Annotated in this window: 49 protein-coding genes and 1 tRNA gene (1 of these 50 only partly in view); 23 read left to right on the top strand and 27 right to left on the bottom strand. The window is 58.6% G+C overall.

Features of this window, described 5'->3' with window-relative positions:
- Window positions 1-199 carry the 5' portion of a DnaA regulatory inactivator Hda gene (hda, locus tag B3Q33_RS11830; RefSeq protein WP_035249589.1) on the bottom strand. It extends 491 nt beyond the left edge of the window, so 199 of the gene's 690 nt are visible here — the first part of the coding sequence; its start codon is at window positions 197-199; its stop codon lies off the left edge, out of view.
- A 3-nt stretch (window positions 200-202) separates the two neighbouring features.
- The gene (locus B3Q33_RS11825; RefSeq protein WP_272962986.1) at window positions 203-1201 is read right to left on the bottom strand and encodes a DUF2066 domain-containing protein; all 999 of its coding nucleotides are present in this window, start codon (window positions 1199-1201) and stop codon (window positions 203-205) included.
- Between the two features lie 213 nt (window positions 1202-1414).
- On the opposite strand from B3Q33_RS11825, the gene purM reads away from it, so the two are divergent.
- From purM to B3Q33_RS11805, 4 genes are read left to right on the top strand one after another with little or no spacing between them, the layout of a single operon-like run.
- Entirely contained in the window at window positions 1415-2458 is a 1044-nt protein-coding gene (gene purM / locus B3Q33_RS11820; RefSeq protein WP_035249585.1) for a phosphoribosylformylglycinamidine cyclo-ligase, read from the top strand.
- The gene (gene purN / locus B3Q33_RS11815; RefSeq protein ID WP_035249583.1) at window positions 2455-3096 is read left to right on the top strand and encodes a phosphoribosylglycinamide formyltransferase; all 642 of its coding nucleotides are present in this window, start codon (window positions 2455-2457) and stop codon (window positions 3094-3096) included. The genes purM and purN overlap by 4 nt, the downstream gene beginning before the upstream one ends.
- Before the next feature lie 7 nt (window positions 3097-3103).
- Window positions 3104-3778 carry a DUF3108 domain-containing protein gene (locus B3Q33_RS11810; RefSeq protein WP_232222123.1) on the top strand — a complete coding sequence of 225 codons (675 nt, stop codon included), beginning with the start codon at window positions 3104-3106 and terminating at the stop codon, window positions 3776-3778.
- Window positions 3779-3780: 2 nt separating this feature from the next.
- Window positions 3781-4494 (top strand): DUF3108 domain-containing protein, encoded by a 714-nt coding sequence (locus B3Q33_RS11805; RefSeq protein WP_035249580.1) that lies wholly within the window; start codon window positions 3781-3783, stop codon window positions 4492-4494.
- A 187-nt stretch (window positions 4495-4681) separates the two neighbouring features.
- On the opposite strand, the gene dcd is transcribed toward B3Q33_RS11805, so the two are convergent.
- Together dcd and apbC are read right to left on the bottom strand one after the other, a co-directional pair.
- Window positions 4682-5251: a dCTP deaminase gene (gene dcd / locus B3Q33_RS11800; RefSeq protein WP_035249579.1), complete on the bottom strand. Its 570-nt coding sequence runs from the start codon at window positions 5249-5251 to the stop codon at window positions 4682-4684.
- A gap of 116 nt (window positions 5252-5367) precedes the next feature.
- The gene (gene apbC / locus B3Q33_RS11795) at window positions 5368-6453 is read right to left on the bottom strand and encodes an iron-sulfur cluster carrier protein ApbC (protein ID WP_035249577.1); all 1086 of its coding nucleotides are present in this window, start codon (window positions 6451-6453) and stop codon (window positions 5368-5370) included.
- A 163-nt stretch (window positions 6454-6616) separates the two neighbouring features.
- Between apbC and B3Q33_RS11790 the strand changes: the two genes are divergently transcribed.
- The 4 genes from B3Q33_RS11790 (at window position 6617) to B3Q33_RS11775 (ending at window position 10748) form a co-directional block, all read left to right on the top strand.
- Complete coding sequence (locus tag B3Q33_RS11790) at window positions 6617-7318, top strand: SIMPL domain-containing protein (RefSeq protein WP_273009451.1); 702 nt, start codon at window positions 6617-6619, stop codon at window positions 7316-7318.
- 266 nt (window positions 7319-7584) lie between these two features.
- Complete coding sequence (locus tag B3Q33_RS11785; RefSeq protein WP_273009453.1) at window positions 7585-8613, top strand: AraC family transcriptional regulator; 1029 nt, start codon at window positions 7585-7587, stop codon at window positions 8611-8613.
- Between the two features lie 197 nt (window positions 8614-8810).
- A complete protein-coding gene (locus tag B3Q33_RS11780) occupies window positions 8811-9119 on the top strand; it encodes a hypothetical protein (RefSeq protein WP_273009455.1) in 309 nt (102 codons plus the stop codon).
- A 168-nt stretch (window positions 9120-9287) separates the two neighbouring features.
- A complete protein-coding gene (locus B3Q33_RS11775) occupies window positions 9288-10748 on the top strand; it encodes a DUF3336 domain-containing protein (protein WP_035249570.1) in 1461 nt (486 codons plus the stop codon).
- A 22-nt stretch (window positions 10749-10770) separates the two neighbouring features.
- Here the strand turns inward: B3Q33_RS11775 and umuC are convergent, their stop codons facing one another.
- Both umuC and B3Q33_RS11765 read right to left on the bottom strand, forming a co-directional pair.
- Window positions 10771-12042 (bottom strand): translesion error-prone DNA polymerase V subunit UmuC, encoded by a 1272-nt coding sequence (gene umuC, locus B3Q33_RS11770; RefSeq protein ID WP_273009457.1) that lies wholly within the window; start codon window positions 12040-12042, stop codon window positions 10771-10773.
- Window positions 12043-12047: 5 nt separating this feature from the next.
- Window positions 12048-12485, bottom strand: coding sequence for a LexA family protein (locus tag B3Q33_RS11765; protein WP_035249566.1), 438 nt, complete (start codon window positions 12483-12485; stop codon window positions 12048-12050).
- A gap of 166 nt (window positions 12486-12651) precedes the next feature.
- On the opposite strand from B3Q33_RS11765, the gene B3Q33_RS11760 reads away from it, so the two are divergent.
- On the top strand, window positions 12652-12936 hold the full coding sequence (locus B3Q33_RS11760; RefSeq protein ID WP_035249563.1) for a hypothetical protein: 285 nt from the start codon (window positions 12652-12654) through the stop codon (window positions 12934-12936).
- A 54-nt stretch (window positions 12937-12990) separates the two neighbouring features.
- On the opposite strand, the gene B3Q33_RS11755 is transcribed toward B3Q33_RS11760, so the two are convergent.
- Window positions 12991-13064: transfer RNA gene (locus B3Q33_RS11755), tRNA-Gly, on the bottom strand.
- 126 nt (window positions 13065-13190) lie between these two features.
- Here B3Q33_RS11755 and B3Q33_RS11750 point away from each other — a divergent pair.
- Window positions 13191-14171, top strand: coding sequence for an SDR family oxidoreductase (locus tag B3Q33_RS11750; protein ID WP_273009459.1), 981 nt, complete (start codon window positions 13191-13193; stop codon window positions 14169-14171).
- 94 nt (window positions 14172-14265) lie between these two features.
- Here the strand turns inward: B3Q33_RS11750 and B3Q33_RS11745 are convergent, their stop codons facing one another.
- Window positions 14266-15240, bottom strand: coding sequence for a methyltransferase (locus tag B3Q33_RS11745; RefSeq protein WP_272962992.1), 975 nt, complete (start codon window positions 15238-15240; stop codon window positions 14266-14268).
- Between the two features lie 182 nt (window positions 15241-15422).
- Here B3Q33_RS11745 and B3Q33_RS11740 point away from each other — a divergent pair, with 182 nt between their 5' ends.
- Complete coding sequence (locus B3Q33_RS11740; protein ID WP_273009461.1) at window positions 15423-17381, top strand: transglycosylase SLT domain-containing protein; 1959 nt, start codon at window positions 15423-15425, stop codon at window positions 17379-17381.
- 97 nt (window positions 17382-17478) lie between these two features.
- Here the strand turns inward: B3Q33_RS11740 and B3Q33_RS11735 are convergent, their stop codons facing one another.
- Together B3Q33_RS11735 and B3Q33_RS11730 are read right to left on the bottom strand one after the other, a co-directional pair.
- Window positions 17479-18225, bottom strand: a complete 747-nt coding sequence (locus tag B3Q33_RS11735; protein WP_035249555.1) for a class I SAM-dependent methyltransferase — start codon at window positions 18223-18225, stop codon at window positions 17479-17481.
- A 2-nt stretch (window positions 18226-18227) separates the two neighbouring features.
- A complete protein-coding gene (locus B3Q33_RS11730; protein ID WP_273009463.1) occupies window positions 18228-21176 on the bottom strand; it encodes a DUF748 domain-containing protein in 2949 nt (982 codons plus the stop codon).
- A 131-nt stretch (window positions 21177-21307) separates the two neighbouring features.
- Between B3Q33_RS11730 and B3Q33_RS11725 the strand changes: the two genes are divergently transcribed.
- Both B3Q33_RS11725 and B3Q33_RS11720 read left to right on the top strand, forming a co-directional pair.
- Window positions 21308-21781, top strand: coding sequence for a hotdog fold domain-containing protein (locus B3Q33_RS11725; protein WP_035249548.1), 474 nt, complete (start codon window positions 21308-21310; stop codon window positions 21779-21781).
- Window positions 21782-21951: 170 nt separating this feature from the next.
- Window positions 21952-23274 (top strand): rhomboid family intramembrane serine protease, encoded by a 1323-nt coding sequence (locus tag B3Q33_RS11720; protein ID WP_052043037.1) that lies wholly within the window; start codon window positions 21952-21954, stop codon window positions 23272-23274.
- Here B3Q33_RS11720 and B3Q33_RS11715 read toward each other — a convergent pair.
- From B3Q33_RS11715 to B3Q33_RS11680, 8 genes are all read right to left on the bottom strand, one after another.
- On the bottom strand, window positions 23258-24658 hold the full coding sequence (locus tag B3Q33_RS11715) for a tetratricopeptide repeat protein (protein WP_272962995.1): 1401 nt from the start codon (window positions 24656-24658) through the stop codon (window positions 23258-23260). The genes B3Q33_RS11720 and B3Q33_RS11715 overlap by 17 nt on opposite strands.
- A 30-nt stretch (window positions 24659-24688) precedes the next feature.
- Window positions 24689-25327, bottom strand: a complete 639-nt coding sequence (locus B3Q33_RS11710) for an alpha/beta fold hydrolase (RefSeq protein ID WP_273009481.1) — start codon at window positions 25325-25327, stop codon at window positions 24689-24691.
- A complete protein-coding gene (locus B3Q33_RS11705; RefSeq protein WP_035249540.1) occupies window positions 25327-25944 on the bottom strand; it encodes a TetR/AcrR family transcriptional regulator in 618 nt (205 codons plus the stop codon). Before B3Q33_RS11705 ends, B3Q33_RS11710 begins: the two co-directional genes overlap by 1 nt.
- Window positions 25945-26299: 355 nt before the next feature.
- Window positions 26300-27061: an SDR family NAD(P)-dependent oxidoreductase gene (locus B3Q33_RS11700; protein ID WP_035249537.1), complete on the bottom strand. Its 762-nt coding sequence runs from the start codon at window positions 27059-27061 to the stop codon at window positions 26300-26302.
- Window positions 27062-27229: 168 nt separating this feature from the next.
- Window positions 27230-28285 (bottom strand): PA0069 family radical SAM protein, encoded by a 1056-nt coding sequence (locus B3Q33_RS11695; protein WP_273009464.1) that lies wholly within the window; start codon window positions 28283-28285, stop codon window positions 27230-27232.
- Window positions 28286-28489: 204 nt separating this feature from the next.
- The gene (locus B3Q33_RS11690) at window positions 28490-33301 is read right to left on the bottom strand and encodes an NAD-glutamate dehydrogenase (protein WP_273009466.1); all 4812 of its coding nucleotides are present in this window, start codon (window positions 33299-33301) and stop codon (window positions 28490-28492) included.
- Between the two features lie 428 nt (window positions 33302-33729).
- Window positions 33730-34044 (bottom strand): DUF2288 domain-containing protein, encoded by a 315-nt coding sequence (locus B3Q33_RS11685; RefSeq protein ID WP_272979952.1) that lies wholly within the window; start codon window positions 34042-34044, stop codon window positions 33730-33732.
- A gap of 434 nt (window positions 34045-34478) precedes the next feature.
- The gene (locus B3Q33_RS11680) at window positions 34479-35891 is read right to left on the bottom strand and encodes an alkaline phosphatase D family protein (RefSeq protein WP_035249531.1); all 1413 of its coding nucleotides are present in this window, start codon (window positions 35889-35891) and stop codon (window positions 34479-34481) included.
- A 129-nt stretch (window positions 35892-36020) separates the two neighbouring features.
- On the opposite strand from B3Q33_RS11680, the gene B3Q33_RS11675 reads away from it, so the two are divergent.
- Window positions 36021-38819, top strand: a complete 2799-nt coding sequence (locus B3Q33_RS11675; protein WP_273009468.1) for a hybrid sensor histidine kinase/response regulator — start codon at window positions 36021-36023, stop codon at window positions 38817-38819.
- On the opposite strand, the gene B3Q33_RS11670 is transcribed toward B3Q33_RS11675, so the two are convergent.
- Complete coding sequence (locus B3Q33_RS11670) at window positions 38786-40876, bottom strand: ATP-binding protein (protein WP_273009470.1); 2091 nt, start codon at window positions 40874-40876, stop codon at window positions 38786-38788. The genes B3Q33_RS11675 and B3Q33_RS11670 overlap by 34 nt on opposite strands.
- A gap of 247 nt (window positions 40877-41123) precedes the next feature.
- On the opposite strand from B3Q33_RS11670, the gene metG reads away from it, so the two are divergent.
- The 3 genes from metG (at window position 41124) to B3Q33_RS11655 (ending at window position 45800) form a co-directional block, all read left to right on the top strand.
- Complete coding sequence (gene metG, locus B3Q33_RS11665; RefSeq protein WP_273009472.1) at window positions 41124-43154, top strand: methionine--tRNA ligase; 2031 nt, start codon at window positions 41124-41126, stop codon at window positions 43152-43154.
- A 202-nt stretch (window positions 43155-43356) separates the two neighbouring features.
- Entirely contained in the window at window positions 43357-44142 is a 786-nt protein-coding gene (locus B3Q33_RS11660; protein ID WP_273009474.1) for a class II aldolase/adducin family protein, read from the top strand.
- Window positions 44143-44459: 317 nt separating this feature from the next.
- The gene (locus B3Q33_RS11655; RefSeq protein ID WP_273009476.1) at window positions 44460-45800 is read left to right on the top strand and encodes an oxygenase MpaB family protein; all 1341 of its coding nucleotides are present in this window, start codon (window positions 44460-44462) and stop codon (window positions 45798-45800) included.
- A gap of 134 nt (window positions 45801-45934) precedes the next feature.
- On the opposite strand, the gene B3Q33_RS11650 is transcribed toward B3Q33_RS11655, so the two are convergent.
- A complete protein-coding gene (locus B3Q33_RS11650; RefSeq protein ID WP_272962497.1) occupies window positions 45935-46306 on the bottom strand; it encodes a hypothetical protein in 372 nt (123 codons plus the stop codon).
- 124 nt (window positions 46307-46430) lie between these two features.
- Window positions 46431-46883: an SRPBCC family protein gene (locus B3Q33_RS11645; RefSeq protein ID WP_272962496.1), complete on the bottom strand. Its 453-nt coding sequence runs from the start codon at window positions 46881-46883 to the stop codon at window positions 46431-46433.
- 74 nt (window positions 46884-46957) lie between these two features.
- On the opposite strand from B3Q33_RS11645, the gene B3Q33_RS11640 reads away from it, so the two are divergent.
- The gene (locus B3Q33_RS11640; protein WP_272962495.1) at window positions 46958-47341 is read left to right on the top strand and encodes a MerR family transcriptional regulator; all 384 of its coding nucleotides are present in this window, start codon (window positions 46958-46960) and stop codon (window positions 47339-47341) included.
- A 146-nt stretch (window positions 47342-47487) separates the two neighbouring features.
- On the opposite strand, the gene B3Q33_RS11635 is transcribed toward B3Q33_RS11640, so the two are convergent.
- The 6 genes from B3Q33_RS11635 to B3Q33_RS11610 form a co-directional block, all read right to left on the bottom strand.
- Window positions 47488-47838, bottom strand: a complete 351-nt coding sequence (locus B3Q33_RS11635) for a hypothetical protein (protein WP_272962494.1) — start codon at window positions 47836-47838, stop codon at window positions 47488-47490.
- 1 nt (window position 47839) lies between these two features.
- Window positions 47840-48229 carry a hypothetical protein gene (locus B3Q33_RS11630; protein WP_272962493.1) on the bottom strand — a complete coding sequence of 130 codons (390 nt, stop codon included), beginning with the start codon at window positions 48227-48229 and terminating at the stop codon, window positions 47840-47842.
- 161 nt (window positions 48230-48390) lie between these two features.
- Window positions 48391-48846, bottom strand: a complete 456-nt coding sequence (locus tag B3Q33_RS11625) for a hypothetical protein (protein ID WP_272962492.1) — start codon at window positions 48844-48846, stop codon at window positions 48391-48393.
- A 3-nt stretch (window positions 48847-48849) separates the two neighbouring features.
- Window positions 48850-49347 (bottom strand): PEGA domain-containing protein, encoded by a 498-nt coding sequence (locus B3Q33_RS11620; RefSeq protein ID WP_272962491.1) that lies wholly within the window; start codon window positions 49345-49347, stop codon window positions 48850-48852.
- A 283-nt stretch (window positions 49348-49630) separates the two neighbouring features.
- Window positions 49631-50281 (bottom strand): esterase/lipase family protein, encoded by a 651-nt coding sequence (locus B3Q33_RS11615; protein WP_272962490.1) that lies wholly within the window; start codon window positions 50279-50281, stop codon window positions 49631-49633.
- Window positions 50282-50483: 202 nt separating this feature from the next.
- Window positions 50484-51611, bottom strand: a complete 1128-nt coding sequence (locus B3Q33_RS11610) for an aminotransferase class V-fold PLP-dependent enzyme (RefSeq protein ID WP_272962489.1) — start codon at window positions 51609-51611, stop codon at window positions 50484-50486.
- 283 nt (window positions 51612-51894) lie between these two features.
- On the opposite strand from B3Q33_RS11610, the gene rsxA reads away from it, so the two are divergent.
- The 5 genes from rsxA to rsxG are packed head-to-tail and all read left to right on the top strand — an operon-like array spanning window position 51895 to window position 57626.
- A complete protein-coding gene (rsxA, locus tag B3Q33_RS11605; protein WP_035250378.1) occupies window positions 51895-52479 on the top strand; it encodes an electron transport complex subunit RsxA in 585 nt (194 codons plus the stop codon).
- Window positions 52476-53060: an electron transport complex subunit RsxB gene (rsxB, locus tag B3Q33_RS11600; RefSeq protein WP_035250376.1), complete on the top strand. Its 585-nt coding sequence runs from the start codon at window positions 52476-52478 to the stop codon at window positions 53058-53060. Before rsxA ends, rsxB begins: the two co-directional genes overlap by 4 nt.
- Window positions 53057-55942 carry an electron transport complex subunit RsxC gene (gene rsxC / locus B3Q33_RS11595; protein ID WP_273009478.1) on the top strand — a complete coding sequence of 962 codons (2886 nt, stop codon included), beginning with the start codon at window positions 53057-53059 and terminating at the stop codon, window positions 55940-55942. The genes rsxB and rsxC overlap by 4 nt, the downstream gene beginning before the upstream one ends.
- Entirely contained in the window at window positions 55942-56982 is a 1041-nt protein-coding gene (rsxD, locus tag B3Q33_RS11590) for an electron transport complex subunit RsxD (protein WP_272975744.1), read from the top strand. The genes rsxC and rsxD overlap by 1 nt, the downstream gene beginning before the upstream one ends.
- Window positions 56979-57626: an electron transport complex subunit RsxG gene (gene rsxG, locus B3Q33_RS11585; RefSeq protein WP_272975745.1), complete on the top strand. Its 648-nt coding sequence runs from the start codon at window positions 56979-56981 to the stop codon at window positions 57624-57626. The genes rsxD and rsxG overlap by 4 nt, the downstream gene beginning before the upstream one ends.
- Window positions 57627-57671 lie beyond the last annotated feature (45 nt).

The raw sequence follows: 57671 nt of genomic DNA, 5'->3' as shown, positions 1-57671 counted from the left end.
GCTGCTGGGCCAGACGAACCGCCCCTTCCAGCAGGTGGCTCTTGCCCTGCTGTTCCCCGCCCCAGATAAAGGCCTGCCGGTCTGCACCCAGCACCACTTCACGGACACCGGCCAGCGCGGCCCCGTTGGGGCCGGAAAGGAAGTTGGAGAGGTTATTTCCCTCACGCAATTGCAGCGCCAGGGGCAGCTGTGCGCTCATGGATCAGGAACGCCAGCAGTAGCGCCACTGCGGCCCGGCGACCGACTCGTCCGGGCAGGGGCGCAATTGTCGGGAAAGCTCCAGCAGGCTACGTAGCTGGGAATCGCTGGCACCGAAATCCAGGCCGAAAGTCACGCCCTGATCAGTGGTCTGTACCAGCGAAACGGCCCGCATACCACTCAGCCCTGCCAGGAAAGCCTGGAGTTGATGCCAATCAGCGAGCGTTTCCACCTGCTCGACCTCCAACAAGGTGAGCCGCTCGGAAGCGCTGCTGGCCACCGCATAACGTTGGGCGAGCTGATCGGTCACCGCATCCACCAGCGTCGTCACCGCCTGCTCAGCGGAGGCACTTTTCTCACGGCCCTGGTCCAAGGTCTTCTTGCCCTGAAGCACACGCCAGCTCACCGTGGCCGGCGAGCCTTCATATAAGACGGCAGCGACAACAAGCTCATGGGGATAACGGTCGGAAGCGGACAGCAACTGATTATCGAAACGGCCGCGGACATCCGCTACGGTGACCGCATTGCGGTCTTGGCTGTCCCATTCGGGCACTACCAGGGAAAGCCCCCGACGCCGGGCTTCGCCAACCAGGTGGTCGCGCAGTTCATGCTCTCCCGCCACCATGTCTCCACGGCCGGCTCCCTGCTCTACCAACCAGATCAACACCTTAGGACGGGGAAAGCCCCATACCGGCGCCCCTGCTGCCGCCATGAAATCCATCAAGCCGCGAGTGTCATAGCGGACCATCAGTTGATCACCGTCGTAATCGTAGCGAGTGACCCAACGATCCAGCTGCGCCAGAGCCTGCTCTAATACCGGCTGCTCAAGCACCTGTTGTTTGCCACTCAGGCGCACCAGCATGTCCTTCAGCCCTTGCTGCAGAGCCTGCTGGCGCTGAGCCTCGCCACGGCTTTCCACCGTCAGCTCCACTGTATTCAGAGACTCTGCCTGAGCCACAAGGGCCAACCCCAACAACAATGCCACCATTCCAAGAAAACGCATGACCGCCCATTCCAACCTGAAAATTCAAGCGCGCTATTATCACTGATAACCCGCCGGGACGCGAGACGACTGAAAGCAGAGAGAGTGCAATCGCGCAAAGGTTTTCTACTGGCACCGCGTGAGGCGCGTCGCCAGCGGCAATTCTGCCGGTTTGGCTGGAAAGATAGCCCCCTCACCCTTAAAATACGCGCCTTCACCAATCCGGAGCCCCCCATGACCGATCAGAAACGGCCGCTGACTTACCGTGACGCCGGTGTCGATATCGACGCTGGCAACGAGCTGGTAAAACGTATCGCCCCCGTGGCCAAACGCACCCGCCGTCCCGAGGTGCTGGGCGGTCTGGGCGGTTTTGGCGCCCTCTGCGAGCTGCCCAGCCGCTACAAGAACCCGGTTCTGGTAGCCGGTACCGACGGGGTTGGCACCAAGCTGCGCCTGGCCATTGATACCGGTCGCCACGACAAGGTAGGCATCGATCTGGTGGCCATGTGTGTCAACGACCTGATCGTGGGTGGCGCCGAGCCCCTGTTCTTTCTCGACTATTACGCCACCGGCAAACTGGATGTGGACACCGCCACCAGCGTTGTCACTGGCATCGGTGAAGGCTGCGAAATGGCCGGTTGTGCCCTGATCGGTGGTGAAACCGCAGAAATGCCGGGAATGTACGAGGGCGAGGATTACGATCTGGCCGGCTTCTGTGTCGGCGTGGTGGAAAAAGATGGCGTGCTGGATGGCAGCAAGCTCCAGGCCGGCGACAAACTCATCGGCCTCGCGTCCTCCGGCCCCCACTCCAACGGCTATTCGCTGATTCGCCGCATCATGGCCCAGTCCGATATCAACATCGAGCTGGAAGGCCAGCCCCTGATGGAGCATCTGCTGGCACCCACCCGCATCTATGTCAAACCCCTGCTGAAACTTATCGAGCAGGTGCCCGTGCATGCCCTGGCACACATCACCGGCGGCGGCCTGCCGGAAAACCTGCCCCGGGTGATGCCGGACAACACCCGTGCAGTTATCGACACCCGTAGCTGGGAATTCCCCGCCGTATTCAAGTGGTTGCAGCAAGAAGGCCAGGTCCCGGCTTTCGAGATGTACCGCACCTTTAACTGTGGTGTCGGCATGGTCATCGCCGTCCCGGCGGATCAGGTGGATGCCACCCTGGCATTGATGGAAGCCGAAGGCGAAGTCGCCTTCCTGATGGGTGAAATCCAGGCCGGCGAAGGGGAACCGGGAGTGGTGCTGGAAGGCCTGGCAGAGTGACGCACCGCCTTGCTGTTCTGATCAGCGGCTCAGGTACCAATCTGCAGGCCATCATGGCGGCCATTGATAGTGGCCGCCTGGATGCACAAATCGCAGTGGTACTGTCCAACCGTGCCGATGCCGGTGGCCTGAGCCGTGCCCAGCATGCCGGCATTGCCACCGAAGTACTGGATCATCGCCAGTACGACAGCCGGGAAGCATTCGACCAGGCAATGATCACCACCCTGGACCGTTACCAGCCCGGCACGGTGGTCCTGGCCGGTTTCATGCGCATTCTCTCTGCGCTGTTTGTCCGCCACTATGCCGGCCAGCTGATCAACATCCATCCCTCTCTATTGCCCAAGTACCGAGGGCTCCATACCCATGCCCGCGCTCTGGAAGCCGGCGATCAACAGCATGGCTGCTCCATCCATTTCGTCACCGAAGAACTGGATGGCGGCCCGCTGATCGCCCAGGCCCCGCTGGACGTCCTTGCGAACGATACCGTTGATTCCTTGTCCAAACGCGTACAACAACGCGAACACCTGCTTTATCCTCTGGTGTTGCAATGGCGTGCTGAACAGCGCCTGGAACTGAATCAAAACGGAGTCATGCTGGATGCCAAACCTCTCCCCGAACAGGGGTTTCAACTGGTCTAGCAGTCTGTTGCTGACATTGGCCCTGGTGGCTCCGGCCAGCCATGCTGCGTCACCGGTTGCGCCTTTTTCTCTGGATTACAGTCTGAAGAGTGAAGGCATTCCTTTCACCGTTACGGCCACACGTACCCTGAAACCCATGCAGGACGGCCTGTGGAAAATGGAAGTGCAGGCCAAAAACTGGCTGGGCGAAATCCGCGAAACCACCCTGTTCGACTGGCAACAATGTATTCCCGAAAGCACGTTCTATGGCTACTACCGTCGTGGCCTGGGGCGGGTCAAGGAAGCCAAACTACATCTGGACCGGGAGGCCGGGGTCGCCGCCAGTGAACGCACGGATAAACCCACGCGCAACTACCCGATCACAGATCAAGCCACGGACGAACTCTCCGTCTCTCTGGCCCTGCAATGCTCTCTTCAGGCAGGCCAGCGTGACATCAAACTGCAGGTTGCCGATGAGCGCTCCATGGAAGCACACCGCTACCGTGTAGTCGGCGAGGAACATCTGAATATTGACGGCAAGCAGGTAGAGACAGTAAAAGTACAGCGCCAGCGCGGCACCAACAGCAAACGGCAGACCTACATGTGGTTTGCACCGCAGCATGATTATCTGCTCGTCCAACTGCTGCAGGAAAACAGTGATGGCGACCACGTGATGAAGCTGCAATCTATCGAGGGAGACTAACGGTGCGACGGATTATTCTTGCCTTACTGGTAGCCGCCAGCAGCGTAGCCGGTGCCGAACCACTGGCTCCTTTTGCGGCCGAATTCCGCATTTATGTGAACAAGCTGCCCACCCCGGTCAAGGCCGACCTGGTACTGGAACCGGCTGAAGGCAAAGACTATTACCGCATGCTGTTGAAGGCCAAATCCTTTCTGCTTACCAACACCGAAGAGAGTTATTTCCACTGGCGCGACTGTCAGCCCCGCACCAACCAGTATGTCCATGAATTCAAGGGCTTCGGCCAACACCGCTACCACCATATGGATTTCCAGTGGAACCCACCCATGGTCCACAACGAATCCGAGGACGATCAGGAAAGCCTGGAAATTCCGGAAAACACCCTGGACGAGCTAACCATTCTGCTGCGCGGGCGTTGTGTGTTTGCTACCGGTGACAAGGCCTACAAAGTCACCAGTGTCTACGGTGACAAGCTGCGCACCCATCATTTCGAGATCATCGACCGGGAAGTGATCGATACGCCCATGGGCGAAATCGACACCCTGCTGGTGGAAAAAAAGCGCGAAGGGGACAGCAAGGAGAAACGTCGCACCCTGTTCTGGGTGGCGCCAAGCCTGGACTACATGGTGGTCAAGGCCAGGCACATTGAAAGCACCCTGCTCAAGGCAGAATTGATCATGATTGATTACGACGGCCCGGATCTGCCGCCGTCGTCCTAGCAGCCCGCCCCCCCTCTGTAGGAGCGTCGCTGGCGGCGCGATAGTCCAACGCCTGAAAAGACGGATTTACCACAGAGGGCACAGATATCACTGAAGGAAAGAAAGGGTTTGCTCTGTGCTCTCTGTGGTGAATTTTTTTTGACCGACCCTGCTATCGACACGCCTACGACAAGGTGAGAAGCTGGCTTCAGGCCCGTGGCAGGGTGACACCGCGCTGGCCCTGGTATTTCCCGCCCCGATCCATATAAGACGTTTCACACACCTCATCGGACTCGAAGAACAACATCTGCGCCACACCTTCGTGGGCATAAATTTTTGCCGGCAGCGTAGTGGTGTTGGAAAACTCCAGGGTCACATGGCCCTCCCACTCCGGCTCCAGCGGCGTCACATTGACGATAATGCCGCAGCGGGCGTAGGTGGACTTGCCCAGACAGATGGTCAGCACATTACGGGGAATGCGGAAGTATTCCACAGTTCGTGCGAGCGCAAAGGAATTAGGCGGAATAATGCAGTAGTCGCCTTTGATGTCCACGAAGCTGCGCTCATCGAAAGCCTTCGGGTCTACCGTAGCGGAATGAATATTGGTGAACACCTTGAATTCATCCGCACAGCGCACATCGTACCCGTAGCTGGACACACCATAGGAAATCATTTTTTCGCCATTTTCATCCGCGCGGATCTGTCCGCTCTGAAAGGGCTCAATCATGCCCTTCTCGGCGGCCATGCGGGTAATCCAGCGATCCGATTTAATCGTCATTGTTGCGCCTCAAAATTCCGGGGTGGTTGGCGTTCAAGCAGATAATGGTATAGACGCCGAACGCCGGGCGCCAGATGTGGGGCGCCGCTAATTCGGCCCCGACATGTGGCGTTTGTTCAATGCTGCGTCACCTTGGGAAACGCCCGCTTGCCGCCTTCCGTCAGTGACAGTCTCGCTGCCAGCCGACGGGCAGCCTGGCGGTACAGGCCTGCCTCCTCGCTGTCCGGGCAGGCCGCCACCATCGGTTCACCGCTGTCTGCCTGTTCGCGGATACGCAAGGACAGCGGCAGGGCCGCCAGCACTTCGGTGTGATACTCACTGGCCATCTTTTCTCCACCGCCCTGGCCAAACACATGCTCATGATGGCCACACTGGCTGCAGATATGCACCGCCATGTTCTCAACGATGCCCAGCACGCGGATATCCACCTTGCGGAACATCTCCACGCCCTTGATGGCGTCCAGCAGGGCAATGTCCTGGGGCGTGGTAATCACCACCGCGCCGGCCACCGGAATTTTCTGGGCCAGAGTCAACTGGATATCACCGGTACCTGGCGGCAAATCCACCAGCAGATAATCCAGATGATGCCAACGGGTCTGCTCCATCATTTGCACCAGAGCACCACTGGCTTTCGGGCCACGCCAGACCACCGGGGTCTGCTTGGTGGTCAGATAGCCCATGGACATGGTCTGCAAACCATAGGCATCCACCGGCACAAAGTACTTACCTTCGAGTACCTCCGGGCGGGTACCGTCTGGCAACCCCAGCATCAGCGGCTGACTAGGGCCGAATACGTCCGCATCAAGCAGCCCCACCCGGGCGCCTTCCGCCTGTAAGGCCAATGCCAGATTCACTGCCGTGGTGGACTTGCCAACGCCCCCCTTGCCAGAAGCGATGGCAATCACATTGGCCACCTGGTCCATGGCCGGCAAGCTGCTCTGAGCGCGATGCGGAATAATCTTCGCCGTCAGATCCAGGGCCAGCTCACGCCCTCCCAGCACCTCGCTCACATGCTCCCGGATCTGGGTCATTAGGTGCTCACGGATACCGTCAATCGGAAAACCAAGAACGATTCGGGCGTGGACGGTGCTGTCATCCACAGTCAGTGATTCAATGGCATCCACGGACGTCAGGCTGACACCCAGATCGTCGGGAATAAAACCGCCCAGTTGCTGTCGAATGCGTTGCTCGGCTGAACTCATAATGGCCTCCGTTTCGAGAGGTGCGATGATAGGGGCTAAGCCGTTAACAACCAAGCCACCTTCGCGGAAGTTATTCGTTGCACAAACGCGAACCATGGGGTGGTTATCCCGCTGTAAATGCGCAAAATAGAGTGCCGATTGCACGGCAGTACAAGGAGAGTCCATGAAACGCATCACCGCCGCATCCCTAATCGCCCTGGGAGCATTGAGCCTGACAGCCTGCAACGATGCCCCCCATCTTATCAATCACGGACCTGACAGCATCACCGTGTCCGGCAGTGGCGACATCTCAGCGCAACCGGATATTTTCCGCGTGGTAGCGACTGCCAGCGAACAGGGCGACGACATTGCCGCCATGAAATCCCGCGTCGACGACACCGTAGCCGATATGCTCGACCTGGCGGACGACCTGGATATTGAGGAAAAACAGGTGCGCGCCAGCGATCTGCGCGTTCAGCCGCAATGGCAATACCAGCCGGAGCGTAAACTGATCGGCCATCAGGTAAGCCGTGACGTCACCTTCCGGGCCAATGGCCTGGACACCTATACCCAGCTGCTCGACGGCCTGGCCAAGCAAGGTTTGCGGGATATTCGCCCGGCCGGCATCGAAGTCAGCAACGCCGACGAGCTGGCCAATCAGGCTCTGGAGAAAGCGGTGGCAGATGCCCGCCAGCGGGCCAGCATCATCGCCGAGGCCGCTGACCGGGAGCTTGGCAAGGCTATCCAGATCCAGGCCCAGGATTTCCAGCCCCCGCAACCGGTAATGATGATGGCACGGAGCGAGAAAAGCGGTAACGCCGACAGCTACCGGCCCGGCGAAACCGATATCACCGCCCGGGTCCAGATCACCTTCGAACTGGACTAGGGCCTGCTCCCACTAATTCCGAGGCCCCTGTTGCGGCCCAAAATGCGCCAATCTAGGCGCGAGGAGAGATGTTTGGTGTCTCCAAATGAACGACGAGCAACAACGAGTGGCGCATTTTGGGCCTCAACCCGAAGGGCTGGGCCCTTTTTCCGTCCAGCAGCCCCAACCGTTACTTATGTAGAACAACTACACCGCGCACCGGTTGGAACTACTGGACAAAAAAATGACTCCAGCAGGGGCCACGGAATTAGTGGGAGCAGGCCCTAATGGATCGCCTCGGTCAGATCTGCAGCGCCGCGCTGCAGCAGTATCTTGCCCACGGTGAAGCCCGGGGGCTGGATATCGCTGCGGCGCTGGATACCGCAGCGCTGGATGCGGAACGGGTCCGCCAGCCGGACGCTCGCATTCCCGGTGTCAGCTTCCAGACGCTGCTGCACACTCTGATTGATCACTCCCGCGACCCGCTCTTCGGCCTGCACACCTCCGAGTTTGTCCAGCCGGGCTCCTATAATGTGATGGGTTACATCGCCATGAGTGCCGGCACTCTCCAGGAAGCCCTGTCCAAGGTCAGCCTCTATGAAAAGCTGGTGGGCGATATGGGCACCACCGACACCCGCATTGACGACAACCAGGCCGCCATTCGCTGGGACTGTCGCTACAGACAACAACCCGCTCGCCAACACCTGATAGACAATGTGCTGGGCTCCTGGATCCGCTACGCCCGCTGGCTGACCGGCAATGACCAACTGGCCCCCGCCGAAGTCTGGCTGGAACATCCCCGACCCAGCCCCGCACTGGTGGAGGAATACCAGCGGGTGTTCCTCTGCGAGGTGCGGTTCGCGCAACCCTGCTCTGCCCTGATCGGTCCGCCGGACCTGCTGGAACAACCGATTCGCCAGCCGGACCCGCTATTGCTGTCGACCCTGGAAGCCCACGCCATTCAACAGCTTCACCAGCTGGGCGTGGAAACCAGCCTGGCCCAGCGGGTAAAACAGTGCATTCAGGATGCCATTGGCCATTCCCTGCCGCGCAAGGAAACCATCGCCGAACGGCTGGGTATGAACGTGCGCACCCTGCACCGTCGGCTCGCCGATGAAGGCCACAGCTGGCAGAAACTGCTGGACCAGGTGCGACTGCATCAGGCCCGGCAATTACTCTGCCAGAGCCCGGCCCCCCAGGCAGAAATCGCCGAAGCCCTGGGCTACTCGGATATTCGGTCATTTCAACGCAGCTTCAAGCGACATACGGGGATGACCCCTGGCCAGTTTCGCACCCAACAAAAGCCGGATTTGTAGGAAATCACTTACACGCTTTGTCGGCTTTCTCTTATGCGCATTTACTTATAGCCCCGTTCAGTGTCTACCTCACCGCCGCTGGTCGTTATCGCTTTGCCCATACCGCCAGCGGTTGACTACAACAGTTCCCAAGGGATCACGAAGTTCCCTCAAACCACCGGCTATGCCGGTTTCGGGAACCGTTACAGGGACGCACCATGAACCGAAAAATTTCCGTCAGCGGCCTCACCCATGACTCAGCCAGCGCCTTTGTCTCCATGATGGGCATCATCAATGGCCACTGCAGTGTCATCTGGGAGAATGCCGACCCGGGTCAGGCCGACGTACTGCTGGTGACCGCCAAAGATAGCCCTCGCGCCACCTCCAGCAAGAGTGACAAACCCTGCATCCTGGTTTATCCCAGCTCCCAGGACCGGCCCGACGCTCCCTTTACCCTGTCCCATCCATTCCGGGCCATGAATATGATCCGGGTATTGGAAGATGTGGCACGGGCGCTGCCCGGCTAACTGCCCCACCCCATCAGCTTGCGCTGATCGCCTGTTAGGCAATTCTGCCCATATAAACGCGGCCTTTTCTTTTCGGCCGCGTTCTTTTTGTCCTACAAAGCCTTAATTCTCCCCATGGGTCATGGCTATACTGACATCAGCTAATGACAACAATGAGCGGAGACCTGCATGAAAGGCACTCTCAAACAACTGGATCGGGCCATCGAGCACGCTGAAACCTACGAAGAGTGGTACGAAGCCAGCCGCGAACACGACCGTCTTTCCGGTGCGGACGAATGGAAAGAAATTGATCGCTCCCCCCATTATGACTACGAGCTGATCCGCAATCGCCTGTGGCAGATTCGCCAGGCCCGTGAACGCAATGACGTCAACAAGCTGGTGTTTCACCTGCACGAAGGCCTGCATGGCAATCTGGGCAACATTTCCAACCCGCGCCTCTATCAACAAACTCGCGTGGGCACCAAACGCCTGATCGAGAATTATCTCGAAGAAGTCACCATCGCCCTGAACTACCTGTGCGACACCAATTTCAAGGAGTTCGGGCTCAAGGAGAAACTGGATTTCTTCGAAACCACCGGCCAGGCCTTCGGCCAGAGCTGTCTGATGCTCTCCGGTGGCGCCGCTCTGGGTCTGTTTCATATCGGTGTGGCCCGCTGCCTGTGGGAACAGGGGTTGCTACCTTCGGTGATCTCCGGCTCCAGTGCCGGCAGCATCATTGCCTCCGTTGTGGGCACCCACAACGATGAAGAACTGAAACTCAAACTGGAACCGGAAAACATCTACCTGGAAGCCTTCAAGGTGCTGGGCTGGAAGGGCATCATCCGTGGCACCCCGGTGCTGGATGGCGACCACCTGGAAGCCTGCCTGGAAGAAAACATCCTCGACATGACCTTCGAGGAGGCCTACCGGCACACCGGCCGCGAAATCAACATTACCGTCAGCCCTTACGACCGTAATCAGCATGCCCGTCTGCTCAACTGGCGCACCTCGCCCAATGTGCTGATCCGCAAGGCATCACTGGCTTCCTGCGCGATTCCCGGCATCTATCCACCGGTTTCCCTGTGGGCCAAGAATATTGATGGCGAGCGGGTGCCCTACATTCCTGGTCGCAAGTTCGTGGATGGCTCCATCGTCGACGACCTGCCGATCCGCCGCCTGTCCCGACTCTATGGCGTCAACCATTCCATCGTCAGCCAGACCAACCCCCATGTGGTGCCATTCCTGTCGCGTAACGAAAATACCGACAGCTCAATGAGCACCCTGGCGGACTGGGGGCTGAAAAATGTCTCCATGAATCTGCGCTACGCCCTGCAACTGATTCAGCGCAGGGTGGAATCGAACGACGTGGGGCTGATGTTCGACAAGGCCAAGAGCATGGTCACCCAGAAGTATATCGGCGATATCAACATGATCCCGCCACGCCAGCCCATGAATGCCTTCAAAGTGCTTAATAACCCCACCTTGCAGGATGTTCGCAACTACATCCGCAAAGGGGAAAAGGCGACCTGGCCCAAGCTCGGCATGGTGGCCAACACCACCGCCATCAGCCGCACCTTCCGCGACTGTCGCGCCCGCCTGGACCGTATCGAGGAACGCATGCTCGAACAGGTACCGATGACCGCCGTCTGAGCCCTACCCTCTGCCCCGTGGCTCATCGAGCCCGGGGCAGATCGGCCCAGCGGGTGGTATAGGCCGGCGATAAATGGGCTCGGCGCATGGCCCAAACACACCGTTCATTCTGGTTCATTCCCCGACCCGCCAGCCATACCTTGCCCTTGCCGCTGCTGTTGATGGTATCCATCACCTGCATTAACGCCTTCCCTTTCTCCGCGTTTTCGTCTTCCCGAAACAGGGTGACCTGCTCACGCCCCGCCGGGCCCAGGTCCGTCAGCATGACGCCCGCCTTGCCATAGCGATAACCGGCCTGCCAGAGGGCCGTTACCATCTCCACCGCATGGTGCACCATCACCCGGGTATCTACCGTGGCTGGCGACAGACTTGTTCGGCCAGAATCGGGGAATAACTGCTGCGGCTTGCCCATCGGCGCTGTGCGGAGATAAACGCTGATGGCACCGGCACTGAGCCCTTCTGCCCGCATGCTTTCCGCCGCCCGGGCGGTGAAATCACTGACCGCCTGCCGCACCGCTGCCAGCGATGCCACCGGCTCACCGAAAGAGCGGGAATGGATAATCTGCTGACGGGGTTCCTGCCGGGCTTCCAGGGGCAGACAACTCTCGCCGTTCAACTCCCGTACTACCCGCTCCTGAACCACCGAGAACCGCTTGCGGATCAGACGATAGTCGGCACGGGCCAGATCCAGAGCCGTCTCGATCTCCATATTATTCAAACGCTGCCCGAGGCGCCGACCGATACCCCAGACCGCCGAGACCGGTGTACGTGCCAGCAGGCGCTCACGCCACCGCGGATCTGTCAGCACCAGCACGCCCCCAGTCTGCGGGTACGTCTTGGCGGCATGGTTGGCCAGCTTGGCCAGGGTCTTGGTGGGTGCCACTCCCACACACACCGGCACACCCACCCACTTGCCTACCCGTTCGCGGAGGGCCAACCCCAGCGGCTGAAGCTCCTCAGGTTGCATCAGGGACAGATCCAGAAAGGCCTCATCAATGGAGTACACCTCCACCGCCGGCACCAGGGTAGCCAGTGACGCCATCACCCGCCGGGAGAGATCCCCGTAGAGCACATAGTTGGAGGAGAACACCGCGACCCGGTGCTTGCGAATCAGATCCCGAGCCTCGAACAATGGCATGCCGGTTCTCACCCCCAGCGCCTTGGCCTCGGCAGAACCAGCCACGATGCAGCCGTCATTATTGGATAGCACCACCACCGGCCGCCCTGCCAGATCCGGCCGGAAAACGCGCTCACAGGAGGCATAGAAACTGTTGCAATCGACCAGGGCAAACATGGCACTCACCGCCGGGGCCGGGCCACCGGCCGGTGTGCATGAAGGGAAAATGTCACCACACCAAACAACTCCCACTCCTGATCCGCCAGCGGTATCGCTGCATAGCGGGGGTTACGTGGCATCAGCATGGGCTGTGGCCGCAGCCGCAACTCCTTCACGGTGAACTCCCCATTCAGCGACGCCACCACCACATCACCGTGAGATGGCTCCAGGGAGCGGTCCACCACCAGAATATCGTCCGGGAAAATCCCCGCTTCCCGCATGGAGTCCCCCTCTACCCGAAGCAGAAAGGTGGCCTCCTGCTGGCCAATGCATAGCTGGTTCAGATCCAGCGGCGCCTCCATATAGCCCTGGGCCGGGGACGGAAAACCGGCAGCAACACGTTCGGAGAAAAAAGGCAGCGCAGTCATGGGACACCACAGGAAAGATAACGATGGGGCCATGCTATCAAATACTGTCTTTATGTACAGTTAAATGACATTTCCACACCATCGATACCGGCACTGACAGAACACACAGCAAGGTAACAAAACGCAAAGAAAGGCATATCCAAACGCCGCCATGGCTGCCTTAGGGTTGGACTAACAATGCCGTCATCAGGGTGTAGTCATGATGCTTGAAGGTAACCCGGGCTGGATGTCCGACTTTCTGGAAGAAATGGGGCTGCCGGCCAGCGCCGCGTTTCAGGGATATGTGCTCTATCATCGGGAAAGTGACAGCTTTGTCGCCGATGCACCCGACCCGTCCTTTCCCCATTATGTGAAGCCTTGTGCCTGGGCTCACCGCTACCCTTACATCATGCTGGCACGGGACGCTGCCATGGACATGGAGGATGGCATGCAGGTGCAGGTGCTGTTCCGGCTGGGCGGACAGTTTCTTGCCTACCCGATCTGAAAACGCCGGATCCGGAAAAACAAAAAGCCACCCGATGGGTGGCTTTTTTTGATATGGAGCGGGTGAAGAGAATCGAACTCTCGTATGCAGCTTGGGAAGCTGCCGTTCTACCATTGAACTACACCCGCTTGAACAACCGGCAATATAGTCAAAAGGATGCGCCTTGGCCAGCGCTGATGTGAGCAGATACGCCATCATGACGGGTTTGAGGTTACACTGCGGGACAGATCAGAATGACAAAGAGGAGCGTGGCCATGCCAATGGCATTTGTGAGTGGGGCCCGGGGGTTTCTCGGTGGACACATCGTCGACCAGCTGCTGGAAAAAGGCTGGGACGTCACTGCGGTTATACGGCCACGCAGCGATGCCGCGGCGCTTCAGGCCAAAGGCGTTCAGGTCGTACAGGCTCCGCTGGATAATGCCACCGAACTGGCACTGGTGATGCCGGCAGCGCCGGATGCCGTCTTTCACGTGGCCGGCAATACCAGCCTGTGGCGGCGTGGCAACGCGCAACAGTACAGAGATAACGTACTGGGCACCCGGGCCATGGTCAGCGCGGCACTGAAAAACGTGGCGGGCCGATTTGTCCATACCTCCTCAATCTCCGCCTGGGGCATTCAGGACACCCCCATCAACGAACAGACGCCCTCCAATGCAGCTAACGACTGGATCGGCTACAACCGCAGCAAGTACCTCGCCGAGCAGGAAATAGAGAACGGTATCCGGCAGGGTCTGGACGCGGTGATCCTCAATCCCTGCGGCATTATCGGCGCCGGTGACACCCATAACTGGTCGCAGATGATCAAATTGATCCAGGACGGCAAGCTGCCAGGGGTGCCACCGGGCGGGGGCAACTTCTGTGCCGTTGAAGAGGTGGCCAAAGCACACCTGGCGGCGTTGGAAAGCGGCCAATGCGGCGAGCGCTATATCCTGGCCGGGGTGGAAGCCAGCTTTCTGGAACTGGTACAGACCATTGCCGGACAGCTCGGTAAAAAAGCCCCGTCGCGAACCGTGCCCCCGGCGGTATTGAAACTGGCCGGACAGCTATACCCCATCGGCAGCCTGTTTACCGGTAATGAGCCTCGGCTGACACCGGAAAAAGTGGCGCTGGTCACCAGCCGGGTACATGCCGACGGCAGTAAAGCCGTCCAGGAATTAGGCTTTAACGATCAGGTGCCACTGGCCACCATGATCGCAAACTGTATTCGCTGGATGGTGCAGGAACAACGCCTGTAAGAACGAAGTGGGTGGTTCGCCATGCACAAGCATGGCGCCTGCAGAAAACCGTTACCGGGAAAAGACATCTGCCCGGCAATGCCCTTTTCCTGATTTAGACCACCGCCCGGTATACCCGAAAACGCGTGGTTTCCCCTGCCACCTGCACATGGGAAAAAGCATCGTCCAGCCACTGGGCATAAGGCAGCTCGCGGTTCGCCACCAACCACATTACCCCTTCCTTGTTCAGATAGGCTGGCGCCTCGGCGATCAATCGGCGGGTGATATCGGTGGTACGCTGGCGCCGGTCATGGAACGGCGGGTTGGTCACGATCATGTCCACCCGGCCGGCCAGTGGGGAAAACAGATCGCCGCCAGTCACGCGGCCCTGCAAGCTGTTGCGAGCCAGGCTCGCAGTTGTCGCAGCGACCGCACAGGCACTCACGTCCACCGCCTGCACCTTCCACCCCTGGCTGGCCAGGCTGGCACTGATCACACCAGCACCGCAGCCCATGTCGATCATGCTTCCCCGTCTGGGCAAGCGGTGTTCTGCCATCAGATCCAGCAACAACCGGGTGCCCTCATCCAGACGGCCATGGCTGAATACGCCCGGGTAGCTGACGATTTCCAGCTCACCCACCGGAATCACCTCTCCCCAGGCCGCCAGGGTCTGCGTTTCTCCCGGCTGTAGCTGCCCGCTATACAGCTTGCAATGGCGGGCACTATCCACCAGTACCGCATCATCCACATGTGCCTGCAGATGTTTCAGTGCCCCGCGGATGCCGCCCTTCGCCGGCCCGATCAACCACAACTCCACCGGCTGACTGATTTCGCCAGCCAGCCAGTTGAGCAAAAACCGCAAGCGGTCGATGGATTTGGGCAGAGGCAACACCAGCAGGTCCACCTCGGGTGGCACCGTCGGTGCCGGCGCCCATTGCTGGGCGCCCACGGTGAAATCATCCGCATGCAACTGCAGCTGGGCATCCACATCCAGGCTTTTCAACGCCGGGTCGTTGGCATCGATCACCAGCACCTGACGGCCCGACAGAGCGCCAGCCTGGCGCAGTAGCAATTGTGTCGTGTTTTCCATAGCAGCAAGCCCGAACCGGCGGAGTAAAGTGCGCCGCAGTATAGAGCAGCAGGCGTTTTCATGTCAGGCATAACGCACTCTCAGACTTTTGTACCAGCCTGCAAGTTTTACACATTCCGCACGCCAAAGAGTCTGCCGCACCGGTAGAATTGGAACGTTGACCCGACGATGTGGAGGCTCAAATGGTTAGCGCTGCACCCTGCATTCGCGCTGTAACCTATTTTCGCGCTGTGGCACTGTTTAGCTGTTGCCTGTTTTCTTCGTTGGTAGCCGCCGCTACGGATAGCGGCGTCTTCCGCCAGGCACTGGACGCAGCACGCAATGATGACTGGAATACTCTGACCCGACTGGAAAAACAGCTGGGCGATGATCACCCCCTGCAAGCCTATCTGGATTTTCATCGGCTGCGCGCGGCCCTGCCCGACCTGGCACCGGAAAAGATAAACGACTACGCCCGGCGTTACCCCGATTCCCCGCTGCCAAACGACATTCGCCAGCTGGCCAACGTGGCTTATGGCAAGGTGGAAAAATGGGACGCCCTGCTGGCCGTCAACAGCAACGAGCCTTCAGCCACCGCGCGTCAGTGTTATTACTACCAGGCCAAATTGGCCAACGGTGACGATAGTGCCCTGCAAGCCGCTGCCGACATCTGGGCCAGCGGCCAGTCACGCCCAAATCAGTGTGATCCCCTGTTTGATCAGGCCCAGGCAGGCGGCGTCATTGATGATGCGGCAATCTGGGAAAGACAGCTGCTGGCCTTCAAGGCCAACAGCCATGGCCTGGTTCGTTACCTGGCCAGAAAACTCGAGGATACGGATTACGACACCGCCAGTGACTGGCTGGAAACCCTTTATCGGCATCCCGACAAGGTGGACAACCTGCCCACCAACATCAAACCGGAACAGCGTCAGCAACTGCTGGCCGCCGCTATACATCGCTGGGCCTACAAGGACACCGTTAAGGCACGGCAATGGTTCGATGACCACAGTCGCCGTCAAGGCCTTCGCGATGACGCCATGCGGGAAGACGCCGGCCGGCGCATCGCCTGGTATTCCACCATTCGAGGTATTGAAGAAAACCGCCAATGGCTGGACAACTGGCTGACGGTCAACCCGGATGCGGAGCTGCTGGACCAACGTGCCCGCCGCACCATCATCGAACAGGACTGGGACAGCGCGGAACTGTGGATTACCCGTTTACCTGATAGCGAACAGCAGGATTCGCGCTGGCTCTACTGGCGCGCCCGGGCACTGGAAGAACTGAACCAGCCTGACCAGGCCCGTGCCCTCTACCGGCAAGCCTCCAGACACAGAAACTTCTTTGCCTTTATGGCCGCCGACCGCCTGGGCGAGCCCTACCATTTCTCCAATGCCCAGGTGCAACCGTCCGCGGATTTCACTCCCCCTCAGGCTATCGCCCGTGTACGCCTGCTGCGCGAGCTGAACGAGGATTACGCGGCCCGTCAGGAATGGCTGTGGCTGATGTGGCACAACGATGATGCCAACGTCCGCCAGCTTGCCCAGCATGCGCTGGAGCAACACTGGTACGATCTGGCGGTACAGGCATCTATCCAGGCCAAGGCCTGGGATGTTCTCGCCTGGCGTTTCCCGCCTGCCTATCAGCGCGAGTTTGAACAGCAAGCGCAAAGGCATGATCTGGACCCCTGGTTGGCCATGGCCGTGGCTCGGCGGGAAAGTGCCTTCAATCCCCAGGCCCGTTCACCTGTCGGCGCCATGGGGCTGATGCAACTGATGCCGGGCACCGCCCGTAAGGTTGCCAAAGATGCCAACCTGGGCCGCCCCACCACCAACACCCTGCAAAACGCTGACTTGAATATCCAGCTCGGCAGCCGCTATCTGGCGGAGCTGCTGGACGAGTTCAAAGGCAACCGAGTACTGGCTCTGGCGGCCTATAACGCCGGTCCGCATCGGGTGAACAACTGGTTGAGGGAAGAGGACGAGGCGGTGCCCGCCGATGTCTGGATTGAATCCATTCCCTTCCGGGAAACCCGGGATTATGTCCAGGCCGTGCTCACCTATCGGGCCCTGTTTGTTGGGCTACACGACAACCAGGCACGCACCTCACAACTGCTCACCGAAAAGGAAAGCCAGGATCTGTATTCGGTATCGATGCTGGATTGAAAGGATATGAGCTTCTAGCTACGAGCTACTAGCTTCCAGTAAAAGAACCTGTTTTTAGGTTTTTACGCGCAGCTCGTAGCTAGTAGCTGGTTTCTTCTCAATCCAGCTGGCGGATGTGGTAATCCAGCCGGGCGCGAGCATCGCGGGTGCTGAGGGACTTGGTGGCTTCTACCCTTCTGCGCAGATGAATACTGCGGGCCGGTTCCCGGGTAAAAGCGATAATCGCATTGTGGCAGTCACTGCATGACAGCCGGAAACGGCTGGCATAGCCAGCCATGGCTTCATCCGTGGCAGCGGGACTTTCCCGGTATTCCTTCCAGTCACCAAAGTTCATCACCAGGGTACCGCTGGCCGACAGATTGTCCGCCAGGCATTGCAGCCACGCCTTGTCCGCCGGCACAGCCCGGCTGACTTGCTGATTGCTGGGCGCAAACAGGTCTTCGATGATCAGGTCGAACGGTTCCCCCTGATACGCCTGCAGCCATGCCTGGGCATCGCCCTCATAGGTCTCCACGCCGAAAGCGTCCATGCCAAACACTTCACGGGCCACCTGCAAGTGGGCAGCGTCCAGCTCCACGGCAACCAGCGTTTCAGGATTCAGTAACTGGCGAATGGGCGGGATCAACGACCCGCCCCCCAGGCCCAGCACCAGCACCCGTCGGAACCGGGAGGGCTCGTGCAGCAGGGCCGGCAACCAGAGCAGATCCCAGACACTGCCGGTGAGCAGGCGTTTGGGGTGAAACTCGGAGTGTTGTACGCCATTGGCATAAAGCCGCAGGGTTCGACCGGCACGGCGCACTTCGTAATGCACCCCCTGCAGCTCGGTTTTCCAGATTAGCGCCACACTTATTTTTCCAGGGTCAGAGTCAGGCCAGCTACTTTGCCATCGACATTGGTTTCGTTCAGGAAAATCCGGCTCTGTTCAATACCCAGTGTCTGCACCAGCATCGCCTTGGCATTTTCCCCTCGCAGGCGTGCCAGTTCTGTGAGCTGAGCCCGGTCCAGGGCCTTGGTATCGGTTGCCAGCATGGTCTCCCAGGCGGCTTTGGCCAGTACCGTTTCACGTTGCTCGTCATCCTCGGGAAGCGCGTTGCCTACCAGACTTTCCACATCCCGATCGGTGCTGGATTCATAGCGACGAATCAATTTTCGGCGCCATTTCTTTTCCTGCAAGGCATCATCAATACCCTGCCAGTCCTCGTCTGCCACCTCGCGGCCGATGGCCTGCGCAGCCAGGGCGGTGCGATCCTCAGCGTTGGTGGTACCGATCAGCCCCACACGCAATTCCGGGCGCTCATTGAGCACCTTGGCCAGCGCCTCCAGGGAAGAAGCCGTGTCCTGACCAGTTGCTGCCAGCCCCGGCTCAAAAGCAATACTCTCCAGGTTCTTGCCGCCCGCCAGCGCCGACAGCACAGAGAACGGTGCCGTCGCCGCCTTCACCACAACGTTGCTCAACACCTTGAGCACCATGCCTCCAACGCTAAAGCTCGGATCATTCAGATCCCCGTCCATGCTGACCGGCAGGGTGATCTTCCCCGAACGGTTACGCAGCACCGACAACCCCAGTTTCACAGGCGCGTTCACCGCCGTATCACTGGACACTTTTTCTCCCAGGTAGAATTCATCGGCAAGAATATTCGTGTTGCTGCTAAGCCGGTTGTTGTCGATGGACACGCCCGAGTTCACGCCGAGTTGGCCCTTCTCCACCTTGTAACCCAGATATTGCCCCGTATAGGGGGTCAGGCCAGTCATTTCGTAATTCTTCAGGGAAATGTTCAAGTCAGTGAACAGAGGCTCCGCCGTCAGCGCGCCCTTGATGCTGAACGGCGCATAACGATCCACCTGGGCGTTCAGATCCATGGTGGCCTTTCTGCCCGGGCGGGTATCCAGATTGCGCAGGTTCCCTGAAAGCTCATAAAGGCCAATGCGGAAATCAGGACTGAGCGACAAGTCCTCGTGGCGGATCTGGCTGCCAACCAGACGTACTCGATCCACCGTCACCTGCCAAGATTTACCCTGCTCACCCTGGCTCGTATCACTGCCGCTACCGCTGGCATCACCGGAAGCCATGCCCGCCTGAATCCGTGTGGCCACATCCCGGCCCTGGGCATCCACCCGATTGGCCATATCCATGCCGGTAAGGCCGATTTCCCCAATACGTACCGTCTGCCCGGCAGAGGCCAACGACAGATCCGTCACGCTGCCCTGGTTGATCTTGAGCAGGGATTCGCCGTTCTCCAGCAAACTGAAGTTTTCCAGGGACGCATTGGCGCTGACGGTGACCGCCGTGTTCTCACCTTTCACACTGGCGCGGGTATCCACAGACAAAACCCCGTCGGCCAGAACCAGCGGCGCCTCGCGTTCCAGCCAGGGCGAAAAGGGAACCAACGGCAATCCTTGCAAGGCCGCCTGGGCATCAACACTGAAGGGGGTCAGATTGCCTTCCCCGGAATGCTTCAGTGTGCCGCTTTGCTGGATCTTGCTGCTACCTTCCCAGGTGAAGGTAGCAGGCTCACCGATAATAAGGTTTTTCAAGGTCAGTTGACCGTCCGAAAGGGTCAAGGCCTGAGCAGGTTGCAGAGTACGGTCAGTAAAGCGCAGTCCACTGCCGTCCACTTGCAGGGTGTCCAGCCGCACGATCCAGTCAGCCTTGCCTTCCTGCACCTTCTGGGCCGCCTGCTCGGCTTTTTCCTTTACTTCCTCCACCCGCTCTTCAGCGGCTTCCCGGTCCGACGGCAAAAATAGCGTCGCCAGGTCGATGCCCTGTTCATTCAGCACCACGCCTAGCTCAGGATTAGTGACGGTCACTTTGGGAACGTTGACCTTCTGTGCCAGGGAATCCAGCTCCACCCCTTCAACACTGACTTGCGGCAGCGACACGCTGGGGGAGTCTTCACCTGGCTTGAGCAGCTGAAGCTGTCGTAATACCATCTGGCCATCACTGAGCACTACCTTCGGTTGCGGCTCCGCAGCAAAATGATAGGCGGTTTCCACATCCAGTTCGCCGGACGGCACGGTAAAGCGGACTTCATTCTTGAGCAGCCGCGCCAGGGGCACCAGGTCGACCTTTTCCACACTCAAGTGTCCCCGCGCGATGAAGGGAGTGAATTCAAAGCGACCCTGCCAATCCAGTGCGCCACCGTCCGGCCCCTCCAGACGAATCGCGTAGTCATTGCTGTTTTCACCTTTGCCCTTGGTAGAAAAATTGCTCACCGTGAAAGCCAGTGGCAGCACCAGCTTTTCCGGCTCGTCGCCGGAGGCCTCGGTAAAACGCAGATCGCCGGCGGCAAGGCTGAGGCTGGCAATGGAAATGGCCGGCAAGCCAGGCTCCTCCTGCTCCTGCTCCGGCTGCGGAGCTTCCTCTTCCGGAGCCTGGGCAAGCTGCTCCTGGATATGGGTCAACACATCATCAAAGCTGAAGGTGTTACCGGGATTGCGTTGGGCACGCACCGTCAATGCATCGAGCATGACTTCATCAAAATGCCAGCTCCAGCGGAACAGGGAAGACAACTGGAAATTCACATACAGCTGGTTGAAGCCTAGCAATACCTCTGTCTGGTCATCCTGGATGGAGAAACCATTCACCGTGGCGCTCAGCACCAGAGGATTGATCTTCACCTCATCAATGGTGACTTGCCGACCAGTCAGATCCGCCAGTGCCTTGCTGGCATTATCCCGGACCAGTCCCGGCGCCAGGAAAAAGCCAAACAAGGCGTAAAGCAGATAAAGGCTAGCCAGAATAATCAGGGTTTTCACTTTCCAGCTACTGCTTTTCCAGGCCTGTAACACCTTCACATCTGTCTCCCTATCAAGACGCTCCGATTTTGACGCCATGGTAGCAGTTGCGCGCCCCGCTGGCGCTCCAAACCCATTGCGCCGCCATGGTGGCTATGGAAAATGGGCGCATCTTGCACAGGAGTCCTGCCATGAGCGACAACTACCTTCTGAACATGTACGAAAAAGCCCTGAAGCTGCCCGCCGGCCGCAAGCTGTTTTCCATGGTGTTCAGCCGCAAAGCCCCCTACTTTGCCACTATTACCCCGATCATCAGCGAACTTCGCCCCAACTTTTGTGAGGTAAAGTTCAAGAAACGTAAAGGTGTGGAAAACCACATCCAGACAGTGCACGTGATCGCCATCTGCAACGCACTGGAATGTGCCATGGGCGCCATGGCGGAATCCTCTGTGCCCAAGCACCTGCGCTGGATTCCCAAAGGCATGGATGTGAACTATACCGCCAAGGCCACCAGCGATATTACTGCCACCGCCGAAGCCAATCCGGAAGACTGGAAACCCGGCAACCTTCCCGTCACCGTCAAAGCCATGCGCGACGATGGCACCGTGGTAGTGGAAGGCACCATCAATCTGTGGATCAGTGAGAAACCCGCTAAAAGCAGTTAACAGTGAATAGTTAACGGTTCCCGAGCTGGGGCCGTGTTTGCGTCACTGTATGAGGCCGTGTCCAGGCATTTGGGCGCGGCTTCTTTCGTTCTGAACCCGCAGCGCTCTGACAGCCCTCCCCCGCCTGCAAGGATGACGCTACACTAGTCGCCGGGAAAAGGGGGAACCACATGCTTATCGTACCCGTCGGTGACAAGGAAGCGCGCCGCACTACGCCCTGGATCTGCATTCTGCTGATCCTGATCAATATTGCCGTCTATACCTGGACCACCCACCAGGATCTGCAAAGAGACGGTCCGCTGACTGCAGAACAGGCCAATCTGCTGGCGGACTATGAAGTGGATTTGCTGCTGCAGTGGCTATCACAGCAGGACAGCAGGACCTATGCCGATGCTGTGGCCATGAACGACAAGGGCGCGGATTTCATGATGGCCTACGGCTGGTACGATCAGGCATTCGCCCTGCATGTTCACCACCACTGGCAGCAACACCCCCCTGCCAACCAGTGGCGCCAGCTTCGCAACGATCTTGAAGACTGGATGGATCAGCAATCCACTATTCGCTGGGGGCTGATTCCCAATGATCCCAGCCTGGTCACCCTGCTCAGCTCCCAGTTCATGCATGGTGACTGGTTTCATCTTCTCGGCAACATGCTGTTCCTGATCATGTTTGGCATTGCCATGGAACGGCATTGGGGTGCCCGGCGTTTCCTACCGGCTTATCTGCTTTGTGGCATCGGTGCAGGCCTGTTGTTTATCGCATCCGCTCCGAACAGCGGCATTCCACTGGTGGGGGCATCTGGCGCCATTTCCGGTCTGATGGGACTGTTTGCCGGCACATTCCGTCTGCGCAAGCTGGAGTTTTTCTACACGCTGGGATTTTTCTTCGGTAGCTTCCGGGCACCGGCACTGGTGCTGTTTCCGGTATGGCTGGGCTGGGAACTGATACAGGCGGCGACAATGAACAGCAACGTCGCCTATATGGCCCACGCCGGCGGCCTGCTGACCGGGCTGGCTCTGGCTTTCCTGCTTCCTTTCACCGAGCAACCGAACCGGCAGAAAGGCAATCAGCCCGGCATGGACGGAGATGACACTCAGGTGCCTGCAATCTGCCAGCAACTGGCCGAACAATTACGCTTTGATGATGCCCAGTCCCGCTGCCGCCAATGGCTTGTCAACCACCCTAAAAGCCGCCCCTTGTGGTTTTTCTTCCTGCAGATGGGCCTGCGCCGCAAGCAGCTGGATGCGGCCATGAAAGAGGCAGTTAAAACCTTGAGCGAACGCCAGGGCAGTGATGCCCTGCTGGGGGCGCTATGGCAGGAATACGAATTTCTGGGCGGCGACATCCGTGCCCTGCCTCCCGCCTACCAACTGCTGCTGGCAGAGCTGGCCTGGCGCCAGCAGCGTAGCAAGCTGGTACGAGAGATCGTGCAGGATCTGCAAAAGAAACAGTGGCAGCACCCTCGCCTGGAACGGCTCAGCCAGCGGCTTTAAGACGCTGGAATACCTGCATGGCTTCGCAGGATTCCTGGCTCTGAAACTGATCGGGAAAGTGCTTTTCCACAAAGGCCAGCAACTTGCCCGCCCGGAGCAGATCCCCGTGCTGCTCCATATACAATCGGGCCAACAGCACATAGGCCGTGCCCAACAATGGGAAGCCCGGCGTTCGTTGATGCAGGTTTACCAGCAAATGCTGCGCTTCTTTCAATCGCCCCCTCTCGTACAACGCCTGGGCCAACGACAAAGACAAACTGCCTTCTTCTTCAAAGCGGAATCCCGGCTGTTGCTGCTGGGCTTCCAGCCAGATCTGCACAGCGGAACCCTCGTTGCCATTGGCCAATTGCTGGCGAAGAAAACGGGCAAGATGCGCCTGCCAGGGTTTGTCTTTTTCCAGCAAGCGCAGCAGACGCAGTCGGCGCCAGTTCAGTTCCTGGTGCATTGGGGCTGCATTGAGGCCACGATTTACCACGCCCAGCGCATCGTCAAAACGCCCTTCCTGAGCATAGATATGGGCAGAACCCAGCGCTTCTGCCACATCAAAATCATCCGCAGCCAGGGAACGCCCCCGGGGCTCATCTTCTGCCAGCCCCAGTTCGCGGGCCTTTTCATTGAGCATGGCGCCCATCATGGCAGAGGCAACAATCGTCGTATAAGCAGAGAACGCCGTACCCAGAAATACCAACACCTGAAGATCACTCTGGGTTTGCAGTAACGACGGAGCAGCCGTCACCGCCATCACGGCAAACCACAAAAGCAGGTAGGACACCCCGACAGTGACCACCAGCTGCAACCAGCGCAACGGATTCAACGCCATGCGCAGAGATCGACTCACTGCAAGAATCATCACCGCCGCCGGCAACACCAGCGCAGCCAGGGCCAGCAGCCCCATGGCCAGAACCATGGACGTTGAAACCAGCAACAGGGGCACCGTAAACAAGGTAATCAACAGGACGATCTGCTTGACCAGCAAGCCACCTTCGGACATCACATCCATCGGGGATGGCGGTACCCAGTCATCGCCAGCGACCTCCGCGATCACTACCAGCGAATAAACAAACAGGGTGAGAGCCAGAAACAATAACAACAGGCCCGTAAGCAGCCCCAGAGGCAGCACACTGGCAATGCCCAGAGACAGAATCAGCCATAACGCCGGTGGCTTGAGCGGGTATTGCAGGATTTCCCCGGAGCGTTGCCAGAATGGCGTTCCAGGCTCACCATCGCCCTGCCAGTCCAGCTGTTGGCTGCACAACACACAGCGCGGCAAGCCAGGACGAAAATTCTCTTCTCCACCCGGCACACACTGCCCACAAAACCGTTTGCTGCAACCGGAGCAATGCCAGCTCCCTGGCTTCTTCAGGTGATAATTACAGGCTTCCATGTCACTCCCTTACCCTTCCCTACCGGCACGTCATTGTGCCGCTCTTATTTCCCTGATGAACAATGCTGCCCTGACAGCAGCGTCACCAATCAAATCGGTCTGCTCAAGACCACTGCGCTTTAGTGGTCGAAAATCATGATCCCCATGGGGCAGCCAGTGTAAAGAGATGGCTTGCGGCAAACCATAATTCGTCACCTCCTGCGGCTTGCCGAAGGGGTCACGTTCACCCTGGCAAATCAGCATGGGGACAGCCAGATGTGGCAGATGCTCAGTGCGGGTTTTCTCCGGTTTTCCCGGTGGGTGAAACGGGTAACCCAACGCCACCACTCCATGGATAGGCGGACAGTCTGTTTCCGCTGCCAGCAGTGATGCCATGCGCCCGCCCATGGATTTGCCCCCGATCCAGATCGGCAGATTGTCGTCCGGCAACGCCGCCAGTACGTCCCGGAAGTGCGTCAGCAACTGCGGGGCGCGATTCGGCGGGAACTTGCGTTGTTCCTGGCGACGGCGCGCCATATAGGGGAACTCGAAACGGACAACGGAGATTCCCCGATCGGCCAGAGCTTCCGCCATGGCGTTCATGAAGTCACTATCCATGGGAGCGCCAGCGCCATGGGCCAGCACCAACAGCGCCGCTGGCTGCTCGGCACAGTTCCACAGCAAATCCATCACAGCGCCATCTCCAGCGCCTTGAACTGGGCCTGCAGCGCCGTTTTGAAATCTACCCGAAAAAGATCCAGCCCAGGTGTATCAAGCACCTTCTCTACCACCGGTGCCGGATGACTGACAGCCCAGCAGCCGATCAAGGTTTGCTGTACCTGCATCAGATAAGTGGCCGCCTTATCGCTGGACAGACCATAGGCCTGCTGCAGACGCTGAGCCAATTGCGCGAAATGCGCTAGCAGGGACTGTTTGAACGCTAAGGCCGCCGCCTCATCCAGATTCTGTTCCAGCACTGAGTGCAGGATCGCTGTGAGCCGGCAAAACAATGGGCGCGCCACCAGCATCTCCGACAAGGCCTGCCACAGTGGCAAGCTGTCATCCACTGGCGCATGGCTTACCCGCTCAAGTTCATCCAGGTACAAGCCAAGAAACAGCGCTTCCTTGGAAGGGAAGTAACGATACAACGCCGCCTTGGTGACGCCGGCCCTGCGGGCAATGGAGGCAAGGCTGATGGCTTCGAAACGCTCCTGCTCAAAGAAGGTTGCCGCCGCCGCAAGAATCTGGGCGCGCCGTTCCGCCTTCTGCTCAGGTGAGCGGGCGCGCTGAAAAACACATTCGGCCATAGGGAACCTCTGATTGAATCAGGAATCAGTGCCAGATCGCTCATCATGCAAGCATGATTTTCCGCCGACATTAGTATCCAGTCGGAACCTGCAGGGGCGCCGAGCGTAGGGTTCAGAACTGCACCAGAAAAATTGATAATGAATAATTGAGAATTGATAACGTGCGGGGTAGTGCCTTTATTCTCAAAGCCCGGATGCCGCACTTGCATTTTGAACGCGGCTTCTGAGTTTTCCAATCAGGCAGGCGTTTGATCGCGTCGTTATCAATTATCCATTCTCAATTATCAACTTAACGGTATTGGTGCAGTTCGCCTAAGGTTCAGTGCACCCTACGCCAGAGATCCGCCAGCGCAGATTACGCCTGAAGCATGCCTGCCAGTCGGCGGGTAATCATACGGGGCGAGAACTTGCCCATCCACACCAGCAGCAAATTTTTCAGGCCGGGAATCACAATGGCGCGACGGCGCCCTGCCAGAGACTTTTTCACCACCGCTTCGGTAGTCATGGTGCCAGCCTTGAACAACAGGGTATCGGTCATGTGGGCTTCGGTAGCAAACTCTGAATCGGTAGCACCTGGACACAGAGCGCTGACCGCGATCCCGTTACCTTTCAGCTCTTCGTGCAGGCCTTCAGAGAACGACAGAACAAAGGCCTTGGTGGCGTAATAAATGGTCATGTTCGGGCCTGCCTGAAAGGCCGCCGAAGACGCCACATTGATCACAAACGCATCCTTAGCCTGCTTGAGCGCCGGCACCAGACGCCAGGTCAGATCTACCAGGGCTGTCACATTCACCTGCACCATATCCAGCTGCCGCTGCAGATCCAGATCCGCAAACTGCCCGCGATCACCAAAGCCGGCATTGTTGATCAGGCCAGTCACCGCGATCTGCTGTTGCTCCAGCGCCTTTGCCAGCTCGGCGGAGGCTTCCGGCTGCGCCAGATCCGAGGCGATGCAGGCAACCTCAATACCGTTTCGCTCGCGCAACTCGCCGGCAAGGGCCTCCAGGCGATCCAGGCGCCGGGCCACCAATACCAGGTTGTTCCCTTCCATTGCCAATTGCCGGGCAAATTCCTTACCAATACCGGCACTGGCGCCAGTAATAACGACCGCTTGCATAGCTTTTCTCCATTAAGTAACCATCGGTCACTAATTTAGAGAAAAATCACCGATCTGTAAATAACCGCTGGTCACTTAAATGAGTTGCGCCTCGACACTACCTTTTGAGAGCCCTGGTTTTCAGTGCAATCTTCGCTTTGCGAGCAAAGCTCCAACAGCGCCATCGCTTCAGGTCTCCCCTTCTGCCACGCCCCACAGGTTGAGCTGGCCATGGGGACCTGGTGGCACAAAGCCACTGCAATCCAGAGATTGTTCTTCACGGGCCTGCAATCCGGCCGCTTTGCAAGCGGATGCAAAACGCTGGCGCAGCAGATGCGCCCAGGCCCCCTGCCCGCTTTGTCGCTGGTGCCAGCGGCTGTCATAGACGGCGCCACCATGCAGATCCCGCATCACCGACATCACCTTCTCCGCCCGCTCCGGGTAATGCTCATGCAGCCACTCCTCCCAGAGCGGCCCCACTTCATGGGGAAGTCGCAACACCACATAACCCGCCTGCTGAGCACCGGCCTGGGCCACCTGCTCGACAATATCTTCCAGCTCGTGGTCGTTGATGAAAGGAATCACTGGCGCCACCAGGGCAGTTACAGGCACCCCGGCCCGGCTCAGCTCACGAATCACCTTGATGCGCTCACGGCCACCACTGGCCCGTGGCTCCAACTCGCCTTTGAGGCGGTTATCCAGCGTGGTCACGGACACCGCCACCGACGCCCTGCCCAGGCGCGCCATGGGAGCAATCAGGTCAAGATCTCGCAGTACCAGGGTGCTCTTGGTGATCAGGCTGAAGGGATGCTGGCAATCCACCAGCACCTGCAACAGTTCCCGGCTTATACGCCGTTCTCGTTCGATGGGCTGATAAGGATCTGTCACCGTACCCAGCACAATGGGCCGACAGCGATATCCTGGCTTGCGCAAACTATCGCGCAGTACCTCTGCCGCATTGTCCTTGCAGAAGATTTCACTCTCGAAATCCTGGCCCGGTGACAGATCCACATAGGCATGATTGGGGCGGGCATAGCAGTAGATACAGCCATGCTCACAGCCCCGGTAGGGATTGATGCTCTGCTCAAATGGCAGGTCCGGGCTGCGATTGGTCATGATCAGGCTTTTTGCCTGTTCACGGTGATAGCGGGTGGGCCGGTTTACCGGCGCGTCATCCATATCGCTATGGCTGACGGCAAAGCGTCCCGGTATCTGGCTGAGGGTACCCCGGTTCACAGCAGGCATAATGGCTCCCGTCGAATACTGTCTTTTTGTACAGTATATCGAGAAGAGCCCGGACTCAATACTTTTTACCCAACTACGCCCAGCCAGCCCGGTGGCGCCTTGCTCGCAAGGCGAATGGGAGTATTGATCACCAGCATATGGCGAAGCGGGCAACCCCTTCGCCATGCAAGCATAGCTCCAACGAAGTCTGGTGGCATAAGTGGCCTACAAACTCCGAAGCTTGCGCAGCTCCCTTACCCCGACTGCAAGTGTCATGAAGTCGTGGGGGCTGTCTGCCTGCAGGGTTTGCAAGCGGTGGATGCCGAAGGCGACCTTGCGGCTGGCCTTGTCTTCCCAGGCAGCAAAACGAGCGGCGGCGTTGTCGCCCTCCTGTTCCAGTACCTTGGCAGCCACCTGGCGGTGCAGGCGATAAGAGTCTTCGCGCAGGTTGGCGCGGGCCAGGGCCTGCCAGCGACCCTGTACGCTCAGGTCGATGATGGCGGACAACAGCCAGAGGATCTGCAGGCGATCCCCGACCAGGAAGTAGACCTCCGCCGCCAGTTTCAGCGGCACCTGGGCCTGGGAGGCCAATTCGATCACGTCCGGCGCGCTGCCCAGCACCATGGTGTTGGCCAGCAGGCGAGCTTCTTTTTCCGGCACGCCATCGTCGCCCATGCCGGCCACCGCCTGATCCCACTCCTGACGGTAACTGCCTGGCAGGATATCCGGCAGCATGGCTTCCAGCTCACCAATGGACTTGCGATAGCGGTTGACCGCTTCCGCCACCGGGCGACGACCCCATTTGTAATGGATCAGCCAGGTGGTGACGTGTTTCATCAGGCCGATGACACGACCATAGAGGCGCAGCTGCACCTGGCTGTCCACCTTGCCATCCAGCCCGTCCACCGGTGCCCAGTAAAGGTCCCCATCGAACACCGCGTGAGCCATGGCATAGGCCTTGACGATACGGTGCAGGGACAGACCATGCTCATCGGCATAACGGTGGACAAAGGAAAAGCCCATACGATTGACCACGGCATTGGACAACACAGTGGCAATCAGCTCCCTGCGCAACCCATGCGCCAATAAATCCTCGCGGAAGGATTCCACCAGCTCTTCCGGGAAATAGTTGAGCACGTCCTGATCGAAGAAGGGGTCGTCCGGCACATCGGTGGCCAGCATGGCATCAAACAGGGCGTTCTTGGTGTAGGACAACAACACCGACAGTTCCGGCCGTGTCAGCCCCTTGCCCCGGGTGCGGCGCTCACTGAGCCCCTCGTCATCCGGCAGGTATTCCACCGAGCGGGTCAGCGAGCCCTGGCGCTCCAGAGTGCGCAGGTGGTTGGCGTGTTCGTCGAGACGGCTGGCGGCATTGAATTCCAGCAGGCTCAGGGCCAGGCATTGCACATAGTTATCGCGCAGCACGGCCGTTGCCACGTCATCGGTCATCCGCTCCAGTAGCGGGTCACGGGTTTCCCGGTCCAGGCGACCATCACGCAGCCGCTGATTGAGTGGAATCTTGATGTTCACTTCCCGGTCGGAGCTGTGCACGCCACCGGAATTGTCGATGGCATCGGTGTTGATACAGCCGCCGTTCAGCGCGTACTCGATCCGCCCCAACTGGGTCAGCCCCAGGTTGCCGCCCTCGCCCACCACCTGACAACGCAGGTCGCGACCATTGATACGGATGGCATCGTTGGCCCGGTCGCCTACCTGTGCCGGACTTTCGTTGCTACCTTTCACATAGGTGCCAATGCCACCGTTCCAAAGCAGCTCCACCGGTGCCTTTAGGATGGCGGTGATCAACTCCGCGGGTGTCAGGGTACGTTGCTCGATACACAGAGCGTTACAAGCCTGCTCACTGAGGGTGATGCTTTTGGCACTGCGCGACCAGACCCCGCCACCGTCGGAAATCAGCGATGCATCGAAATCTTCCCAGGTGGTGCCACGCGTGTTGAACAGCCGCTGACGTTCGGCAAAGGTGGTCATCGGGTCCGGGTCCGGATCAATGAAGATGTGCATGTGGTTGAACGCGGCAACCAGCTTGATCTGTTCGGACAGCAACATGCCGTTGCCGAACACATCGCCGCCCATATCGCCGATGCCCACCACCGTAAAGGGCGCTGTCTGGATATCCTTGCCCGCTTCCCGGAAGTGCCGCTTAACGCTCTCCCAGGCACCGCGGGCGGTAATACCCATCTTCTTGTGGTCGTAGCCGGCACTGCCGCCGGAGGCAAAGGCATCGCCCAGCCAGAAGCCGTATTCATCGGCCAGGCCATTGGCGATATCAGAAAAGGTCGCGGTGCCCTTGTCAGCGGCCACCACCAGATAAGGGTCATCGCCATCATGACGGACCACGGAGGCCGGCGGCACCACCTGATCCCCGACCCGGTTATCGGTGATATCCAGCAGGCCGCGAATAAATTCCTTGTAGCAGGTGATGCCCAGCTGCTGCCAGGCCTCCCGGTCCGCCGGGTTGCCTCGCTTGAGCACAAAGCCGCCCTTGGCACCCACCGGCACGATAATGGCGTTCTTCACCATCTGCGCCTTCACCAGGCCCAACACCTCGGTTCGGAAATCCTCGCGCCGGTCAGACCAGCGCAGCCCGCCCCTGGCCACCGGACCACCACGCAGATGGATACCTTCCATTTGCGGTGAATAGACGAAGGCTTCATACATGGGCAGCGGCGGCGGCAGTTCCGATACCTGACTCGGGTCCAGCTTCAGACTCACATAGGACTTGTCGTGGCCGGCCGCATCCGGCTGGTAGAAGTTGGTGCGCAACCCGGCCCGCACCACACTGAGGAAGGCACGCAGCACCCGGTCCGCATCCAGCGAGGCCACCTGGTCCAGCTGGTGATCCAGGTTCTGGGCCAGCTTGAGGCCCTCGTTTTTGCGGCGCTCGTCGCTGATTCCGGGGTCAAAACGGGTTTCAAACAGCTGCACCAGAGAGCGGGCGATGCTGGCATGGTCCGCCAGCAACTGTTCCATATAATTCTGCGAATAGGGCAAGCCGGTCTGTACCAGGTACTTGGTCAGCGTCCGCAGACAGACGATCTGCCGGGAGTTAAGGCCAGCCAACAGTACCAAGCGGTTAAGGCCGTCGTTTTCCGTGTTGCCATGCCAGCATTCCAGAAACGCCTCTTCAAAAAAGCGTTTCTGCTGCACCGGCCCCAGGGCACAATCACCATGCACCTGCACATCAAACACCTGTACCCACTGGGCCTCACCATCCCGAGGGATGACCTGAGTGGGTTCCTGTCTCACCACGCGCAGACCGAAATTTTCCAGCGCGGGTAACACATCTGACAGACCAATCGGTTTCTTCTGGCTATAGAGACGCAGACTGGTGGGGCAGGCAGCCCCGTCGCCGCTATTGATGGACAGCGAGGGCAGCACCGGCTGGCGGTCATTCAACTGCGCCAGATAATGAATATCCGCTGCAGCTTCCATCGGATCAGTCTTTTCCTGATAGCCCACCGGGAAAGCGTCGCCGAAGCGCTGCGCCAGTCCGGCACCCTCTTCGCCATGCTCGCCCTCCTTGCGCAGGATGTCGCGAAGCTGGTCAGCCCAGGTGCGGGTAACTGCCAACAGGCGTTCTTCCACCTGGGCCTGTGACATGGCCAGATGAGTCCCCTGGGGAATACGGATAATGCAGTGAATCCGTGCCAGCCCCTCACGCAGAAAATCCACCGTGCGCTCCACCGAGCTGCCATTGCAGAGCTGCTTCAACTCGGCGGTGACATGATCACGCAGTTCCCGGGAATAACGCTCCCGGCTCAGATAGACCATGCAGGAATAGAACCGTCCGTAACGATCTCGCCGCATGAACAGGCTGAGGTGGTGACGGTCGCGCAGGGCACGGATACCCATGCAGATGCTGTAGAGCTCCTCTTCACTGCACTGGAACAGTTCGTCTCTGGGTAACTGATAGATAATGTCGCGCAGATGTTTGCCGGAGTGGGACCGCTCGGGCAGGCGGGAGCGGTCCAGCACATAATTGACCTTGCGACGGATCAACGGGATGTCCCGGGGACGATTGATATAGGCATCCAGCGAGAACAAGCCGATGTAACGATCGGTCCCCTCTACAGTGCCGTCCTCCGCCAACCGTTTGACCGATACCACATCCATGTAATGGGGGTGGTGGATCGGCGAACGGGCATTGGCCTTGGTCACCACCACCAGACGACCATGGGCAATGTACTTGGCCATCTCGTCGTGGGGGGCAATAAACTCTTCCGCGTTGGCATAACGGCTGCCGGGGCGGGCCAGGCCAAGCCCGGCATCATGATCCAGGGAAAGCTTGATGCCGTCGTCCACGGGCTCCGCCCGGGAGCGGGCATAGCCCAGGAAGGTAAAATGATCCAGTGACAACCAGTCAATAAAGGCCTGAGCCTCGGCAAGTTCTTCCTGATCGCGACTGGGGAAATCCCCAGAGAGGTTCTTCTGGGTGGTTTCCAGGTTATCCAGCATGGCCGGAAAATCCTCCACCACCAGGCGCAACTCTCCCAGCACCTGTTCTAGGGATTCCTGGAGATGCTCATAGGCCTCGTCGCTGGCCAGTGGTTCAAACTCAACATAGACCAGGGATTCCGCCGGATTCTCGCCATCGCCAACGCCGGCCACCCTAGTCATGTGTCCATGGGTATCACGAAGCACCTGTATCACTGGATGAATAGTCCAGTCGATAGCCGTGCCCGCATCTCGTACCGCCATGGCGATCGAATCCACCAGAAATGGCACGTCATCGGTCACCGTCCGCAACGCCGCCAGCCCACCTGGCCTAGTGGGTGGTTTCAGATGAATCAGGGTTTCTTCAGGGTGGCGCTGGAAGGCCATCATCCAGTGTTGCTGGGCGATGTGAAAAAGCTGCTCGGGGGTACGGGCGGTGAGCGCCGCCTGGCTGCTCATTTCAAAATAAGCCGCCATGAAACTGCGGAACAGGGGCTGATGTTCGACCCCGACGTGGGCGGTAACCAGTGCTTCAAGCTGGGCCTGTAACAGGGCCTGGCGCTGCGCGACGTCATCCTGCATCGAATCCTCCGGCGTCCGTTCGGGCGCGCCGGCAAGGGGCCAGCGGCCTCGGTTTCACTCTATACCGGAGGAATGGATCAATACCAGCCCGGCGCCGTGATTAGATCGGCAAACAGGAAAATGACAGGAAAGCGGCAGCAACATTGTGCAGCGGGCTATATCGCTATGCAGGGTGCACTGAGTCCAAGCGAACTGCACCAACACCGCTAAATTGTTAATGGAGAGAGTGGATAATTGATAACGACGCGATCAGACGCCGGCCTGACCGGAAAACTAAGAAGTCGCGTTCCCAATGTAGGCGCGGCCTCCTAGCTTTGATAATAAAGGCACCATCCCGCGCGTTATCAATTCTCAATTGTCCATTATCAATTATTCTGGTGCAGTTCGCCTCAGCCTCAGTGCGCCCTGCATAAAAGGCTTCTGGCGCCTTACTGCACCTGCACCGGCTGCACCAGCACCCAGGGCATCACTACCACCGTCCATAGGCCCTGATCGATCTCAAACCACTTGGCGGCCTGATCATCGGTGACCTTGTCTACCTGCCCCTTGTCCCGCCACAGAGACAGGGTGTCGGCCTGGTCTTCGGAAAACGCCAGTGCCACTTCGATCAGGTCCAGTTCTGGCGCCACATAGACAGTCTGGCCACGGGCAAAGAACGGCTGCAGCTCTTTCCAGCTGGCCTTGGCCGTTTCCTGATTGAGTTTGGCTTTGAGAATATCGCGATCTGCGGATGAATCAGACATGGGCGGCTCCGTGTTCAGGGCCGTGCATTATCCGTATTCGGGAGGGTGCAATCAAAGAGGGAAAAAAGAACGCCCGCCACTTGGGGAATGGCGGGCGGGCTGTACCGGGGCCGAAATTGAACATCCGTGTTCGATTGCGTCCTTGCGAGATCCACTTTAGGGAAACCAGCAAGGCGGCATAAGACGCGATTTGCTACATCTTTTGTAAGCCATTTGCCATAGCAAGGTGTGGTTTTCGGCCTCGGCAAGCCAAGGCTTATTGCTGTAGGAACCCAGCCTAGCGAAGTAACAGCCGCAGGCTGGCCCGAAGGGGGAGCGAAGCGAATAACGCCGCTTGAGGCGCGAAGCCTTCTGGCACGAGGCTTTCATGTGCGACCGTGCCATTTCGCGCCTCAAGCGGCGCTCCTACAAAACAGCCAGCCAACGCTCCGGGGTCAGCGCCAGCGAATCTCACGGCTTGTCTCGCTGATTGGTCGCTGCCTGCGATCGAACAGCTGAAAGCTGGCCCCTTCGGCGCTGAAGCTCACTTCGGAAAAGGCGTTATCGCTGAATACCTCGCCGGGGACCTCCACCCGGCCCAGAGGCTTACCCCAGCCCCCATGGAGCACACCCGGCACCCGAATCATCGGGCGATACCAGCGGAACGCCCGCAGCGCTGTGGGCCAGAACAAACCGGAGCAGGTCCAGCTATGCACCTGCTTGCCACCATTTAACGTCAAACAGGCATACAGGGAGGCATGCACATCCCCACTCAGCACCACCAGCTTGTCGCTACGGCTGCGCCCCATGGCCTCCAGCAGACGCTGACGCTGGTGCTTGAAACCCTCCCAGGCATCCTTGCCACGGAACGGGCGTCGCTGCTCCGGGAACAACAGCACCGAGGTCACCAGCACCTTGATGCGGTCCGGATCACGATCCAGCCACTCGATAAAGGCCTGTTCCTGAATATCGCCGATCATGCGACGCTGCCAGGGCCAACGACTCAGTACCCGCTCGGTGCGCACATCCATGACAAAGAAATCTGCCGGCCCCCGGGAGAAGGTGTACCAGAAACGGTCCGGATCGCGATCCAGATAGGTGCCCGCCTGATTCAGGGGGGCCGCCGGAGAGTGGGACGCCTGGTAAATCTGATAGGCCTTGATGGCGGCGGGATATTTGCTGGTCCACAACTCAGCATTGGCCCGGGCCGGCCAGTTATTCTCGATCTCGTGATCGTCAAGGATCATGTAGCTGTTGGTATCGCGAAGCAGCTTGGCCAGATGCGGCTGGGAAAAGCTTTCCCGGTAAAGCGCATCAAAATCCTCACGGGTGGTGGCGGCACCTAACTTATACATGGAATCGGCATATACCTGATCTCCGCCGAAAAGCACAAAATCCGGTTTCGAGGTATCCGCCCGCGACGACATTTCGGCAAAAATCTTGTCTGCCCGATCGTCCTGAATTTCACCATCCAGGCCGACAAACCGGTAGCAACAGGAGCCAAAAAAGAAACGCGTGGCATCCGCATCCGGCTGATTGGTAAGAAACTCCCCCTGATCTGCTGCTTCCCAGTCCAGCGCTACCTCATCTTCCGTGGCCACCCAGCCAGCCTGATATTCATAGCGGGTACCAGGCTGCAACTGATTGAGAATCACCACACCGGAGCCATCGAAGTTGCCATTAAGCCGAAACGTTCTCGCCGGCGACCAGTCAGTGCTTCCCTTACGACGCCAGCGAATCCGCCCCCACAGCCATTTTTTTCCGGCTCCCAGCTTCCCTTTTGGCAGCGCACCGAACACTCTCACATGGGTGTCCACCGCCTCCCCTACCACCGGCCCTACGGCAAACCTGTTCACACTTTGACTCATGGCTTATGCCCCCCCTGCATTGAGCCCCCCGGCCCACGCTGCTAGCATCACGGTTAAGCGGTGCAGGCAGCCTCATGGTCACTCGTATGGGCCCGAAATAAACGGCACCCTCTGTCAGGAATAAAAACGTTGTTCAAGGATGCGAAAACTGCCTTTATTCTGCTTGTTGCCTTTCTCTCACTCGGGCTGACATCAGCCGTCTGGGCTAACGGTCCCGAGCTGCAGATTATTGGCGAAAAGCAGGAAGAACTACACCCCTATCAAGGGCTGGATTACTTCTGTACCCCTGCGGCACAGTCGCCGACCATTAATGCCCTGCAAAAACGCCCGACCCTGCCCTGGCAATCCAGCCGGGGAGAAATGCCCAACCTGGGATTCACCAATCAACACTGCTGGTTCCGATTTGCCGTGCGCAACCAGAACCCACGGCACAGCGACTGGCAGCTACTGGTTGATTACGCCATGCTCGGCGAGCTGGACGTCTACCAACTGGATGCCGGCGGCAACCTGGTCAATCACTTCCAGGCCGGCATGGACCGGGATTTTGCCGTACGGCCTGGCAACTACCCCACTCCCGCTTTCCCGCTGTCCCTGCCCAGCGGCAAAGACAGCAGTTTTTATCTTAAGGTCACCTCTCCTCACAGCATCCAGCTGCCGATACGACTGCTTAGCCACGATCAGTTCGCCCGATCCGCGCAGAACCAGACCATTATCCAGGGAATCTTTTTCGGCGGCATGCTGGTGATGATTCTCTATAACCTCTCGCTGTTCTTCTCCATACGCGAAAAGGTCTATCTGCTATATGTGTGCTGGTCGGCAGTGGTTACCCTGTTTCTGGCAGTACTGCACGGCTATGCCCACCGTTACTTGTGGCCGCACTCTCCGCTTGTCAGTCAGTACATCATTCACTACCTGCTACCCCTGATCGTGCTGCTGCCACCGTTGTTTACGCTGCATTTTCTGTCGCTGCGGGAAAAGGCGCCGCGCCTGGCGGCATGGCTGAAAGGCCTGGTAATCATCGGTACGCTGCTGTTCCTTGCCGCCCCCTTTACCAGCCGCGGTTTCCTGATTCCGATTTCCGTCAGCGCCATTCTGGTGATGGACTTCAGCATCCTGGTGGTAGGGCTGCTACGCACCCGCGCCGGCGACCCGGATGCCCGCATTTTCACTATTGCCTGGGCCTGCTTCATTACCGGTGTGGCGGCCATGGCGCTGAACAAATACGGCGTACTGCCGCGCACCGGCCTTACGGAAAACCTGGTCCAGACCGGCGTATTCCTGGAAGTCATTCTGCTGTCACTGGCGCTGGCCCGGCGCATCAGCCGGCTCAAGGAAGCCCATTCCGACTCCATTCGCGAAAAAGCCATTGCAGAAATGGAAGCCTTCAAGGCCGGCGCTCGTAACCATGCCAAGAGCGAGTTCCTGGCCACCATGAGCCATGAAATCCGCACCCCCATGAATGGCATCATGGGTATGACCGACTTGCTGCGTCGCACCTCCATGACCCAGCAGCAGGCTCAGTATGTGGGCACCATTTACCAGTCCACCCAGTCCCTGCTCACAGTGATCAACGACATTCTCGATTATTCCAAGATTGAATCCGGCAAGCTGGAGCTGGATTACCAGAGCGTGCAGCTGGAAAGCATTGTCGACGACTGTGTGCGGTTGTTTGCCCTGCGCTCCAGCGAGAAACAACTGCCGCTGTATATCCATATCGACAGCCGCGTACCGGAACGCATCAAAACCGATCCGATCCGGCTCAAGCAGATCATTACCAACCTGCTCAGCAATGCCTTCAAGTTCACCGAACGAGGTAATGTCTCTCTGCACGTCACCGTGAAACAACCGGTGAATGAAAAGAACCTGTGCGTGCTGATGTTTGAAGTGGTGGATACCGGTGTGGGCCTGGACGAAGGACAACAGAACAGTTTGTTCCAGGCATTTCACGAGCTATCCGGCAAGGGCAAACATACCGGCGCCGGTCTGGGGCTGGTGATCTGCAAACGACTGATCGAACTGCTCAACGGGGATATCGGTGTATCCAGCTCGCTGGGCCGCGGCGCCACCTTCTGGCTGTCCCTGCCAGTGGAAGTGGAAAAACCGCAAAGCAAACCGGTATTGCAAAACCGCAGCGCCCTGCTCATTTCCAATACCCCGGCCCAGTTGCTGAGCCTGTCCCAGATTCTCACACGCTGGGGGGCGAAGACCCTGGAATACCGTGATGTGGAAAGCGCTCTGGATCCGGCCAATCCGTCACGCCCGGTGGACTTTGTCATCGCCGAGCATGCGGTAATGGAGAACCCGCAGTATGTGCAACGGCTGAAGCAACACTTCCGTAACCCGGTGCTGGTACTGCTACACCCCACCGGCAAACCGCTGAGCGACAATCTGCCCGAGAACCTGTTGCTGATCGAAACCCCGTTCTCCTGTCAGGCCCTCAAACGCAGCCTGCTCACCGGCCATGACGAACAACTCGCCCAACAAAGCGCTGAAGAACCCGCCATCGTGCTGGACAAGGGCAACGCCCTGAACGTGATCGTGGCCGAAGATAACCCGGTCAATCAGCTGGTGATCGACAGCATTCTCAAATCCCTGGGTATCTACGCGACCCTGGTAAGTGACGGCGAGCAGGCTCTGGAACTGGTTGGCGAACAACCCGGTTACTGGGACATCATCTTCATGGATTGTGAGATGCCGGTGATGGACGGTTACCAGGCAACCCGGGAAATCCGCACCCTGGAGCAGGCATCCACCGCTCACCCACATTGCTGGATTATCGCCCTGTCAGCCCATGCCACCGGCGATTATGTACAAAAAGCCCGCGACGCCGGCGTGGATGACTACCTGAGCAAACCGGTTTCCCAGCAACAGGTGCGCGAAGCGCTCCATCGCGGTCAGGTCGCTACCCCTTCAGGGATCTCTGGCTGAGCAAGCAACCCTGCACACACGGTAATCAGTTGTTTCACGCGAATGGGCTTGCCAAGGAAGGCATCGCAGCCCGCATCCATGCAGCGCTGGCGGTCCACCGCCAGTACGTTGGCGGTTAATGCCAGTATCGGGCCCGCAAAACCCCGGTCACGAAGAGCCTGGGCGGTTTCATAGCCGTCCATCACCGGCATCTGCATATCCAGCACCACCAGATCAAAACTGTCCTCGGTATAATAACGGCAGGCTTCGCGCCCATCCTCGGCTTCAACCACCTGCATACCGGATTTTTCCAGCACTTTGCGGACAAACAAACGATTCACCGCGTTATCTTCCACGAGTAACACCCGGCCTTTCAGCTCCATGGCGGTCCCGGCCAGTTCAGGCAGCTGCTGGGCCGCAGCGTCCCGCATATCCACTTCAGTCGCCTGAGACAGTGGCATTGCCAGGGAGAAATGGCTGCCCTTGTTCAGCTCACTGAACACCGAGATATCACCACCCTGGGAACGGGCCAGCTGGCGGGCAATGCTTAACCCCAGCCCGGTTCCTGTATAGCGACGGGAATGGGAAGCGTCCGCCTGGGAAAACGGCTGAAAAATCTTCTGTTGCTCCGCGTCACTGATGCCAATGCCGGAATCCTCCACCGACACCTGCAGCTGCTGCTCCACTTCCGACCAGCTAGCGCGGACCTGAACCTGGCCTTCCTCCGTGAACTTCACTGCATTGCCTACCAGGTTCACCAGAATCTGGCGTAGCCGGAAGGCATCACCACACACGGTCATCGGCATGCTCGAGAGATAATCCAGGCGCAGGTCAATCTGCTTTTCCTGCGCTCGCAATTGCAGGCTATCAACCACTTCATCCAGCAGCTCGGTCACGGAAAACAGACGCTGCTCGTTATGTAATTGCCCCGCCTCGATACGCGACAAATCCAGCACATCATTAATCAGTGCCAGCAGGGCATCGCCGTTGTGCTGGATAATGGTGAGATAGCGATTCTGATCTGCCTGGCTCAGGGAACCATCACGCAGCAACTCGGTATAACCGAGTATCGCCGTCATCGGGGTGCGGATTTCATGGCTGATATTCGCCAGGAACTGGCTCTTGGTCTGGCTTGCCTCCTCCGCCTGACGGCGGGCATCCGCCAACTGTGTCTGGGCGTGATTAATGCTGTCCACCATGGCATTGAAGTCTTCCGCCAGAGCGCCGATCTCATCATTACCCAGCACCGGCACCCGCTGATCCAGCGCCCCGCCTCGCGCAATGGAACGCACCGCGTTATGCACCAGGTTCAAACGCCCGAACAACATCGGCTGAATCCGATAGTTGATCACCAGCACGGTAAGCCCGGCCAGCACCGCCATGATCAACCCGATCACCAGCACCGACAGATTCAGGGATTTATAGCCATCCCGAGGCAGTTCCACCACCACTTCCAGCGGATTGCCGCCAAGGAAATCCGGCACCGGGAAACGGCCGAGAAGCTGCTTGTCCTCGGTCATGGTCAATCCCCGCACCGGTTTCAGCGATTCCGGAACCTCACGAACATAAAGCGCATGGCCCAGCCGGTCTGACAGATAGCTCATCCATTCACTGTCCAGCCACACCCCCAGCAGATAGGCTTGGCAGCCCATCTCCACCGCGGTGCTGAACAACAATGGGCGGCCTTCCACCTTCACCACCCCCCAGATCGGCATGCAGCCCTGCTCGTCAAAGCGCTCCGCCAGAGTGGCAAACACCGGAGAGGAAACCTTATCGGCGCCGTTATTCCAGACCACCGAGCTGCCACGCAGCTCCATCATCAGGTCCAGATAACCCAGCCCCCCCTGATTGCTGGGCGGGTGATCCGGTTGCTGGCTCCAGTCCTGGGCCCGCACCCGCAAGATGGAAAGCTGATCCAGAAAGGTAGCCTCCACCTTTTCCAGTTCCCGCTCGGCGTTGCGTTCGGTAAGGGTATCCACCAGCGACAGATTCACCCAATAAAGCGCCACAGTAGCCAGCACCACACAACAAGCCGCGGAAATTACCAGCAACCACCGAATGCGCACTCTCAGTGACATCGTTACCTTCCCCTGACCGGGTGGCCGGACGACAAAAGGTGCCGTCCCATGGCCTGCATGAGCTCCCGGAATCACTGTCTTGAAAGAATAATTTTGAGCCGAAACCCTAGCACAAGATTCCCCGCAGCGGGCCCCTGCCAGTATCAGCGGTGGGAGATGCCGCACAGCCGTTCACCCACAGGATGAAAAAGCCCCGCCGCACCCGTATCATAGGCCACCCTTTTTCCGGAATGACGACGTCGACCCCATGAGTGACACGCCCCGCAAAATCCTGGTGACCAGTGCCCTTCCCTACGCCAATGGCCCCATTCACCTGGGCCACCTGCTGGAATACATCCAGACCGATATCTGGGTCCGTTTCCAGAAACTGCGCGGTGAGCAGTGCATCTACGTGTGCGCCGACGATGCCCATGGCACCGCCATCATGCTCAAGGCGGAAGAAAACGGCATCACCCCGGAGCAACAAATTGCGCAAGTCAAAGCGGACCATGAACGGGACTTCGCCGACTTCCAGATCCAGTTCGACAACTACTACAGCACCCACAGCCCGGAAAACCGCGCGCTCTCGGAAATGGTGTTCCAGCGTAATAAAGACGCCGGCTATATCGTCGAGAAAACCATTACCCAGCTCTACGATCCGCAGAAAGGCATGTTCCTGGCGGACCGTTTCGTCAAGGGCACCTGCCCCAAGTGCAAGTCCGAAGACCAGTACGGCGACAACTGTGAAGTGTGCGGCGCCACTTACACCCCGGCGGACCTGATCAAGCCCTACTCCTCCGTGAGTGGCGCCACACCGGTGGAAAAGGAAACTACCCAGCTGTTCTTCGATCTGCCCAAGTTCGAGTCGCTGCTGCGCGAGTGGACCCGCTCCGGCGCCCTGCAGGAACAGGTGGCCAACAAGCTGCAGGAATGGATCGAAGATCTGCAGCCCTGGGATATCTCCCGCGAGGCCCCCTACTTCGGCTTCGAAATTCCCGGCTACCCGGGCAAGTTTTTCTACGTCTGGCTGGATGCCCCCATCGGCTACATGGCCAGCTTCCAGAACTACTGCGACCGCGAAGGCCTGAGCTTCGACGACTACTGGGGCAAGGAATCCACCGCCGAGCTGTACCATTTCATCGGCAAGGACATCATCAATTTCCACGGCCTGTTCTGGCCCGCCATGCTCGACGGTGCCGGCCTGCGCAAACCCACTGCCATCTACAGCCACGGCTTCGTCACCGTGAACGGCGCCAAGATGTCCAAGTCCCGCGGTACCTTTATCAAGGCGCGCACCTACCTGGACCACCTGGGCCCGGAATACCTGCGCTACTACTTTGCCGCCAAGCTTTCCAGCCGGGTGGATGATTTCGACCTGAACCTGGAAGACTTCGCCCAGCGGGTGAACTCCGACCTGGTGGGCAAACTGGTGAACATCGCCAGCCGCACCGGTAACTTCGTGAAGAAGTTCGGTGGCACTCTTAGTGACGAACTGGACAACCCCCTGCTGGTCCGCGAAGTGCAGGAAGCGGCCCCGCGCCTGGCCGACTTCTACGAGAAGCGCGAATTCGGCAAGGCCATGCGCGAAATCATGGCCCTGGCCGACCACGCCAACGGCTATATCGCCGACAAGGCCCCCTGGACCCTTGCGAAAGAGGAAGGCAAGGAACAGGAAGTGCTGGCCATCTGCAGCACGGCCATCAATGTCTTCCGCCTGCTGGTGATCTACCTGAAGCCGGTGTTGCCGGCGCTGGCCGAGCGCGCAGAAGCCTTCCTGCAGGTCGAGCCACTGACCTGGAGTGATAGCGACACCCTGCTGCTGGGCCACGAGATCGCCAAGTTCAAGCCGCTGCTGAACCGCATCGACATGGCGCAGATCGAAACCATGCTCAACGCCTCCAAGGAAGACGTACCGGCCAAACCGGCCAGCAAGAAAAACGAACCGAAAAAGGCCGACAACGTGGCAGATGACACCATCAGCATCGATGACTTCCTCAAGGTAAAACTGCGCGTGGCCCGCGTAGCCAAGGCCGCCCATGTGGAAGGGGCCGACAAGCTGTTGCAGCTCACCCTGGACGTGGGCGAGCTGGGCGAACGCAATGTCTTCGCCGGCATCAAGGCCAAATACAGCCCGGAAGATCTGGAAGGCAAACTGGTGGTACTGGTCGCCAACCTGGCCCCGCGCAAGATGAAATTCGGTATCTCCGAAGGCATGGTGCTGGCCGCCGGCCCGGGCGGTGAGGACATCCACATCCTCAGCCCGGACAGCGGCGCCCAGCCGGGTATGGAAGTGCGCTAACCCGGCACCGATCCCCGCTCCCCTCGTGGGAGCGGTGGTGCCACCGCGAATGCTTTCCTTCCCGAACTCACCCCGATATCCCTCCCCTGTGCGGTTACCGCCATCTTTCCGGCCAGCCACGACGTACAATCGCTTTCCCCTTGCCCCGGATATGGTCTTTCCCTCTACACTGTAAAAACGAAAAACAAGGGAGAGCGCTACCATGAACCGCCAGGCAACACTGACCCCGGACGCCATCCAGTCCAAGAAAAACACCGTCAGCGCAGAAGAATGGCAACTGCGTGTGGATCTGGCCGCCGCCTACCGGCTGATCGCCCTGCACGGCTGGGACGACCTGATCTTTACCCACCTGTCTGCCCGCATCCCCGGCGACGAGCATCACTTCCTGATCAATCCCTACGGCATGATGTTCGACGAGATCACCGCTTCCAGCCTGGTGCGCGTGGATCAGGCCGGCAACAAACTCGATGACAGTGACTTCGATATCAACCCGGCGGGCTTCACCATCCACAGCGCCATCCACGCCGTGCGCGAGGATGCCAACTGCGTGATGCACACCCACACCACCGCCGGTGTGGCCGTGTCCGCCCAGCAGGAAGGCCTGCTCGCTCTGTCGCAACAGAGCCTGTTCCCGCTGGCCAGCCTGGCCTACCACGACTACGAAGGCGTGGCCCTGCGTGAAGACGAAAAGGCCCGCCTGCAGGCCGACCTGGGCGACGCCAACTTCATGATCCTGCGCAACCATGGCCTGCTCACCGTGGGCAGCAGCATCGCCGATGCCTTCCTGGGCATGTTCATCCTCCAGCGCGCCTGCGAAATCCAGCTCCAGGCCCTGTCCGGCAACCGCCCGCTCACCCCGATCCCGGATGGCATCGTAAACACAATCAAACAGCAGGCCTCCCAGGTCACCAAAGGCATGGGCGGCAACCTGGCCTGGCCCGGCCTGCTACGCAAACTGGACAGCCAGAACCCCGGGTACGCGGACTAAGCACCTGTTTAACGCGCTAGTCGAAAGCCAAGATTATTTACAGAACCTTTCCCTCCCCCTACGACCTCTCTAGAGGGTTCCCTCTCCCTTGAGGGGAGAGGGACAGGGAGAGGGTGAAAGGCCTACCAGACAATGGATGGCGCTGGCTCAATTGCCCAAACACCCCACCCAAATCTGTTTCCTCTCCCCTATTCCCCCTGTCAAAGCAGGCCAAAACCGGCCAACCTATACAGAAAGGCGACTTCCGTTAATTGTCTTGCCAGACAGGTATACGCAATGTGTAGGGAATTAACAGACACTGTCTACCGAGGTCACCGATGACACAGTCACTGGACGCTCTCTGGGAAAAGGTCCGCGCCCAGAAAACCCGGATCCCCTCTCTCTACGGCGATATCGACTTTGATGCCACCCCGGAGCGATTCACGGATTCCATGGATGTCCGCAGTACATTGCCGGCCCACTTCGCCAGGAAGTACCGCAAGAAAATCCTCGCCGACCATGAAAAGGTGGAACGGGCCCGCGCTTACACCCTGCTGGGCGACACCGTGGCCGATGCCTACGCCGCCCTGATGCCGGAATACAGCTTTCGCGACCTGATCGGCATGCTCAAGAAAGCCTGCGACGAAGGGCTCGACGCAGTCCCCGAGGCGCCACAGGAACTGGTGGACTTCATCACCGCCATGGAAACCACCCCGGACTGGGTGGACATGGACCTGGTGCGCGAAGGCGCCCGCCTGAGCCGCAACCAGATGGCCAACCTGGCCCCCTACGTGATCCGTGGTGCCTTCGTGGCCACCTTCATGAACAAGTACTCCGGCCTGCCCATGGCCATCACCGGCACCCTGGCCAACGATTCGGTGAACCGGCGCATCAACGAAACCGCCAGTTTCTTCACCACCGCCACCCTGCCCGGCGCCCTGGAGCGTTTCGGTCCCGGTTTCAAGGCCGCCGCCATGGTGCGCCTGATGCACTCCATGGTCCGTTTCAACATCCTCAAACGGGTAAAAAAATGGGACCCGGCCATCTACGGCATCCCCATCCCCCAGGTCGACCAGATGCCCGCCGGCACCATGCCCGCCTACCTGGCCGCCTTCAAAGCCATGCGCAAGGGCCGCAAGCATTTCACCGACAACGAACGGGCCATCGTCGAACTGTCCCGCTACCAGTGCTTCCTGCTGGGCCTGCCTGAAGAATTGCTGCCCGCCGAGGCCCCGGACATCATCGACACCATGCTCACCTACTCCGGCACCCTGCGCGAAGGCTACGACGATGAGACCTGCGGCGAACTCACCCGCGCCACCATGTCCGTCTACCGCCCCAAGGATGAAAAGCTGATAAGCAAGGTCCACAACCTGGTGGAGCGCAGCGTCTCCAAGGTGTTCTTCAATCAGGCGTTTCTCGGCAAAAACGACAAATCCAAAGCGAAAGAGATGGGCGTGGAACCACACCTGCTCGACTACGCCCTGTCCAGCATCGGCACGCTGTTGATCATGCCCCGCCTGATCGCCTATCGGACCCTGCAAGACATCCCCGTGGCCAACAAGATCGCGGACAGGATACTGGTCAGACGCATCAACGAATTGCTGGTGGACTATGGCCATGCGGAATTCACCACCGATGCGGCGCAGTACACTCCCACCATCAAGAACGCCACCTGATCCTGCATTAATGCCCTGCTACGACAGCGGCAAAGAGCCACAAAAAAGCCCCCTTAATCAGGGGGCTTTTTTATCATCAGGCCACAGCTTGCGAAACAGGCCGCGCGCGATTCAAGGGTAACGGTCAACCCAGACTACACACCCAGATACTCCCCAATCAGAAACGCATCCCCCTGCCCTTCCTGCTTGCCAAAGTAGCTCACCGGATCACGCTCACCGTTCTCGATAGAGCCCACCTCGCAATCAATGCCATATTGCTTGGCAAGATCATTGAAGAGGGTGACCGGCGTCTTCAGCTGCGCCTTCTTCTTCACCGGCTGGCTGATACCCAGTTGCCAGTCCTCACAATCGTCACTCTCGCAGTCATTGATCAGGGTGACCTTGCCCGCTTCGTTCTCATCCACATAGGCCTGCAGCGCCGCCTGCAGGTCAGGCAGGTTGCGCTTGAGCTTCTTTTCCTGCTTTTCATCCAGGCGATCACAGGCGACGAGAAGGTATACGAGCATATTGAGGGCCGAAGTTAAGAATGTGGTCAATATTTTACCACAAGGAGGCTACTTTCTGGTTTCGAAGTAACATTGATACCACCCAGATAGGCCGCTTGATGGGCTTGGAGAATTCAGGAAACATTTATCCACCCTCAAGCAGTGCTTTCAACGCAGCCAGCCCATGCGGCGCCCGCCGACGCATGATCCTCCTAGCCAATGGCAGTATGAAAAAACGACTCATACCATTACTGCGTCGGCTGTACATACGCCACTCGACAGTGCAGCGATGCGCGCCCAGGGATGTGAAACGCATCTCCATCCTGGGTAAGAGTGCGGGCAGGTTACCCTCGGTGATTTGAAGGTGGGGAGACTCGGCTTGCACGACAGTGATCCGAACTCGCCGTCTTCCCCGCAGAGGCACCTGAACGATTTCGTGATAGATCTTGCCCGGATTACCGTGTGGTATGTCGTTACCGGATGCGATAGCAATGACGCCAGGAAACCATTCAGAGAAGTATTCCAGATTGCTTGCGTAGGTGTAGGCCTGCGCCATGTTGCACTCGATCTCGATTGCGCTTGCGGCTAATGAGTACATGAGTTTCACCTGTTGCATTACGATGGTGATTTAATGCTAGGGTATCGAGTGGGCTTTACAGTCAAGGAATTTCGATGCGAATCGCTGAATTAGAGGCCAGAACAGGCTTGGGGCGGCACACTCTACGCTACTATGAACAGCAAGGTCTGCTGGGTAAGATTGCCCGCGATAGTAACAATTATCGCAATTATCCGGAGACTCTGGTCAGGGATGTACACCTCTTGAAGCAGATGCAGGTTCTGGGCTTTTCCTTGGCAGAAATCAGGGAGGTGCTGCAAGGCTTGCGCAGCCGCGGCATTAACTGCGCGCAAGGTGCGCGATTACTAGGCGAAAAACGGGCCAAGGTCGAAGAACAGATTGCCAATCTAAAGGCTGCCAGCCGTCTGCTCGGCAAGGAGCAAAAACGCCTGGAGGCCCGTGCACGACAGCACGGCTTTACTGTTGCTACTACTCATTAGCTCTAACGCCCGGCTCACCGAACAAATTTTTGATGGCTGCTTTTTTGCCACGCAAAAAAGGTGACAGCGAAAATTTGTCCGGTGCAGCCGCTTGTTAGACTTCTGTAGTTGCATACGAATGATCTTCTGGTGACAGATTAGAAATATCACGCATTTATAAATACTACTAATTGAGCTGCACTAAGGCCAATGCCAATAAGTCCGGATAGCACTGCTGGCGTATAAACGATGCCCCGTCCTTTTGTCCAAGTTTCCAAGAAAAGAGCCAAGAGAGTACCAATGATGAAGCTCGCCAATAGAACTTTCCAACTAAAAAGAAAAAGACCCGCGATATACCACCCCAAAAATGAAAATACAGATAACGGCGCGACGATGTTAAAAACAGTCAGTTGCGCACCTAGAGGGCTAAGTTGAACTGGATTCCGCCAAACCGTTGCGCTGAGCTGCGTAGAACAAGTAAACGCCCAAAGCGTCCACATGTAGATTTCTTGATCCAATTTAATTCCCCCTATCAAGAAAAGGGTTCGTCTTCGCCAAGGGCCCAATGATTCCCATTTTCGCAACTTTGGCTGAGACACCATTACTAAGGTCTGAAAGCTCTTCCTGATTTTTTGCATCAGGGTTAAAGAGCACTAGAGAGCAACCCAACGCAACTGCCTTGTTCGATTCAGCATGGCTGTAATACCCCTGAATCTCGTTTTCGGTGAAGATTGGTGATTCTGGGTAGACCGATGTACAAACAAAAAGATGATAAATAATTCCTTCCCGCGAAAGAACTGCATCTGGAATCAGTGAAAGATCGTTATTCACAGCCTCTATTTTAAAGCCCCCTTTTTGAGCCTGAATACACGCGAATTTGATTCCCATAAATTTCAATTCTTCATCCATTTGTTTTAGCACCTTCAATTTAGCATGGATAACCAAACACCATTTTGGAACTTGGGTTGCGCAGTTATTACCGGAATCTAGGTTTTTTGGCTAACGCCGCGCTCTGCGGAAAATTTGAAGCGCAGTGGAAAATTTATCCGACAGCAGCGCCTTGTTATATTTCAACTCAACAGTGACTTCCAATCGATTAAATCTACGGTGGCATCGAATAGCTCACGATCTAGCACGCGGCGTTTTAATCTTTGTTCACAATGCTCTACTGCGATTTTCATTGTTTGAGACAATTTTTCATTTGAAGAATTAGGGAAAAATTTTTCTGCACAGTAGCTATCTGAAACCTGTGAGTATTGTTTTTTCCTTGTGCGAACCTTTTTCTTCGCATCAGTTTCCCAATATTCACATCGAATTTGATTCTGGCCATACCGATAGAAGCGAAGGAATCCAATAATTTCGTTATATCTCCAGTCACCTCCGTATTCATTTCTTAGATAGCCTTCGTCTATTGGATAGTCTTTGCCTTGATTTTTTTGAGAAATATGGTTTCTCATTTTCTCGTAGTAATCATCTTCACTTAAACGGTAAACGGCTATCTCAAATAGGTTTTTACAGGTAAGCATCAGTTATTTGCACCCAGGATGATTCAGAAGCCCAAGGTTACAGAGATATTGTGTATTATCTTCTTGTTGCTTTTGCTGTTTGACACGCTCTTGCTCAGCTTGGATTGCTTGAGTATTTTGCAATACTTGATTCATCTGCCTATTTTGTTGAAGCTGCAACGCAAAAGAGTGATCTATATGGGCATTCGGTTCATTAGGGCGTGGCGTTGTCGTGATAACGCCATTAGGAAATTGACTTAAACTGAATTGGCTATTGGCTCTAGCTGTGGCTCCGCTCACCCACTTCAATCCACATGGCACTGTATTTAACACGCCCCGATTTTTTGTTTCTTCATCTAGCGTGTAGTAAAGCGTGACAGGGGTATAGCCTTTGGCCACGCCATTGCAATAAACTTGAGCTCCTGCCGGATCGGAAGCATAAGTGACAGAATATTGATTGCTGGCACAACCACTTATAACTGCGACTGCAAGTAGTGTGATGCAAATTTTCGAGTTACTCATTAGCTCTCCTTGAAATATAACAGTGTATTCATTAGAACGTTCCGAATAACTCGATTCCTTATAATTCTGGAGCCGAGCCCCTTTTCTTAAGAGAAAATCCTGCCATAACAATCGCTTGGCAGGCTATAGCCAATTTCCTACACGGAGTTATACGGAACGTTCCTTATAACTCCTTTCCTTTGAACTCGGAGACAGAAAAACCAAAAGCCCACTAAATCAACATGTTGGCATTTCCCTTTCCGGGTTCAACGGAAGCTTCCGTTGAAAAGGGGAATCGAAATCCCTACTTGCTGAACGTCCCCGTCGCCAAAAACACCTTCACCTGCTCAATTACCTCCCCATTACGCATCATGAACGGATGCGTCACCGGCAACACCAGATGATCCTGCATGCCTTCGACTTTGGTTCTTTCCACGGTGACCTTGCCGTCATTGGGGCCGGGTAATTGGGTGGAGAGCAGAAAGTTGATGGTGTCGCTGCCGGCGATGACGCCCAGGGGGAAGTCCACCGGGCCGAGCTGGTTGGGGACGCTGTCGGGGCCGGTGCCCATCTGGCTACCGGCGGGGCCGTTGAACCACTGGAATGGAGCCCAGTCACCCAGACTATCCACCACTTCGCTGCCCTGGTTGGGCGGGCCAAGCATGACGGTGCGGCCCATTCTCTCGATGGTGTGCTGACTCAGGTACTGGCGTAGCAGGATGCCGCCCATTGAGTGGGTGACGAAGTGGATGGTGCCAGTGGGCGGGCATTTTCCCAGGGCTTTGGGCAGGGTTTCTCTGGCGAGGGTTTGAATGTCTTTCTTGGTGGAGGGGTAGCCCTGATTCACCACCGTGTAGCCGGTGTTCTCCAGGGCGTTTGCCATTTTCTTCATGGCGTGGGCGGTTCTGGCCAGGCCATGGAGCAGGATGACGCATTGAGGGTTCTGGGTTTTCATTGTTGTGCCCTCGGTATTCAGCAAGGCCGTTTCCCCTCTCCCTGTCCCTCTCCCACAAGGGGAGAGGGGACTCTCCAGAAAGGTTTGGCTGCAGCCCTCATCTCTTGAGTGAATGGCATCGGCAAGAAGACTAGGGCTAAAACAGGCCCACAACAGCAAGCCTGCTAACAACCTCATAAAGTGTACCAGTTGCCATTCAGGGCTAGCCAAGTTGATCCAGCGCGGACGACAGCCGCGCTACCGCCGCATCCACATCGCCCAACTTGTCCAGGCCGAACAGGCCCACGCGGAAGGTCTTGAAGTCCGCCGGTTCGTCACACATGAGCGGTACGCCGCCGGCGGTCTGCAGGCCGAGCTGAACGAAGGCGGCGCCACTCTTGATGGTGTCGTTGTCGGTGTAGCACACCACCACGCCGGGGGCTTCGAAGCCCGGGGCGGCGACGCTGGCGAAGCCGTGTTTGGCCATCAGCTCGCGCACGCCGGTGCCCAGCTTCCACTGGCGCTCTTTCACGGCGGTGAGCCCTTCCTTCATGGTTTCCAGCATGGTGTCACGGAAGCCGCGCAGGGCATCGGTGGGCATGGTGGCATGGTAGGCGTGGCCGCCGTTTTCGTAGGCGATCATGATGTCGCGCCATTTGCGCAGGTCGCAGGCGAAGCTGGTGCTGGTGGTTTCGTGCAGGCGCTGGTCGGCGGCTTCGCTGAGCATCACCAGGGCACTACAGGGTGAGGAGCTCCAGCCTTTCTGGGGGGCGCTGATGAGTACGTCCACACCGACCTTTTTCATGTCCACCCAGATGGTGCCGGAAGCAATGCAGTCCAGCACGAACAGGCCGCCCACGCTGTGCACGGCATCGGCCACCTGTTTCAGGTAGTCGTCCGGCAGGATGATGCCGGAGGCGGTTTCCACATGGGGGGCGAACACCATGGCCGGCTTTTCGGCCTTGATGGTATCGACCACCTGCTCAATGGGTGCCGGGGCGAACGGTGCCTGGGGCCGGTCGCTGATGGGGGCGGCCTTCAATACGGTCTCTTTGGACGGGATGCCGCCCATTTCAAAGATCTGGCTCCAGCGGAAACTGAAGAAGCCGTTACGGATCACCAGGCAATGCTGGTCGGTGGCGAACTGACGGGCCACTGCTTCCATGCCGAAGCTGCCGCCGCCGGGCACCACGGTAACCGAGTGGGCGTTGTAGACCTGCTTCAGGTTGCTGGAAATATCCCGCATCACCTGCTGGAAACGCTGGGACATGTGGTTCAGGGAGCGGTCGGTGAAAACCACGGAATACTCAAGCAGGCCGTCTCGGTCAAAGTCACGGGGCAAATCTGTCACTGGGGGTCACCTCTGCAGCAACCGGCTCTGGCCGGTCTCGTCGCGTTATTGTCTGCCTTGGATACTGGATTGCTGGCAGCGCCGCAACCGTCCGGGGCAAAAAGCATGGCAAAAGGGGCATCAACTGCTCAAATCGCAGTCAATGACTGTCGTCTGCAGTCAAGTAAGCTTATGCATTATCATTCTTGAGCCAACCGGGGCGCTGCCTCATACTATGCGGCCTTGGCGCCCTGTAAACACCGCGTTTAACGTCTTTCTTTCTCGGCAAGCGAGCCACGATCACATGACAGAGTACGTCCTGATTCTGATCAGCGCTGTGCTGGTAAACAATTTTGTCCTGGTGCAGTTCCTGGGGCTGTGTCCCTTTATGGGGGTCTCCAACAAGATCGAGACCGCCATGGGCATGTCCCTGGCCACCACCTTTGTGCTGACGCTATCGTCCGTGCTCGCCTACCTGACCTGGGCCTATATTCTGGTGCCCTTCGAGCTGGAATACCTGCGCACCATCAGCTTCATTCTGGTGATCGCCGTGGCGGTACAGTTCACCGAGATGTTCGTGAAAAAGGCCAGCCCCCTGCTCTACCGGGTACTGGGGGTGTTCCTGCCGCTGATTACCTCCAACTGCGCGGTGCTGGGCGTAGCGCTGCTGAATGTACGCCAGGAAGATGCCACCTTTATGTCATCGCTCACCTACGGGCTGGGCGCAGCGCTGGGCTTTTCGCTGGTGCTGGTGCTGTTTGCCGCCATGCGTGAGCGTATTGCCGTGGCCGATGTGCCGGAAGCGTTCCGTGGTCCCAGCATCGGCCTGATCACCGCCGGCCTGATGTCGCTGGCCTTCATGGGCTTTTCCGGGCTGATCAAGTTATGACCGCTGTACTGATTGCCGTGGCCGCCCTGCTTGCCCTGGCCGCCGTGTTCGGTGCGGTGCTGGGCTTTGCCTCGGAGAAATTCAAGGTCGAGGGTGACCCCATTGTCGACCAGATCGATTCCCTGTTACCGCAGACCCAGTGTGGCCAGTGCGGGCACCCGGGCTGTCGGCCCTACGCCGAGGCCATTGCCGAGGGCGAAGACCACAACCGCTGCCCGCCCGGCGGACAGGACACGGTGGACTCCCTCACCGACCTGCTCGGCCGCGACGAGCTGACCCTGGATGACGAAGGCGCCGAGGATGCGGACATCCCCAAGGTGGCCTATATCCGCGAAGACGAGTGCATAGGCTGCACCAAGTGCATCCAGGCCTGCCCGGTGGATGCCATCGTCGGCGCTGCCAAGCTGATGCACACGGTGATCGTGGACGAATGCACCGGCTGCGACCTGTGCGTGGAGCCCTGCCCGGTGGACTGCATCGACATGGTGGAAGTGCAACCCACCCTGCAGACCTGGGGCTGGAACCGCCCGGCAGGTATCGGCGAGCGTCCGGACAGCCGTATTGAAGTGGTGAACCTGTGATTCGTACCCTGTTCAGTTCACGCAGCCGCAAGGTCTACGACTTCCACGGCGGTATTCACCCGCCGGAAAGGAAAGCGCTTTCCAACGGCACCGCCATTGTCCCCGGCCCGATGCCGGCGCAGCTGATACTGCCGCTGAACATGCACATCGGCGCCCCGGCCAAACCGCTGGTGGAACCCGGTGAGCGGGTACTGAAAGGCCAGATGATTGCTGAACCCAGCGGCGCGGTGAGCGCGGCCATTCATGCCCCCACCTCCGGCACCGTCAGCGCCATCGGCCCGCGCGCCATTCAGCACCCGTCCGGGATGGATGCCATCTGTATCGTCATCGACACCGACGGCAAGGATGAATGGATCGAACACGCCGGTGTGGCCGACTACACCGAGCGCAGCCCCGGTGAACTGGTGGACACCATCCGTCATTCGGGCATCGCCGGCATGGGCGGCGCCGGCTTCCCCACCAGCATCAAGGTGAACCTGGGCGACCACCAGCGGGTGGAAGAACTGGTGATCAATGCGGTGGAATGCGAGCCCTATATCACTGCCGACGACCGCCTGATGCGCGAGCGCGCCGACGAGATCATTGCCGGCATCAACATCCTGCAATACCTGCTCAACCCGCGCCGCACCCTGATCGGCATCGAGGACAACAAGCCGGAAGCGATCTCCGTCATCAAGCGAGCCTGCAAAGGCTGCGACATCGACGTGCGGGTGGTACCCACCAAGTACCCCTCCGGCGGCGAAAAGCAGTTGATCCAGCTGCTCACCGGCAAGGAAGTGAAAAGCGGCCAGTTACCGGCCCAGGTGGGCGTGGTGTGCCAGAACGTGGGCACCGCCTATGCCATCAAACGAGCGGTGATCGACGGCGAGCCACTGTTGTCGCGGGTGACCACGCTCACCGGCGAAGGCGTGAGTCAGCCGGGTAATATGGAGGTGCTGTTGGGCACCCCGGTACGCGATCTGCTGCTGCACGGCGGCGTGGATCCGGACAACATCGGCCGTCTGGTCATGGGCGGCCCGATGATGGGCTTCACCCTGCACAACCCGGCAGTGCCGGTGGTGAAAACCACCAACTGCATCATCGCCGCCACCCTGGAAGAACTGCCCGAGCCGCCCCCGGAGCAACCCTGCATCCGCTGTGGCTCCTGCGCCGACGTGTGCCCGGCCAACCTGCTGCCCCAGCAGCTCTACTGGCACGCCAAGAATGACGACCTGGATAAGGCCCAGCACCACAACCTGATGGACTGCATCGAGTGCGGCGCCTGCGCCTATGTGTGCCCCAGCCATATCCCGCTGGTGCAGTACTACCGTTATGCCAAGGCAGAAGTGCGCCAACAGGCCGCCGAACAGGTAAAAGCCGACAAGGCCCGCCAGCGATTTGAAGCGCGCCAGGCTCGCATCGAAGCGGAAAAGGCCGAGAAAGAAGCTCGTCGTCAGGCGCGGCTGGAAGCCAACCGCAAGAAGAAAGTCGAGACCAGCGCACCGTCCGTGGACACAGCCGCCCTCAAGCAAGCATCCCTGGAAGCGTCCAAGGCCTACAAGGCCGCCGTGAAAGCGGCCAAGGCTGCCGAGGCGGAAGGCGCCGCCAACATCAACGAACTGAAAGCCGAAGTGGACCGCCTGAAAGCCGAGGCCGACAAGGCCAAGGCCGCCGTGCGTGACGCCAAGGACGCTGGCCCTGCTGCCGCCCCCACAGAAGACCGGGTCGGCAACTTGAAGAAGCAGGTTGGCGAGGCATCCACGGCCTACAAAGCTGCCGTGAAAGCCGCCAAGGCAGCGGAGGAAAATGGCGACGACAATGCCGCCGACCTGCGCGCCAAAGCCGATGAACTGAAGGCCAGTGCCGACACCCTGAAAGCAGAATTGCGCGATGCCAAGGCCAGTGCCCCGGCCACAACCGCCGCAGCCCCTCAAGCCGACCCGGTGGCGGAACTGAAGAAACAGGTAGGTGACGCCTCTTCCGCCTACAAAACAGCGGTGAAAACGGCCAAGGAAGCGGAAGAAAACGGCGCCGACAATGCCGCCGAGCTGCGCAGCCAGGCGGACGAACTGAAAGCGAAGACGGACCAACTCAAGGCCGACCTGCGCGATGCCAAGGCCAATGCGCCGGCCACGCCTACCCCGGCACCTGCCGCTGCACCCGCAGACCCGCTGGCAGAACTGAAGAAAAAGGTGGGCGAGGTCTCCTCCGCCTACAAGGCCGCGGTCAAAGCCGCCAAAGAAGCCGACGAGAACGGGGCGGACAATGCTGCCGAGTTGCTCGCCGAAGCGGATCGCCTGAAAGCCGAGGCCGACCACTGGAAAGCCGAACTGCGCGAGGCCAAAGCCTCTGCCCCGGCTCCAGCGACCCCCAAGACACCGCCGGCCCCCACGGATACCCCCAAGGCCCCGGAAACCGAAGCCCCGCAGGCTTTGAAGGCTGTGGACCCAGAGGTGGCCGCCAAGCGCCAGAAGCGCCTCAAGGCCCTGAAGACCGCCTACAACATGGCCCACAAGCAGTACAAGGAAGCCCACGCGGCCCTGGAGCGCGGCGAGCGTAACGGCGATATTCCCGCCGAAGAGCTCAATGCCATGGAACGGAAAGTGGACAAGCTGAAAGGCAAGGCCGACGTGGCCCGCGATGCCCTGGACGCGCTGGTGGAAGAAGCCAAGGCAGACATCCGCGCCCACACCGGCAAGGATCTGAAAACCCTCAAGCTGGAAGCCGCCCGGGCAGAAAGTGCCCTGGCCGACAAACAGCGCGAGCTTGAGCAACAGCGGGACAGCGCCTCGGAAGTCAATCTGGAAGCCCTCAGTTCCGAATTACAGGCCCTGGAGGCGGAAGCCCAGATCGCCCGCATGGCGCTCAAGCAAGCGGTAGAAGAACAAGGACTGCAAGACTGATGGCACTGATCTCTTCAACCTCGCCCCACACCACGGTGAGCAACAACACCGGCGCTTTCATGCGCCAGGTGATTTACGCCACCCTGCCCGGTCTGGCGGTGCTGACCTGGCAGTTCGGCTGGGGCACAGTCATCAATGTGCTGTGGGCCGTGGTGGTGGCGCTGGTCAGTGAGGCGCTGATCCTGAAAGCCCGCGGTCGCCCGGTGGCCTTCTACCTGAAGGACTACAGTGCGGTGCTCACCGCCGTGCTACTGGCCCTGGCGCTGCCGCCCACCTCCCCCTGGTGGCTGACCCTGATCGGGGTGGGCTTTGCCATTATTGTGGCCAAGCAGCTCTACGGTGGCCTGGGCATGAACCCGTTCAACCCGGCCATGGTCGGCTATGTGCTGCTGCTGATTTCTTTCCCGGTGGCCATGACCCAGTGGATTGCCCCGGGCGAAGCGCCCAGCCTGGCGCAAAGCTGGCAGCTGTTTACCGGCCAGTTGCCGGTGGATGGCCTGAGCGGCGCCACGCCCCTGGATACCTTCCGTACCTGGGCCGGCAACGACAGCGAGCTGGCCAGCCACGGCATCCTGCATGGTCAGTTTGCCGGGCTCGGCTGGGAATGGGTCAATCTGGCCTTTTTGCTGGGTGGCCTTTATCTGATCAGCCGCAAGATCATTACCTGGCATATCCCGGCGGGTTTTCTGGGCGGCCTGGCCCTGCCCGCCCTGATTGCCTGGCTGATCGACCCGGTGCGGTTTTCCGACCCGTTGTTCCAGATTTTCTCCGGCGGGGCCATGCTCGGCGCTTTCTTTATCGCCACCGACCCGGTGAGCGCCGCCACCAGCCGCAGTGGCCGGCTGATCTATGCGGCACTGATCGGCGTGCTGATCTGGGTGATCCGCAGCTTCGGCGGCTACCCGGATGCCGTGGCGTTCTCGGTGCTGCTACTGAATCTGTGCGCGCCCTTTATCGATTACTACACCCAGCCACGCACCTACGGGCACAACAAGGCGAACCGGGGCACTAACAGCGCCAAACAAGGGGGTGGCTCATGATGCGCCAGGCCATCTCCCGGAATATGGTGATCCTCAGCGTGTTCGCCATCGGTACCGCCGCTACCCTGGCGATCACCAACGAGCTGACCATCGGCAAGGTAGAGTGCAACAAGCAGGCCGCATTGATGGCATCGCTCAACGAAGTGATGCCCCACGAGCAGCACGATAATGATCTGCTCGCCGACCGTCTTACCGTCAGCGACCCGCTGCTGGGTCGCAACGGCCACCATGTCTACCGGGCGCGTCTTGATGGCGAGCCCAATGGGGCCGTACTGGAAGCCACCGCCCCGGACGGTTACGGTGGCAATATTGCCCTGATCGTCGGCGTGGATACACAAGGCAAGGTTCAGGGAGTGCGCGTCGTGCCACCGCACAATGAGACCCCGGGGCTCGGCGATAAAATCGAAACCAAAAAATCCGACTGGATTTATGGTTTCAATGGCCTGTCACTGGGCAACCCTGCCAGTGACGGCTGGGCGGTGAAAAAGGATGGCGGCCAGTTCGACAGCTTTACTGGCGCCACCATTACCCCCCGTGCTGTGGTGGGGGCCGTGCACCGTGCCCTGCAATATTTCGACGCCAACCGCGACGCTGTGTTCAGCACCCTGGCGGAAGCGGTATCGGTGGAGAGTTGTGATGAGTGATGCGAACTACAAAAAGATCATGGGCCAGTTCCCGATAGGATTTAC

The organism is Alcanivorax sp. UBA3183 (assembly GCF_002364155.1).
Taxonomy (GTDB): Bacteria; Pseudomonadota; Gammaproteobacteria; order Pseudomonadales; family Alcanivoracaceae; genus Alcanivorax; species Alcanivorax jadensis.
Note: the sequence above shows the minus strand (reverse complement) of the source record. Positions and strands in the feature narration are given on the sequence as shown.

What these genes read in the sequence shown, in the direction of transcription:
- B3Q33_RS11825 (WP_272962986.1), bottom strand. Translation starts at nt 1,201, where the DNA reads ATGCGTTTTCTTGGAATGGTGGCATTGTTGTTGGGGTTGGCCCTTGTG.
- purM (WP_035249585.1), top strand. Translation starts at nt 1,415, where the DNA reads ATGACCGATCAGAAACGGCCGCTGACTTACCGTGACGCCGGTGTCGAT.
- dcd (WP_035249579.1), bottom strand. Translation starts at nt 5,251, where the DNA reads ATGACGATTAAATCGGATCGCTGGATTACCCGCATGGCCGCCGAGAAG.
- apbC (WP_035249577.1), bottom strand. Translation starts at nt 6,453, where the DNA reads ATGAGTTCAGCCGAGCAACGCATTCGACAGCAACTGGGCGGTTTTATT.
- B3Q33_RS11790 (WP_273009451.1), top strand. Translation starts at nt 6,617, where the DNA reads ATGAAACGCATCACCGCCGCATCCCTAATCGCCCTGGGAGCATTGAGC.
- B3Q33_RS11785 (WP_273009453.1), top strand. Translation starts at nt 7,585, where the DNA reads ATGGATCGCCTCGGTCAGATCTGCAGCGCCGCGCTGCAGCAGTATCTT.
- B3Q33_RS11780 (WP_273009455.1), top strand. Translation starts at nt 8,811, where the DNA reads ATGAACCGAAAAATTTCCGTCAGCGGCCTCACCCATGACTCAGCCAGC.
- B3Q33_RS11775 (WP_035249570.1), top strand. Translation starts at nt 9,288, where the DNA reads ATGAAAGGCACTCTCAAACAACTGGATCGGGCCATCGAGCACGCTGAA.
- umuC (WP_273009457.1), bottom strand. Translation starts at nt 12,042, where the DNA reads ATGTTTGCCCTGGTCGATTGCAACAGTTTCTATGCCTCCTGTGAGCGC.
- B3Q33_RS11765 (WP_035249566.1), bottom strand. Translation starts at nt 12,485, where the DNA reads ATGGCCCCATCGTTATCTTTCCTGTGGTGTCCCATGACTGCGCTGCCT.
- B3Q33_RS11760 (WP_035249563.1), top strand. Translation starts at nt 12,652, where the DNA reads ATGATGCTTGAAGGTAACCCGGGCTGGATGTCCGACTTTCTGGAAGAA.
- B3Q33_RS11750 (WP_273009459.1), top strand. Translation starts at nt 13,191, where the DNA reads ATGCCAATGGCATTTGTGAGTGGGGCCCGGGGGTTTCTCGGTGGACAC.
- B3Q33_RS11745 (WP_272962992.1), bottom strand. Translation starts at nt 15,240, where the DNA reads ATGGAAAACACGACACAATTGCTACTGCGCCAGGCTGGCGCTCTGTCG.
- B3Q33_RS11740 (WP_273009461.1), top strand. Translation starts at nt 15,423, where the DNA reads ATGGTTAGCGCTGCACCCTGCATTCGCGCTGTAACCTATTTTCGCGCT.
- B3Q33_RS11725 (WP_035249548.1), top strand. Translation starts at nt 21,308, where the DNA reads ATGAGCGACAACTACCTTCTGAACATGTACGAAAAAGCCCTGAAGCTG.
- B3Q33_RS11720 (WP_052043037.1), top strand. Translation starts at nt 21,952, where the DNA reads ATGCTTATCGTACCCGTCGGTGACAAGGAAGCGCGCCGCACTACGCCC.
- B3Q33_RS11715 (WP_272962995.1), bottom strand. Translation starts at nt 24,658, where the DNA reads ATGGAAGCCTGTAATTATCACCTGAAGAAGCCAGGGAGCTGGCATTGC.
- B3Q33_RS11710 (WP_273009481.1), bottom strand. Translation starts at nt 25,327, where the DNA reads ATGGATTTGCTGTGGAACTGTGCCGAGCAGCCAGCGGCGCTGTTGGTG.
- B3Q33_RS11705 (WP_035249540.1), bottom strand. Translation starts at nt 25,944, where the DNA reads ATGGCCGAATGTGTTTTTCAGCGCGCCCGCTCACCTGAGCAGAAGGCG.
- B3Q33_RS11700 (WP_035249537.1), bottom strand. Translation starts at nt 27,061, where the DNA reads ATGCAAGCGGTCGTTATTACTGGCGCCAGTGCCGGTATTGGTAAGGAA.
- B3Q33_RS11695 (WP_273009464.1), bottom strand. Translation starts at nt 28,285, where the DNA reads ATGCCTGCTGTGAACCGGGGTACCCTCAGCCAGATACCGGGACGCTTT.
- B3Q33_RS11690 (WP_273009466.1), bottom strand. Translation starts at nt 33,301, where the DNA reads ATGCAGGATGACGTCGCGCAGCGCCAGGCCCTGTTACAGGCCCAGCTT.
- B3Q33_RS11685 (WP_272979952.1), bottom strand. Translation starts at nt 34,044, where the DNA reads ATGTCTGATTCATCCGCAGATCGCGATATTCTCAAAGCCAAACTCAAT.
- B3Q33_RS11680 (WP_035249531.1), bottom strand. Translation starts at nt 35,891, where the DNA reads ATGAGTCAAAGTGTGAACAGGTTTGCCGTAGGGCCGGTGGTAGGGGAG.
- B3Q33_RS11670 (WP_273009470.1), bottom strand. Translation starts at nt 40,876, where the DNA reads ATGTCACTGAGAGTGCGCATTCGGTGGTTGCTGGTAATTTCCGCGGCT.
- metG (WP_273009472.1), top strand. Translation starts at nt 41,124, where the DNA reads ATGAGTGACACGCCCCGCAAAATCCTGGTGACCAGTGCCCTTCCCTAC.
- B3Q33_RS11660 (WP_273009474.1), top strand. Translation starts at nt 43,357, where the DNA reads ATGAACCGCCAGGCAACACTGACCCCGGACGCCATCCAGTCCAAGAAA.
- B3Q33_RS11655 (WP_273009476.1), top strand. Translation starts at nt 44,460, where the DNA reads ATGACACAGTCACTGGACGCTCTCTGGGAAAAGGTCCGCGCCCAGAAA.
- B3Q33_RS11650 (WP_272962497.1), bottom strand. Translation starts at nt 46,306, where the DNA reads ATGCTCGTATACCTTCTCGTCGCCTGTGATCGCCTGGATGAAAAGCAG.
- B3Q33_RS11645 (WP_272962496.1), bottom strand. Translation starts at nt 46,883, where the DNA reads ATGTACTCATTAGCCGCAAGCGCAATCGAGATCGAGTGCAACATGGCG.
- B3Q33_RS11640 (WP_272962495.1), top strand. Translation starts at nt 46,958, where the DNA reads ATGCGAATCGCTGAATTAGAGGCCAGAACAGGCTTGGGGCGGCACACT.
- B3Q33_RS11630 (WP_272962493.1), bottom strand. Translation starts at nt 48,229, where the DNA reads ATGGATGAAGAATTGAAATTTATGGGAATCAAATTCGCGTGTATTCAG.
- B3Q33_RS11625 (WP_272962492.1), bottom strand. Translation starts at nt 48,846, where the DNA reads ATGCTTACCTGTAAAAACCTATTTGAGATAGCCGTTTACCGTTTAAGT.
- B3Q33_RS11620 (WP_272962491.1), bottom strand. Translation starts at nt 49,347, where the DNA reads ATGAGTAACTCGAAAATTTGCATCACACTACTTGCAGTCGCAGTTATA.
- B3Q33_RS11615 (WP_272962490.1), bottom strand. Translation starts at nt 50,281, where the DNA reads ATGAAAACCCAGAACCCTCAATGCGTCATCCTGCTCCATGGCCTGGCC.
- rsxA (WP_035250378.1), top strand. Translation starts at nt 51,895, where the DNA reads ATGACAGAGTACGTCCTGATTCTGATCAGCGCTGTGCTGGTAAACAAT.
- rsxB (WP_035250376.1), top strand. Translation starts at nt 52,476, where the DNA reads ATGACCGCTGTACTGATTGCCGTGGCCGCCCTGCTTGCCCTGGCCGCC.
- rsxD (WP_272975744.1), top strand. Translation starts at nt 55,942, where the DNA reads ATGGCACTGATCTCTTCAACCTCGCCCCACACCACGGTGAGCAACAAC.
- rsxG (WP_272975745.1), top strand. Translation starts at nt 56,979, where the DNA reads ATGATGCGCCAGGCCATCTCCCGGAATATGGTGATCCTCAGCGTGTTC.